Raw genomic sequence first — 57393 nt, forward strand, 5'->3', positions numbered from 1 at the left:
GCCGGCCTCGTCCAGGTGGACGGGTCGTCCGGATCGCATCCCGTGTCCCGCCACAAGACGGCCCGGGCCTCGTCCGCCAGCCCGCGCGGGAAGGCCCCGTCGATCCTGACGTAGCCGGCATCGATGAACTGCTGGATCTGCGCATCGTTCAGCATGAAGGCCTCTCGCTGGTCCGGGGGAGCCGCGAAGATACCGGAACCGGCCGCCCCAATCCGATTGAAAATCCCCTCTCCCATGCAACGGGAGAGGGGGGCCCGGCCAACGGCCGAGAGGGTGAGGGCTTGCGGGGTGCTGCCCCTTTTTCCGTTGCACGCGATAGGGAAAGTCCGTTCATCCCGCGGCCGGTTGACCCCGCGATGCCGCCACTCCTATGATCCTTGCCCAGCGCCGGCCGACCCGCCGGCGCCACACCGTCACGAGCCGCGGCCGCCGGATGAACGAACGGGACCGGTCCTGGACCTTCGCCGCGAAGGCGGCGCCTCCGCCTCCCGCCTGTCCGCTTCTCGACCGCCCCCGGCTCGACCTGCCGCCCGGCGTCCCGGGCGCGGTGCGGATCGCCGTCGTCTCCGGCCCGGCCGGTTCCGGCAAGACCACGGTGCTGGCCCGCTGGCACGCAGCACTGCGCGCGCGCGGCATGGACGTGGCGTGGCTGACGCTCGACCCGTCGGACGCCGATCCGGCCCGCTTCCTCCGTGCCTCATCGGCGGTGCTCGGCTTTGCGGCCGGCGACGCGGGCGGCGTCGCCGAAGGGCTGGTCCGGCGGATGGAGGTCCGGCCGCTCGCGTTGTTCGTCGACGACTGCCACCACGCCGCCTCGCCGGAACTGCGATCGATCCTCGACCTGCTCGCGCGCTACCTGCCGGCGGGCTCGCTCCTGGCGCTCGGCTCGCGGGGCGCCCCGCCGCTGCCGCTCGCGCGCCTGCGCGTCGGCGGCGGGCTGCTGGAGATCGGCTGGGACCGCCTGCGCTTCACCGACGCGGAGGCGCAAGCCTGGCTGGAGGAGGCCGTGCCCGGCCTGGCGCCCGGCACCGCGGCGCTGCTGGCCGGCCGCATCGACGGCTGGGCCGCCGGCCTCGCGCTGGCGACCCGCGCGCTCGCCGCCGGCACGCCGGCGGACGCCTTCTCCGGCGACCGGCCCGAGGTGGCGGAGTACCTGTGCGAGCAGGTCCGCCCCTGCCTGCCGGACGGGCACTGGCGCTTCCTGCTGCGCACCAGCCCGCTCGACGTGCTGTCGGGGCCGGCCTGTGCGGCGCTGACCGGGCAGGCGGACGCGGTCGGCACGCTGGAGGCGCTGGAGCGGGCGGGCGCGTTCGTGTCGCGCGACGGCGACGTCTGGCGCCGCCCCGCCCTGGTCACTGACTTCCTGCGCCGCCGCCTCGCGGTCGAGGAGCCGGAGGCGGAGACCGCCCTGCACCTGCGCGCGAGCCGCTGGCACGAGGAGGCGGGCAGCGTGCCGGACGCGCTCCGCCATGCCATCGCCGGCCGCTGGTACGACCGCGCGGCCGAGCTTCTGGTCGCCGAGGGGCGCGAGCTGTTCCGCCAGCCGGACTTCCGCCAGCTCCGCTCCTGGATCGAGCGGCTGCCCCAGGCCGCCGTCCGCGCCCGGCCGGAGCTGTGCGCGCTCCATGCCTGGTCGCTGGCCTATCTCGGGGAGTTCCGGGCCGCGCGGGCGGGGATGACCGCCGCGCGCGCGGCACTCGCCGGCGCCGCCGGGACGCCGCGCCGCGTCCGGGTGGATGCCGAGCTGCGGGTGCTGGACGCCACGCTCGGCATCATCCAGACCGACGATCCCGTGGCCGACGGCCTCGATCCCTCCATCCTCGGCTCCTTCGGCGAGGACGACCCCGTCCTGCACGCCTTCGCCGAGGTGATGCTCGGCTACGCCGCCCGCGGTGCCGGCGACCTGGAGCGTGCGGCGGCGCTGTGCCGCCGGCCGGCCGGCCGCGCGGCCCGGGTGGGCGCCTCCCTGGTCTTCCAGCTCGCGCGCTTCAACCAGGCGACGATCGAACGGCTCGCCGGCCGGTCCGACGCCGCCGAGGCCGTCGTCGGCGACGCGCTGGCGGTCTCGCGCGAGCGCGGCTGGCTGGATGCGACCGGCTGCGGCTTCCTGCGCGTCGCCGCGGCCGTGCTGCACCTGGACGGCCTGCGCCCCGCCGACGCCCTGGTCGAGTTGGACGCCGCCGTGGCGGTCCTGGAGGCGACCCAGGCCTACGGCTTCCTGGGCGTCGCCCTGGTCGAGCGGGCCCGCGCGCTGCACGCGCTCGGCCGGGAGCAGGAGGCGGACGCCGTGCTGGCCGACGCGCGCCGGCTGGCGGACCGGCACGACGTCGTCCGCGTCGGCTTCCGCGCCGACCTCGCGGCGATGCGCTTCGCTTCCGACCGCGGCGTTTTTGCTCCCGGCCCCGTTCCCGGCCCTGCGGCGGCAGGCCGCGCGGCGGGGACGCCGGCGCGCGACGACGGCGTCTTCCCGGAGCGGCACGAGGCCTGGCTGGTCGAGCGGCTGCGCCTGATGCTCGCCGGCGGCCAGCACGCGGAGCTGCTGCGCCTGAGCGTCCCGGCCCTGCGCAGCGCCGGGGCCGCCGGGCGCGTGCGCCACGCGGTCGAGTTCCTGGTGCTGCAGGCGGCGGCGTGGCGGGAGCTCGGCGACCCCGAACGCGCGGTGCGCAAGCTCGGCCACGCGCTGCGCCTCGGCAGCGGCGATCCGGTGCCGCGCGCCTTCGTGACGGCGGGCGACGGGATCGAGCCCCTGCTCGGGCTGCTGGCGGGCGACGGCGAGCTGGGCGGCCGGGCGCGGCGCCTCCAGGCCCGCCTGGCGGCCCGGGACGGCGGGGCGGGTGCTGAGCCGGCCGCCGGCCTCCACCATCGGGAGGTCCAGATCCTCCGCCTCGTGTCGGAAGGCCTGCGGAACCGGGAGATCGGCGAGCGTCTCCAGGTCTCCGAGGAGACGGTGAAGTGGTACCTGAAGCGGCTCTACACCAAGCTGGAGGTCGAGACGAGGACGAGCGCCGTCGCGCGCGGGCGCGAACTCGGCGTCATCTCGTGAGCGGGCCCCGAGCGGAACGGGGATATGCGGTATTTTGTGGTTTTCCCCCCTTTCGAGGGGTGACCGGATCGTGAAGAGCCGCTAACCTGCGGCAACAACAATATGATAATCCGCCGGCGACAGCATTGGCGGAAGGAACGTGGGAGGGGCGCTTGGTATCCGTTTCGATCCACCCGTGGGGCCGTCTCAGGCATGTTCCGCGGGCCGCGGCCGGCGGCCCGGTGCGCGCGTGCTGACCCCGCGCCGCGCGGCGCCGCGGCTCCATCGTCGCCAGAAGCTTGGGTCCGGCGGTCGCCGGAAGCCGGGAGGTATGCCCGTATGAGCGAGGACATCATCCTCGAGACGCGGGGCCTGACCAAGGAATTCAAGGGATTCGTCGCGGTCCGGGACGTCGACCTGAGGGTCCGCCGCGGCACCATCCACGCCCTGATCGGCCCCAACGGGGCAGGCAAGACCACGGTCTTCAACCTGCTCACCAAGTTCCTGATCCCGACCAGCGGCACCATCCTCTACAAGGGCGAGGACATCACCGGGACCAAGCCGGCCGACGTCGCGCGCAAGGGGATCGTCCGCTCGTTCCAGATCTCGGCTGTGTTCCCGCATCTCTCCGTGCTGGAGAACGTGCGCGTCGCCCTGCAGCGGACCCGCGGCGGCAACTACGACTTCTGGCGCCCGGAACGCGCGCTCCACGGTCTCCACGACCGCGCGATGGAGCTGCTGGAGGCGGTGAACCTCGCCGACTACGCGGCCCTGCCGGCGACCGAGCTGCCCTACGGCCGCAAGCGCGCGCTGGAGATCGCGACGACCCTGGCGCTCGATCCCGAGCTGATGCTGCTGGACGAGCCGATGGCCGGCATGGGCCACGAGGACATCGACCGGACCTCCGCCCTGATCCTGCGGGTCTCGGCCAACCGGACCGTCCTGATGGTCGAGCACAACCTCTCGGTCGTCGCCGACCTCTCCGACACGATCACCGTCCTGCGCCGCGGGGAGATCCTCGCGGAAGGACCCTACGAGCAGGTCTCCAAGGACCCGCAGGTGATGGAAGCCTACATGGGGACGGGACATGCCTGAGGGCGGTGCTGCGACGACGGCGATGCTCGAGATACGGGACCTCCACGCCTTCTACGGCGAGAGCCACGTCCTCCACGGCGTCGGCCTGGAGGTCCGCCAGGGCGAGGTGGTGACCCTGCTCGGGCGCAACGGCGCCGGCAAGTCGACGACCATGCGCTCGATCATGGGGATCGTCGGCCGGCGCACCGGCTCGATCCTCTACCAGGGGCAGGAGCTGGTCGGCGCGCCCTCGCACAAGATCGCGCGCCTCGGCATCGGCTACGTGCCGGAGGAGCGGGGCATCTTCTCCAGCCTCAACGTCGAGGAGAACCTGATGCTGCCCCCGCAGGTGCGGGAAGGCGGCATGCCGGTCGACGACATCTACCGCCTCTTCCCCAACCTGCTCGAACGCCGCCGCAGCCAGGGTACGCGCCTGTCCGGCGGCGAGCAGCAGATGCTCGCGATCGCCCGCATCCTGCGCACGGGCGCCAACTTCCTCCTGCTCGACGAGCCGACGGAAGGGCTGGCGCCGGTCATCATCCAGCAGATCGGCCGGGTCGTCCGGGAGCTGAAGAAGAGCGGGTTCACGATCCTGCTGGTAGAGCAGAACTTCCGTTTCGCGGCGACCATCGCCGACCGTCACTACGTGATGGAGGAAGGCCACATCGTCGACATGATCCCCAACGAGCAGCTCGACGCCAACATGGACAAGCTGCACGAGTATCTCGGGGTATGATCCCCCGGGAAGAACGTGGGTTATACAACCAGAAGTAAGATAGGGAGACCCTCACGATGCTCAAGACGTTTCTGCTCGCCGGTACGGCGATCGCGATCGGCGCGGGTGCCGCCGGCAGCGCCTCCGCGCAGATCTCGAACGACGCCGTCCGGATCGGCGTCCTGAACGACCGCTCCGGCATCTACGCCGACCTGTCCGGCGAGGGATCGGCGGTCGCGGCCCGCATGGCCGCCGAGGAGTTCGGCGGCAACATCGCCGGCGCCCCGATCGAGATCGTGGTCGGCGACCACCAGAACAAGGCCGACATCGCCGCCAACACGGCCCGCCAGTGGGTCGATACCGACAATGTCGACGTCGTCGCCGACGTGCCGAACTCGGCCGCCGCGCTGGCGGTGCAGGAGATCATGCGCGATCGCAAGCACATCCTCCTGATGTCGGGCCCGGGCAGCACCGACCTGACGGGCAAGGCCTGCTCGCCCTACGGCTTCCATTGGACCTACGACAACTACGCGATGGCCGCCGGCACCGGCCGCGCCATGTACGAGCAGGGCAATGAGAAGTGGTTCTTCCTCACTGCCGACTACGCCTTCGGGCACTCGCTCGAGAACGAAACGACGAAGATGGTGCAGTCGCTCGGCGGCGAGGTCGCCGGCACGGTCCGCCATCCGCTCGGCACCGCCGACTTCTCGTCCTTCCTGCTCCAGGCGCAGGGCTCGGGCGCCGACGTGATCGGCCTCGCGAACGCGGGCTCCGACACCACCAACGCGATCAAGCAGGCCTCCGAGTTCGGCATCACCCAGGCCGGCCAGAACCTCGCCGGGCTGCTGCTCTTCATCACCGACGTCCATGCCCTCGGCCTGGAAGCGGCGCAGGACCTGATGCTGACGACCGGCTTCTACTGGGACCGCGACGACGCGACGCGTGAATGGTCGGCGAAGTTCGAGAGCCTGCACGGCTCCAAGCCGACCATGGTGCACGCCGGCGTCTACTCGGCCGTCCGCCATTACCTCCAGGCGGTCAAGGACGCCGGGACCGACGATGCCGACGCCGTCTCGGCGAAGATGCGCGAGATGCCGGTCAACGACATGTTCGCCAGCGACGGCAAGATCCTGCCGAACGGCCGGATGGTCCACGACATGTATCTGGCCCGCGTCAAGAAGCCGTCGGAATCCCAGGGCCCCTGGGACTACTACGAGATCGTCAGCACGATGCCGGCGGACCAGGCGTTCCTCGCCCCGGCCGACAGCGGCTGCGCGCTCGTGAACTGAACGGCCGCTTCCAAGGTCCGCGCGAGAGTGTAAGGAGGCCTCATGTTCGAGCTGCTGGGGGTGCCGCCCCAGGTCCTGTTCGGCCAACTTCTGCTGGGTCTGATCAACGGGTCGTTCTACGCCCTGTTGAGCCTGGGCCTGGCCGTCATCTTCGGCATGCTCAACGTGATCAACTTCGCGCATGGCGCCCAGTACATGCTGGGCGCCTTCGCGGCCTACCTCCTGGGCCAGTATGCCGGGATCGGCTACTGGTGGTCGCTGCTGCTGGCCCCGCTGGCGGTGGGCGCGTTCGGCATCGTGCTCGAGAAGACGATGCTGTCCCGGCTCTACAAGCTGGACCACCTCTACGGCCTCCTGCTGACCTTCGGCCTCGCCCTCATCATCGAGGGCGTCTTCCGCCAGGTCTACGGCGTCTCGGGCCAGCCCTACCCGATACCGGCGCTGCTCCAGGGCGGCCAGAACCTCGGCTTCATGTTCCTGCCGAACTACCGGGGCTGGGTCATCGTCGCCTCCCTGTTGATCTGCCTCGCGACCTGGTACGCGATCGAGCGGACCCGGCTCGGCGCGTATCTGCGCGCCGCGACCGAGAACCCGGTCCTGGTGCAGGCCTTCGGCATCAACGTGCCGGTGATGATCACGCTGACCTACGGGTTCGGCGTGGCGCTCGCGGGGTTCGCAGGCGTGCTGGCGGCGCCGATCTACCAGGTCAACCCGCTGATGGGATCGAACCTGATCATCGTCGTCTTCGCGGTCGTCGTGATCGGGGGCATGGGATCGATCCTCGGCGCCATTCTCACGGGCTTTGGGCTGGGCATCCTCGAGGGGCTGACCAAGGTGTTCTATCCCGAGGCGTCCAACATCGTGATCTTCGTGGTCATGGCCATCGTGCTGTTGATCAAGCCCGCCGGACTGTTCGGGCGCGAAAGGTGAACCCATGGCGACAAACACCCAGACCGCAGGCACCCTGCGCCAGGACACGATCAACCCGACGGCGCGCAATGCCCTGATCGTCCTGGGGCTGGCCGTGGCGATCGCGGCGCCCTTCGTGCTGTATCCCGTGTTCCTGATGAAGCTGCTGTGCTTCGCCCTCTTCGCCTGCGCGTTCAACCTGCTGATCGGCTATGTCGGGCTGCTGTCCTTCGGCCATGCCGCGTTCTTCGGCGGGGCCGCCTACGTCACCGCGCACGCGGCGAAGGTATGGGGCCTGACGCCCGAGCTGGCGATCCTGCTCGGCGTCGCGTCGGCGACCCTGATGGGCCTGGTGTTCGGCTTCATCGCGATCCGGCGCCAGGGCATCTATTTCGCGATGGTCACGCTGGCCCTGTCGCAGATGGTCTTCTTCGTGGCCCTGCAGGCGCCGTTCACGGGCGGCGAGGACGGCATCCAGGCGGTGCCGCGCGGCCACCTGCTGGGCCTGATCGATCTCTACGTCCCCCTCAACATGTACTACTTCGTGCTGGCGGTGTTCCTGTTCGGCTTCGCCCTGATCTGGCGCACGGTCGAATCGCCGTTCGGCCAGGTGCTGAAGGCGATCCGCGAGAACGAGGCGCGGGCCGTCTCGCTCGGCTACAAGGTCGACCGCTACAAGCTGATGGCCTTCGTGATGTCGGCGGCGCTGGCGGGGCTCGCCGGCGGCACCAAGGCGCTGGTCTTCCAGCTCGCGTCGCTGACCGACGTCCAGTGGCAGATGTCGGGCGAGGTCGTGCTGATGACCCTGCTGGGCGGCATGGGGACGCTGTTCGGCCCGGTGGTCGGCGCGGCGCTGGTCGTCACCCTGCAGAACTATCTCGCCGGGACCCAGCTTCCGGTCACGGTGGTGACCGGCGCGATCTTCGTCGTCTGCGTGCTGCTGTTCCGCCGCGGCATCGTCGGCGAGGCGCTGCGCCTGATGGGCGCGAAGAGGAACTGAGGCGGAGGGCGGGGCCGGAGCGCGCCGTGACCGGGCTCGAAATCGACCACGTCTTCGTCTTCACCCGGCCGGGCGCTCCCGAGGCGGCGGCCCTGGAGGCCGCCGGCCTGCGCGAGAGCTTCCGGCGCGCGCATCCCGGGCAGGGGACGGGCAACGTCTGCTACTGCTTCGACGACGCCTATCTCGAATTGCTGTGGGTCGTCGACCCGGACGAGCTCGCCTCGCCCGCGGTCGCGCCGACCCGGCTGGCGGAGCGCGCCGCCTGGGAGCGGACCGGGGCCTGCCCCTTCGGCATCGCCCTGCGCGGGGCCGGGCCGATGCCGTTCGCGACCTGGGACTACCGCGCGCCGTTCCTGCCGGCCGACATGGCGATCCCGGTCGCCGAGGCCAGCGCCGACCCCGCCCAGCCCTTCCTGTTCCGCTCCCCGGGGACGAGCCGCCCGGACGCCTGGACCGACGGCCGGGCCGGGATGCGGCAGGCCGCGGCCGGGCTCGCGGGGATGGGTGCGGTCCATCTCGACGTGCCGGCCGGCGTCCGGCCCGCGCCGGCGCTGGCGGCGCTGGAGAGGGCGGGGCTGCTGACGGTCGCGACCGGCGCTTCGGCCTGGTCCATGCGCCTCTCCCCGGCGCGCGCCGGCGGCGGCGCGCCGTTGCGCCTGGCGCTGCCCGGCTTCGCGGTCGCCGGCTTCTCGGTCGGATGAGCGCCCGGGCGGCGGCCGTCCCGCGCCGCCGCCGTTGACCCCGCCGAAGGGTTGACCGCATTGTTCCGGGGACAGCCCTTCCGGATGGAACCAGATCGCAGATGCGCGCCGTGACCCTATCGCTCAGCTTCCACGCCGCGGCCCGCGACGCGCTGCTCGACCGGCTTGGCCGCGCCCTCGCCGACTGATGACCACCGATGGCCCTGGAGGCGAAATGAGCTGGACCGGCGTCTACGCCTTTCCCGAATGCGCAGAAGGCGCGCGGCGGCTCGCCGACGAGCTCGGCGTGCCGTTCCACGTCGCCGAGCTGCACCGCTTCCCCGACGGCGAGAGCCTGGTGCGCCTGCCCGAGCCGGTCCGGCGGCCGGTCCTGTACCGCCCGCTGCACCGCCCGAACGACAAGCTGGTGGAGATCCTGCTCGCCGCCTCCGTGCTGCGGCGCGGCGGTGCCGAGACGCTGTGCCTCGTCGCCCCCTACATGCCCTACATGCGCCAGGACGCGGTGTTCCGGCCGGGCGAGCCGGTCAGCCAGCGCGTGGTCGGCGACCTGCTCGCCGCCGCCTTCGACACCGTGGTCGTGGTCGAGCCCCATCTGCACCGGACCGGCGACCTCGCCGCCGTCTTTCCGGCCGCACGCGCCGTCGCGGTGTCCGGCGCCGGGCCGATCCGCCGCCACCTCGAGGCCGGCGATACCGCGCCGGACACGCTCGTCGTCGGGCCGGACGAGGAGTCCGAGCCGCTCGTCGCCGCGATCGCCGGGCCGCTCGGCCTCGACTGGGCGGTCGCGCGCAAGGAGCGCCGCGGCGACCGCGACGTCACCGTGACGCTGCCGGACGCCCCCGATCCCGCCGGCCGGCCGACCCTGGTCGTGGACGACGTCATCAGCTCCGGCCACACCGTGCTCGACTGCGCCCGGGCCCTGCGGGCGCGCGGCGCCGCCTCGGTCGGGGTGGTCGCCGTGCACGCCCTGCACGACGCCGCCGCCGAGGCGGCCATGCGGGCCGCCGGCATCGGCGCCGTCGCGTCCTGCGACGGGGTTCCCCATGCCTCCAACCGCATCCCGCTCGCGTCCCTGATCGCCGAGGCCCTGCGCGACGGCGCCTGATCCTATCCGGCCGCGGTAGCGCATTCGCGTATGCACGGAACCCGACTGCCGAAGAGCAAGGCCGGCGGAGCAGCCCTATCTTCGTTCGGAAGGGTCCGGATAACTGTCGAGGGTGAGATGCGTCGCTTCCTGTTCTCGTTGCTGCTGGCCGTCGTTTCGTCCGCTTCCGCGGCGGGGGCGACCGAGTTGCGGGCGGGCAGCATCGTCTACCGGATCGTCGAGGTGGACTGGCAGGACCGGCTCGAGTTCCGGGACGTCGTCTACGAGACCGAGGATGCCTTCCTCGTCGTCCGCCTGGCGGTCCGCAACGACGGGACTGCCGTCGCGGTGGTCAAGCCGCCCAAGGTCGTCCATTCCGAGCACGGCGCCGTCGAGGCGAGCTGGAAGCGCTGGGTGCTGCCGCTGAGCTTCGACCGGTTCGAGGCGGTGGCGCCCGGCTCGGAAAAGGTGTTCACGCTCGCCTTCGAGGTGGAGCGCGACGACGGGTACCGGCTCCTGGAGGCCGGCGGCGGGGAGGTCGAACTGCTGTCGGACCGGCCGGCCGCCGGCGACCCGATGGTCTGAAGGCCGTTCCGGCAGGTTTCCGCCGGCAGTTTCCCGCCGTCAGCGTCCCGCCAGCAGCGCCGCGACCGGGGCAAGCGCGACGACCCAGCTGGCAAGAGTGGCAGCCGTGAGAAAGAAGGCGCGTATCCGGAGGCTGCAGATCGACATCCGAACGTAGTTCCCATGGTCTCGACTGGAGTCAGCATAAAGCAGCCAAGTCGTTCCTGCCATACGAAAGGAGCGATTAATCCGCCAGGACAGGAGTAGTTCGTTTCCTCGGGCCGCTCATGCTCCGGGTGCCTGGACCGGCGGCCCCGCGCGGCCCTAACTTCCGGGACGGGACGACAGCGAAACCGATCGGAGACGCCTGCCTTGGATGCCGCCCTGGACGCTGCCGTCGCAGTTCAGCCGGAAACCGCCGTCACCCTCCCTGCCTCCGGCGGGCGGGTGCGGGTCTGCGTCTGCGTGGCGACCTGCGGCCGGCCCCAGGGGCTGCTCGCCCTGATGGCGGGCCTCGCCGGCCTGCGCATCCCCGCGGGCGTCGCGGTCGAGGTCGCGGTGGTCGACAACGACCCCGCCGGGTCTCCCCCGGGCCTGGCCGAGGAGGCCCGCGCCCGGTGCGGGCTGCCGCTCGTCTGGCTGGCCGAGCCGCGCCGGGGCATCTCCTTCGCGCGCAACGCCGGGCTGGACCATGCGCGCCGCCACGCGGACTTCATCGCCTTCATCGACGACGACGAGACGCCGTCGCCGGACTGGCTGGCGGCACTGCTGCGGGTCGCGCTCGCGACCGGCGCCGCGGCGGTGGTCGGCCCGGTCCTGCCCCGGTTCGCCGTGCCGGCGCCGGCATGGGCGGTCGACGGCGGGTTCTACGCCTGCCTGGGCGGCGGCCTCAACGGGACGGAGCCCGGCGACGGCGAGCCCGCGCGGCTGTGCATCAGCGGCAACGTGCTGGTCAGGACGCCGCTGGTCGGCGGGCCGGACGGGTTCCGCTTCGACGAGGCCCTGGCGCTGACCGGCGGCGAGGACACGCTGCTGTTCGCGCAGATGCGGGCGGCCGGGCATTCGATCGTCTACGCGCGCTTGGCGATCGTCCCCGAGACCGTGCCCGAAAGCCGCCTGCGCTTGGCCTGGCTGCTGCGCCGCTGGTACCGCACCGGCAACACCGACGCCTTCGTCCGCGCGAAGGCGGGATCGGGCCGGGCGCGCCTGGCGGCCGAGGGCGTCGCCAGGATGGCGGCCGGGGCGGCGCTGGCGGCGGCCGCAGCACTCGCCGCGCCCCGGCGGCCCGGCCGGGCCCTGGCCCGGGTCTACACGGCGGCACGCGGCGCCGGTATGATCGGCTTCGCCTTCGGCCGGTCGGTCGAGGAATACCGCAGGATCCACGGGAGCTGAGGCTCTCCCGCGCGGCGGAAAGCCGCTCTATTCGAAACGCGACCGGACGGTCGCCTGGGGGGCGCCGGCGTGGAAGGCGCCGTCTCCGGTCGGCAGCGGGCGTGCCGCGGCCTCGCCGGCGAACGGGCTCTGGGCGGAAGGGACCCGCCGGCTGGCGGAGCCCATGGCCTCGATGTGCTCGCGCATGCGCGCGACCCAATGCTCCATCGAGGCATGCCGCTCGATCCAGCGCCGGCCTTCGGCGCCGAGGCGGGCGGCGAAGGTGGGGTCGGCGGTGACCGCCGATATGGCCCGCCGCCAGCCCGCGACGTCCCCCGGATCGACCAGCAGCCCGTTCACCCCGTCGGTGATCACGGACGCGCGCCCGGACGTGCGGGTGCAGATCACCGGCTTGCCCATGGCCATGCCCTGCAGCACGGCGGTCAGCCCGGCGGCGGTGTCGTTCTCGTGCAGCGGCACGGCGACGGCCGTCAGCTCGTCGTAGAAGTCGCGGATGCCGTCGACCTCGAGCTGCCGCAGCTCCACGTTGGCGGGCAGCCCGTCCGCGGTGATGCCCGGGTCCTTGCGCGACCATGGCGACTGCGGGTTGACCAGGAAGCGCACGCCCGGCAGCCCGGCCGCGGCCTCGACCAGCGTCGGGTAGTCCCTGAACTCGACGCCGGCGGCGCCGACGGTCGGGCGTTCGGGCGGGCGGGGGCTCGGCCGGTACCACTGCTGGTCGACCTGCAGCGGCACCAGGGCGACCCGGTCGGCCGGGATGCCGAACGTCGTCGCCGCGGTGCGGCGCTCCGACTCGGTATGGACGAGGACGAGGCCCAGCGTGTCGGCGAACCCCGTGAGGGCGTGCAGGAGGCGCTTCTTGGCGTTGGCGACGCCGATCAGGGTCGTCAGGTGCGGGCGGCGTTCCCCGAGGAACCGCTGCCCGACCGCCAGCCACACCGCGAGCTGGTCGCCCACCGTCACCACCGCGTCGTAGCGCCGCCGCGCGGCGATCGCCCGCAGCGCCAGCGCCGCGTCCGTCCCCAGCAGCCGGCCCGCCGCGCGCAGCACCGGCGACGGGGCGGTCTCGACGGTCGTGGCGTCCACCACCTCCACCGTCCAGCCGCCGTCGCGGGCCATCGTCTGGGCGAGCTCGCCATAGTCGAAGCGGGGCCTCGGCTCGTTCTCGCCGAAGGTCTTCTGCTTCATGTACTGCCTTCCGGCCATGACGATCAGGAGGCGGCGTTGGGCTAAATCGGTCATGCTCTCCTACCGGAAAGGTTGCGCCGCGTCACGGGATCGGGCGTGGGCGCGAGAGGAACAACCCAAGCCTAGCGCAGCCCGGCACGGTGCGCTGAAGGCGTACGGGTGATTGGAAGGGAAGAGTTGAGGTAACGACGTCAGGTTCGCCTCGTCTCGATAGAAAGGGGTGCACGCATCCCTATGTGCCATCGGTACACCCCTCCGGGGGCATGCCTTCCGCTTCGGCCGGTGTTATCCGGAGCGGGTGGGCCGCCCCGGGTACTCCCGAAATATCTGGTCCCGAGCGTCCGGCCCGCTGCCCGGAGAAGCGGCAGCGGCGGACGGGTAACTGCCAGGAAACAGATTTAATGCCCTTAAACACTACCGTTTCCCGGAGTGTCCCACGAATCTATGGGACAAGAACGGTCACCACCGAACTACCCGGAACTTTGGCTGTTGGTGGTCCCATGTTTGCGCGGTCCGCAACGAGGCGGCCGCGTCAATGGCGTATGACTGCTGAAGGGCTAGTATGGTAGATAACATCGAAAACGGCGCCGGGCATCGATCCCCGGGCGTCTTCGTGGACCTGCTGCCGGACGAGGCGGTGGATCGGCGGGACGCTGTCGGCACGGAGTTCTCTTTCTATGCTGCCGCCAAGCGTCTCATGGACATCGTCGGCGCTTCGCTTCTGCTCGCGTTCTTTCTGCCGGCTCTGCTGATCATAGGCTGGCTGGTCCGGCAGGACGGAGGGCCGGCCCTGTTCAGGCATCCCCGCATCGGCCGCGACGGGCGCGTCTTCATGTGCCTGAAGCTGCGCACCATGGTCGTAGACGCCCAGCAGAGGCTGGACGCGCTGCTCGCCCGGGACCCCGTGGCGCGGATCGAATGGCAGCGCAGCCAGAAGCTGTCCGACGACCCGCGGGTGACGCGGCTCGGGCATTTCCTGCGCGTCACCAGCTTCGACGAGCTGCCGCAGCTGATCAACGTGCTGCGCGGGGAGATGAGCCTGGTCGGTCCGCGGCCGATCACCCACCAGGAGATCGCGCGCTACGGGGCGCTGGCCTCCGATTACCTGTCCTGCCGGCCGGGGATCACCGGCCTGTGGCAGGTCAGCGGGCGTAGCGGCATCGATTACGGCCGCCGCGTCCAGCTCGACAGCGAGTATGCCCGCAACGTCTCGCTGCGCCTCGACCTGGCGATCCTGATCAGGACGGTCCGCGTGATCCTGACGCGTGACGGCGCCTGCTGAGCCCGGGGAGGCGGTCATGCGAGCCCAGGCACCCATCGTTTCCGTCGTGATCCCGGCCCGCAACGCCGCGTCGACCATCGACGCGGCGCTCGACTCGGCGCTGCACGGCCAGGAGGTGCCGCTGGAGGTGCCGCTGGAGGTGATCGTCGTGGACGACGGGCCCGCCGACGGCTCCGGCGACGACACCGCGTCGCGCGTCGCGTCGCGCCTGCCGGCCGAACCCCGCCTGCGCCTGCTGCGGACCGCCGGCGGCACCGGCGCGTCCAACGCCCGCAACCTCGGCATCGAGGCGGCGGCCGGCGCCTGGATCGCGCCGCTCGACGCCGACGACCGCTTCGCGCCCGGCCGCCTCGGCCGGCTGCTCGCGCTGGCGCGCGACCACGGCGCGGACATGGTCGGCGACGACATGGTCCTGGAGCCCCAGGGCGGCACGATGCCGGAAGCGTCCGGCCGGACCGCCTTCGCCGTGGGCCACCCGCCGCATCTGGGGCTGGTGGACGCGCCCGGCTTCGTGCTCAACAACATGTTCCACGCCGAGCGCATGGGCTGGGGCTACATGAAGCCCTTGATGCGCCGCGACCTCCTCGTCTCGACGGGGCTGCGCTACGACCCCGCGGTCCGCATCGCCGAGGACTACCACCTCTACCTCGACCTGATCGGCGCCGGGGCGCGCTTCCTCTACGCGCACGAGCCGCTCTACCACTACGCTTTGACGCCGGGCAGCCTGTCGCGCAGCCTGGGGCCGCGCGACCTGGAGGTGCTCGCCGACCGGACGCGGCGCGACCTCGGCCGCGCGCGGGCGGCCGGCGACGGCCGCCTCGCCGACGCGCTCGTGCAGCGCCTGGCGGGGATCGAGTCGCTGCTTCTCTACGACCGCTTCGTCGGCGCCTTGAAAGGCCTGCGCATCCCGGCCGCGCTCGGCCTCGGCCTCCGCTTCCCGGTCCTGTGGCCGCTGATCCTGCGCTACGGCCGCGAGAGCATCGGCAAGCGCCTGGCGGCGGTCCGGGCATGACCGGGGTGCCGATCCGCAGGAACACGCCCATCGGGGCGCCGATCGGGGGGCCGATGCCGGCCTATGGCCGCATGCCCGCGGCCGTCGAGACCGGCGTGCTGGAACGGCTGCTCGCCCGGGTCGAGCCGCTGCTCTACATCTACGTGATCGCGTTGAGTTCGGGCGCGCTCGGCTTCATCGACATCCTGGTGACCGGCGACGCCTATGTCCGGCAGGACACCAGCCTGTTCGCGCGGCTGCAATGGCCGATGATCTACCTCGCCTTCGGGGCGCTGGCCTGGATCCATGGGCGGGCGGCGGTCGGCGCCGCGATTGCGGCCTGGCCGATCCTGCTGTGGCCGGCCGTTGCCTGGCTGTCGGTGGTGTGGTCGGTCGATCCCGCGACGACGCTGGGCCAGGCGCTCCGGTTCTCGGTCACGGTGCTGATCGGCGTCCTGATCGGCGTGCGCCTGTCGGTGCCCCGGCTGGCGGTGATGGTCTTCTTCGTCACCCTGGCGGGGGTCGGGCTCTCGGTCCTGCTGACGCTCGCGGGCGTCGGCTTCGCGCTGGCGCCGGGCGGCGACGCGCGCGGCATCTACTTCCACAAGAACATGCTCGGCGGCCAGGCGGTGCTCCTGTTCGCGCTATCGGCGGTGCTGCTGCTGCGCGGCCGCCTCGTGCCGTTCGCGCTCGTCGGCTGCATCGCGGCGCTGCTCGCCACCATGCTCAGCGACAGCGCGACCTCGGCGGCGGTGACGGCGCTGCTGCTCATCGGCCTGCCGCTGCTCGCCGCGCTCGCGATGAGGCCGCTGGCGGCGGCGACCATGGTCTTCACGGCGCTGCTCTTCGCCTCGGTGATCGCGCTGCTGTTCCTGCATTACGGCACCGACCCCTATACCGAGGCCCTGCGCCTGCTCGACCGCGACCCGACGCTGACCGGCCGGTGGGACCTGTGGGACGCGGCACTCGCGCAGATCGGCGACCGGCCGGTGCTCGGCTACGGCTTCGCCGCTTTCTGGACCGCCGGCGCCGACTGGCGCACGCAGGCCGTCCTGGCCGAGCTGGGCGACGTCGGCCACTTCCACAACACCTTCCTCGAGATCGCGGTCCAGCTCGGCCTGCTCGGCGTCGCGCTGGTCGCCGCCGTCCTGCTGCTGTCGTTTGCGACCTGGATCCACGCGCTGGTCCGCCGGCGCGACGTGATCCTCGCCTGGCCGCCGGCCTTGTGGACGCTGCTGATGATCGCCGGCCTCGCGGAGGTCGTCCTGTTCGTGAAGCACGGCCTGTTCCAGATCCTGTTCGTCGCGCTCTTCGTCCAGATCGTCCTGCTGCGCCGCTCGCAGCCGGACCCCGCCGGAGGGGTGCAGTGACCGACGCCGCGAACAAGGCCGCGAACGCATCCGCCGAGGGCCTGCGCGTCCTCTTCTTCGGCCATGACTGCACCGAGAGCACCGTGATCAAGCGGGCCCGGAGCCTGATGGCGCAGGGCATCGCCCTGACCGGCTTCATGTTCCGCCGGGAGAAGCTGAACCGCGGCTTCGCGCCGCCCTGGCCCAATGTCGAGCTGGGCGTCACCGCCGACCGGTCCTACGCCCGCCGCCTGCTGGCGCTCGCGCGCGCGCTGCCGGTCCTGGCGCGGCACCGCGGCCGGCTGCGCCGGGCCGACGCGATCTACGCCCGCAACATCGACATGTGCCTGCTGGCGCTCGCCTCGCGGCTGATCGCCGGCCGGCGCATCCCGATCGTCTACGAGGTGCTGGACGTGCACCGCCTGTTCACCGCGCCGGGCGCGGCCGGCGCCGTGCTGCGGTGGTGCGAGCGGCGGATGCTGGCGCGGGTGGACCTGCTGGTGGTCAGCTCCGGCGGCTATGTCGAGCGTTATTTCCGGCCGGTGCAGCGTTACCTCGGGCCGTGGTTCCTGTTGGAGAACAAGGTCCGCCCCGGCAAGGACGGGCTGCCGGCGCCCGATGCGGACCGGCAGCCGGCGCCCGGCGGGCGCTGGCGGATCGGCTGGTTCGGATCGCTGCGGTGCGAGGAGAGCCTTGCGCTCCTCGCCTCGATCGCGCGCACGCTGCCCGACCGGGTCGAGATCGTGCTGCGGGGCGGCTGGCCTCTGGCGGTCGGGCGGGACGGCATGGAAAGGCTGCTGGCCGCGCATCCCAACATGCGCCACGGCGGCGAGTACCGGAACCCCGACGACCTCGCGGCCCTTTACGGCGGGGTGGACTTCTACTGGGGGCTGGACTTCCACGAGAAGGGGGCCAACTCCGACTGGCTGCTGCCGAACCGCCTCTACGAGGGCGGGCTGTTCGGGGCGGTCGCGATCGCCGCGCGCGGCACCGAGACCGGGCGGCGCGTCGAGGCCGAGGGGCTCGGCTGGGCGTTCGAGGCGCCGTACGACGTCTCCGTCGCACGATTCCTGGAGACGTTGCGGGTCGAGGACTACCGGGCCTGCCGCGGCACGGTCCTGGCCGTGCCGCGGGGCAGGTTCGTGGAGACGGACGACGCCGCGCGCCTGTGCGCGCTGATCGGCCGGATGGCGGCGGCGGGCTCGGCCGAACCGCTCGGCCGAAAGGGGTGGTCCGAAAAAACGGGGTAGTGCCGCTCCCGCGTCCGGCTACTCGCCCTCGTGGGGCCGTTATCCCGAATACCACCTCCGCGCGGGACTGCGAGTCTCTAGGATCGCGGTTGAAGCCACGGAGAAACACTGGGAGCGCGCATGACCGTCGCGGGTCTGATCGCCTTGGCCGCCTGTTGTTCGTTCATGGCCCTGGCCCTGCATCCTTTCACGGCCTATCCGCTGTCGCTGGCGCTGCTGCGCCGCCTGCGGCCGCAACCCGTGCGCCCGGTCCCGGACGGCGGGCCGCGGAGCTTCGCGGTGTGCCTGTGCGCCTACAACGAGGAGGCGGTGATCGAGGACAAGGTCCTGAACCTGCTGGAGATGCGCCAGGCACTCGGCGGCGCCCTCGACATCCTCGTCTACGTCGATGCCGCGACCGACCGCACGGCCGAGCTGCTGCGCCGGCACGAGGACGTGCTGACGCTCGTCGTCTCGCCGCAGCGCCACGGCAAGACGCACGGCATGAACCGGCTGGTCAGCCTGACGCGGGCGGACGTCGTGATCTTCACCGACGCGAACGTACGCATCGACCCCGAGACATTGCCGAACCTGGCGCGCTACTTCGCCGACCCGTCCGTCGGCTGCGTGTGCGGGACGCTGACATACACCAACGACGACGAGACGCCCACGGCCGCCAGCGGCGCCGCGTACTGGCGCCTGGAGGAGACGATCAAGCAGCTCGAGAGCGACACCGGCTCCGTGATCGGGGCCGACGGCTCCGTTTTCGCGATCCGGCGCGAGCTGCACCGTCCGGTGCCCGAGGACATCATCGACGACTTCCACGTCTCCCTGTCGATCCTGTGCGACGGCCGCCGCGTCGTCCGCGCACCCGACATCCGCGCTTACGAGAAGGGCGCGACCAGTTCGGGCGACGAGTTCCGGCGCAAGGTCCGCATCGCCTGCCAGGCGGTCAACGTCCACCGCCTGCTGCGGCCGCGGATCGCGCGTACGGACCTGCTGACCCGCTACAAATACGCCTCGCACAAGTGGCTGCGCTGGATGACCGGCTTCCTGCTCGCCGCCGCGGGGCTCTCGGGCCTGCTCTTCCTCTGGCTCGCCTTCCAGTGGACCGGCCTCGCCGTGGCGTTCGCGGGGGCCGGCGCCGCGGCGCTCCTGGACCGGCTGGGCGTGGCCCGCGTCCGCACGGTGCGGGAGATCCTCTCGGCGTTCGCCGCCACGGCGGTGGGCGTCCTGCGTTCCTACCGGGGCGACCGGTTCCAGACATGGACCCCGGCGCAGTCGGTCCGCCGCGCGCAATGACGATGCCTCCGAATCAGACGACGGCACCCCCGAACCAGACGATGGCCTAGACGATGTTCCAGCTCCCCCAGCAGCCGCCGATCGGATACCCGCCCCAGAACGCGAGCAGCGTGCCGCCGCCGATGCCGGCTCCGCGCACCGAACAGCTCGCCTTCGGCGACTTCCTCGGCATGCTGCGGCGCCACCGCATCGCGTTCGCTCTGGCGGTCGTGCTGTCGACGGTCCTGGCGCTGGCGGTGGCCCTGACGCAGACGCCCCGCTACTCGGCCTGGACCGAGCTGCTGATCGACCTGCGCAAGCCGAACGTGCTCGAGGGCGGCGGCAGCATCGTGCCCGACATCCCGGTCACCTCGAACATGGCCACGGCGGCGATCCGCGGCGAGATCGCCCAGATCGGCTCGAACGAGATCGTCGGCCGGGTGGTCGACCGGCTCGGGCTGGTCCAGGACCCCGAGTTCAACGGCCGCCTCGCCAAGGAGCTGGCGCCGCCGCCCTCCACCGTCGAGCTGTGGTTCGAGGAGCTGAGCGCCGCCCCCGGCGCGCTGCTCGACTGGACCGCCGAGACCCTCGGCGCCGCCCCCGAGGACGAGGAGCCGGTCGCGGCCGAGGACGGGGAGAACACGTCGCCGGAGCGGGCGAGGGTGATGCGCAGCGTCGCGCGCAACCTGAGCGTCGCCAATGACGGGCGGTCCTTCGTCCTCTCGATCGGGTTCTCGTCCGAGAACCCGCGCAAGGCGGCCCTGATCGCCAACACCTTCGCCGAGGAGTACCTGGCCTCCCAGGTGCGCCTGAAGCAGGAGGCGCTGAAGCGCGCCCAGGACTGGCTGAACGAGCGCGTCCTGGCGTTGCGCCAGGAGGTCGAGGCGTCGAACCGCTCCGTGCTTCAGCTGCGCGACGACAACCAGATCGTGGAGCTCCAGAACGGGACCGTCACCGCCCAGCAGCTGGCCGAGCTGAACTCGCAGCTGATCCTGGCGCGCTCCGGCCGCGCGCAGGCCGAGGCCCGCCTGCGCAGCGCCCAGCAGCTGACGAGCGACAGCGGCCGCTACGACGGCACGCTGGAGGTGTTCCAGGCCAGCGCGGTGCAGGGCCTGAAGCAGCAGGAAGGCGACCTGCGCCGCGAGGAGGCCGAACTGGCGAGCCGGCTGGGCCCGCGCCATCCCGACCTGATCCAGGTCCGGGCCGAGCTGGAGGCGATCCGCGGCAAGATCGACGACGAGGTCGACGCCATCGTCCGCGGCCTCCAGAACGAGGTCAACGTCGCCACCTCGCGCGAGGCAAGCCTGCAGCAGGCGTTGCAGGCGCTGGAGGAACGGGCCACCAACGCCGGCCGGACCCAGATGGAGATCCTGCAGATCGACCAGGACGCCCAGACCAGCCGCGCCCTGCTGGACAGCGTGCTGACCCGCTACAAGGAACTGATCGAGCAGACCGACCTGCTGGAGCCGGACGCGCGCACCATCTCGGAAGCCGCGGTTCCGCTGTCCCCGGTCGGCCTCGGCCGCAAGCAGATCGTCGCCGCCGGCCTCGGCCTGGGCGCGATCCTCGGCATCATCGTCGTGCTGGTGCTGGAGCAGGTGACGCGCGGCTTCCGCAGCTCCGAGGAGGCCGAACGCCTGCTCGGCATGCCGGTGCTGGGCGCGATCCCGCGCCTGCGGTTCGGGCGCTGGCGCAACCCCGTGGACTACGTCGTCGACAAGCCGCTCTCGATCTACGCGGAATCGCTGCGGCGCCTGTTCGCGACCATCCGGCTGATGGGGCGCCTCAGGCAGGGATCGGTGCTGGTCGTCTCGTCCGCCGTCCCTAACGAGGGCAAGACGACGCTGGTGATGTCGCTGGCCCGGATGCTGGCCGGGGCGGGCGTGCGCGTGCTGGTGATCGAGGGCGACCTGCGGCGGCCGTCGCTGTCGGCGATGTTCCAGCCCGAGGACCCGGCGGGCCTGTGCGAGGTGCTGGCCGGCCAGCGCGAACTGGCGACCACGCTCCACACCGACCCGAAATCCGGCGCGCACGTGCTCCTGGCGGGCCGGGCCGCGTCCGACCCGGCCGACATCCTCGACCCGCGGCGGGTGCGCGGGCTGTTCGACGAGGCGCGCCGGCGCTACGACCTCGTCCTGGTCGACACGGCCCCGGCGATGGTGATCTCCGACACGATCGTGATGGCCGAGCAGGCGGACGCCGTGATCCTGGCGACCCGCTGGTCGAGCACGCCGCGCAAGGTCGTGATCAAGGCGGCGGCGCTGCTGCGCGAATGCGGCGCCAACCTCGTCGGCACGGTGCTCTCGCGGGTCGAGACCCGGGCCGAGCAGGACGTCGGCGCGGTGTACCGCAGCGCGAAGCGGTACTATGCGAACTGAGCCGCGCGCGCATGGCGGGATGCCGACCGTCTCGGTGATCGTCGCGGCCTGGAACGCCGAGGCGACCCTGGAGCGCGCCGTGCGCTCGGCGCTCGGCCAGACCCTGCGCGAGGTGGAGGTGATCGTCGTCGACGACGCGTCGACCGATGGCACCGCCGGCCTCGCCCTGCGGCTCGCGGGGGAGGACCCGCGCGTCCGCCTGGTCCGGCTCGAGCGCAACCTCGGCCCGGCGGCGGCGCGCAACGCCGGCCTGGACGCGGCGTCGGGATGCTGGGTGGCGCTGCTGGACGCCGACGACGGCTTCGCGCCCGGCCGCCTCGCCGGCCTGCTGGCCGAGGCGCGGGCCGACGGCGCCGACATGATCGCCGACAACCTGCTGCTGGTCGAGGACGGCCGGCCGCCGCGCCCCATGATCGAGGCGCCGTTCGAGCGGGAGGTCGTGACCCTGGCGCGCTTCCTGCTCGGCAACCTCCCCGACCCGCGCCACCCCCGGGTCGGCTACGGGTTCCTGAAGCCGGTGCTGCGGCGCCGGTTCCTGGAGACGCACGGGTTGCGCTACGAGGCCGGCGCCCGCTTCGCCGAGGATTTCGGCTTCTATACCCGCTGCCTCGCGGCCGGCGCGCGGTTCCTGCTCGTGCCGGACGCCTGGTACGAATACCGCATCCATCCCGGCTCGCTGACCGCCAACCACTCGATCGAGGATCTGCGCCGCCTCAGGGCCATGGACGACGACCTCGGCCGGCGCATCCGCGCGATGGGCGACCAGGCCGCGGCCGCGGCGCTGCGCCGCCACCGCCGCACGATCGACCAGCGCCTGTTCTGGCGCGTCTTCATCGAGGACGTGAAGCGCCGCGCCCCGGCGGCGGCGCTGGCGACGCTGGCGCGCAGCCCGCATGTCTGCGCCTACATCATGCGCCAGTGCCTGGCCGTAGCGCTCGAGCGCTCGCGCCGCCGGCTGCTCGCCTCCGACGCCTGACCCTCGGGCGTTTGAGCGGATTCAGGAGCCGGCCGCGAACCACACCAGCACGGCGCCCGTCGTCAGCATCGACAGCGCGGTCGTGACCAGGACCGCGCTCGCGGTCGGCAGGACGTGGATGCCGTAGCGCTGGGCGAAGACGAACGCGTTGGCGCCGCTGGGAAGCGTCGCGCATACCGTCGCGACCGCGAGCTGCAGCGGCGCCAGGTCGAAGACGTGGCGTCCCAGCAGCCAGACCGCGGCCGGCAGCGCCAGCAGCTTCAGCACCACGACCATCAGGCTCGGCCCCATCAAATCGCCCCCGCGCAGCCCGACCAGCCCCGCGCCGAGCGAGAACAGCGCGCACGGCACGGCCGCGCCCGCGAGCATCGCCAGCAGCCGGTCGGCCGGTTCCGGGATCGGGATGCCGAGCGTGCCGACCGTGAGCCCGGCGAGCACCGCGATCACGATCGGGTTGCGCGCGATCGAGGCGAGCGTCGTCCCCAGCACGGCGAGCGGCCGGCCGCGCCCTTCGGCGCGGTCCATCTCCACCAGGACCGTGAAGCCGCCGATCAGCAGCGCCGCATGGAACGTCACGATCAGGAGGTGCTGTGCCAGCCCGGCCTCCCCGAACGCCGCCAGCGCCAGCGGCACTCCGATCTGCACGGTGTTCGAGAAGGTGGCGCCGATGCCGAGCACCGCGCTGCCGGAGAGGCTGTCGCGCAGCAGGTAGCGCCCGCCCAGCACCGCGACCGTGCCGACGATCAGCACCGCCGCGTAGTAGGCTTCCAGGATCGCCAGGTCCTCGCGGCCCGGCAGCCCGGCCTCGGCCATGGCGCGGAACAGCAGGGCCGGGATCGCGAGATGGAAGACGAAGGTGGTCAGCCCGCGCGCCGCCTCGGCGGAGAACAGCGGCGGCCGGCCGAACGCGAAGCCGGCGAGGATCAGGCCGAAGACCGGCAGGACGATGTCGAGGATGACGTGCATGTCGGGCGGACCGGGGAGGGGCCGCCACCATGGCGCGGCGCCGGGAGCGTGGCAAGTACCTACCCGCCTGTCCACATGACCCCGGGTCGGGGAGGGACTACGATCCGGCTTTCACGGACATGAGGAGCCACGGCGATGAACGAAGCTGCTTCCGTTCGCTGGGTGAGCGGCGACCTCTACGAGCCCTATGTCGGACGCTGGAGCCGACTGGTGGCTCGCGAGTTCCTGAATTGGCTGGACGCCCCGGCCAGGCTCGACTGGCTCGACCTGGGCTGCGGCACCGGGGTGGTGCTCGAGGCGATCGCCGGACGATGCGCGCCCGCTCACCTGGCCGGGGTCGATTCGTCGGCCGGCTTCCTCGACTTCGCCCGTCTGCGGCTGAAGGATACGGGCGCCGAGCTGCACCGGGCCGATGCCCGCGGACTGCCCTTCGCCGCGGCTCGGTTCGACCGCGTGGTGTCCGGCCTCATGCTCAACTTCGTGCCCGACCAACCGCTCGCGGCGGCCGAGATGGCGCGGGTCGCCCAACCGGGCGGCGAGGTGGCGCTCTACGTATGGGACTATGCGGAGGGTATGGAGATGATGCGCCGCTTCTGGGACGCGGCGGCGGCCCTGGACCCGCAGGCCGCCGAACGCGACGAGGCGCGGCGTTCTCCGATATGCCGGCCGGAGCCCCTGCGCCGCCTGTTCGAAGGCGCCGGCCTCACGGAGGTGGAGACCCGCGCGATCGACGTGCCGACGGCGTTCCGCGACTTCGACGACTACTGGGTTCCGTTCCTGGGCGGGCAGGCACCGGCGCCCGCCTACTGCATGTCGTTGACGGAGGAGGGGCGGACGGCCCTGCGCGAGCGGTTGCGGGCGTCCCTGCCGGCGCAGGCGGACGGCAGCATCCGTCTCGTCGCGCGTGCCTGGGCCGTGAGGGGCCGCAAGGCCTGACCGGACGGATATATACCCGGCCGATGTGGCGTCGGGTTGTAGCATGTGCCACTCTTGCGCCTTCCGATCTTTCGGGGAGGGCGACATGGCGAAGAAGCGTTCCGGTGCGAAAGCGAGCGAGATCCTGTCGGTGGGCGCGAGCCCGATGGTTTCCGCAGGGGCAAGCCCGATGGTTTCCTCAGGGGCGAGCCCGATGATTTCCGCAGGGGCGAGCCCCATGGTCTCCGCCGGCGCCAGCCCGCAGGTCACGATCACGGCGACCATGGCCGCCAAGTCCCTGCCGCAGCAGGTCTCGGCGCTGATCGCGGCGGGGGTGAGCGCCCAGATCAGCGTGCGCGGCAGCGGCAAGGACCTGCGCGACGTGCTCGATCGCATGGCCGACCGGATCGACGACGTGTCGGCCATGATCTCCGTCCGCGGCGCGCCGCGGAAGTGACGGCCGGGTTCGGGGAGGGGAGCCTCCCCGGCTGGGCGCAGGCGGCGCTCGATCTGCTCGCCTGGGCGGCGGGCGGGGAGCCGCCGCGCCGTCCCTGGCCGCCGGCGGTGGTCGAGGAACTGCGCCGGCGCAACCTCGACGGCCTCCACTATCTGGCCTTCGATCCCGGCCACCCGCGCCAGCGGCTCTACGACGCGGTATGGCGCGCACAGCGCGCCGCGACCGCGGAAATGCTGCGCACGCTCGACGCTTCCGGCCTCACCGTCCTGGCGTTCAAGGGCGCGGAGATCGCCGAGCGCTGGTTCGGCTCGCGCCCCATCGGCATCTTCGCGGACTGCGACCTGCTGGTGCCGCGCGAGGAGGTCGTCGAGGCGATGGCCGTGCTGTTCGGCTGCGGCTTCCGCCCGCGCTACTTCGATGCCGAGGCGGGCCGCCTCGTCCCGTTCGACATCGCCGCGATCGGCGCGATCCTTTCCGAGCATTACGAGATCCCGCCTTTTTGGCGCTTCCAGCCCCTCGACCTCGATCCCGAGGCGATCGCCGCGGTCGGGCCGCAGGACGCGGAATCGGTCCTCGTCTCAGGCGGCGCCGCGCAGCTCGCGGTCGCCTTCGACGTGCATCACGGGCTCGCGGTCGACCTCGACCCGGCGATCTTCCTCGACCGCCGCATTCCCGGCCCGTTCGGCGCCGGCTTCTCGCCGACGCCCGCCGACCACCTCTGGTGCCTGCTGGTGCGCTACTACAACGAGGTGGCGCTGAACGGTAAGGACACGCTGCGCGACCTCGCCTACGCCGCGCTGCTGGTCGGCCGGGCGGAGATCGACTGGGAGCGGGTCGTCTCCCTCACGCACGGCCACGACACCCGCCCCGGGCCGTTCTACCTGCTGTCCTGGCTGGACGGGCTGGTCCCGGGCTGCGTGCCGGGCGCGGTGCTGAGCGAGCTCGACCCCCGCCGCGGCTCCCGCGCCCGCGACTTCGGCTGGCTGGCCGGCCGCCTGCTCGGTGCGGTGGAGCCGAACCCGTTCGGGGCCTAATACCGGCTGCTGGTGAAGACGTCTCCGTCACGGATGTCGGACGAGGGCAGGCCGCCAGTGGAAGAAGGTTTCGGACCCGAACGGGTTTGAGGGGGGCGGTGAGGTTGTGGTATCGCTTGACGGTGGCAATCTTAAGTTCGTCGAGCGCGTCGAAATGGCCGTTAGTTAGTGATGATCCGGTTCGTTAAGGGCCCTGGGCTCCGGCCCGGGCTCGGAGCACCGCCCGTCGGAGACATGTATCGGGACTACGCGGCCACGATCAACCAAAGGTACTGAGAGGTAGTCGAAAGCGGAGAGATGATGCTCAACCCGATCGCCCGCCACGGGTTCCTACCGTTACCCCTCTTCGTAGAGGCTGATCGGCTGGATTCACGGCGCTCGGCGGGCGGTGCTGTCCGCAGCGGACTGCAGACCCTGAGCGAGCGTGGACACTTCATCCTTTGGTGGTGCTGTGCTATAGCTCACGCATGGATGCCACGCTCTACCGATCGTACAGAGAAACCCATCGTGTGTATGCTGACACGCGAGCGATTGCGCATTTTAGTACCTGTTTTCGATTCGAAAAGACGTTTCCCCGGATGATGTTGAGCAACATCACCCCGGCAGCCATGGATGCGTATCGGCAGCAATGGCAGACGGATTTGCGCCACGATGCTTCTCGTCACTGGGATTGGGAGCAGATTGTCGCAGACCGGAATGCTGATCCCAAACAGTTCCAATTAGCCCTTTGGAACCAACGAGTTGGGCAACCTGTTGCCACCAAAGACCTGCACGGCCTCGTGATCGGCCGTACGTCTAGCGCTGGATATGCGGTGCGGATTGAGTATATTGAGGGGTATCCTGCGGTTGGGAACCCCTTCCAGGGTCACGTTTTCCCGATCGCAGAGATGGCACTCACTTACTACGGGTTTCTGATCAATGCGGCTTGCATGAAGATCGTTAACCCACTACCGGGAGCGGTGCGCTACTATCGATCACGTGACTTCGTGCCTGTAGATGATCGATCTGACACGTCGGATCTCGTGAAGATGCTTGGAGAGGATCATGACGAATTTGGCGCGGAAAATACCGCCACGGCTTACATCTCACCTTCGCGGGTGCGATGAGGTCGATGCTCGGCTGTGCCCGCCAGCCAACGAAAAGCAGATGCTGGAGCGATTGGGACGTGCTGCGCGCTTCATGGCACGCAATCCAATTCCTTTGGATCCATCCTACGAAGATCCGGACGTGAGTGGTAGCAAGTAGATCAATTCGAAACACGTTCAAAGGGGCGCCTTGTTAGGCGCCCCTTTTTTTGTTGGCGTCTGACTCGCTCGACGACACAGTCGCTACGAACTGGCTACGGCGCCGCCGCCTCGATCTCCTCCGGCTCCGGGCGCGAGAACAGGTAGGGCACGAAGCTGCGGTGGTGCTCGTTGACGGTGAGCTGGCTGCCGATCGGCGGGAACGCGCGCTGCTGGCAGTCCGTGCGCTCGCACACCCGGCACGACACGCCGATCGGCACCGCGGCCTCGGCGTTGGTGATGTCGAGCCCGGCGGAATAGACCACCTCCGAGGCGTAGGCCGCCTCGCAGCCCAGCCCGATCGCGAACTGCCGGCTCGGCCGCAGATAGGCGCCGCCGCGCTTCGTCACCGTGCGCGCGATGCAGATATAGGCGATGCCGTCGGGCATGCGCGCGAGCTGGACCAGGATCTTGCCCGGTTGCGCGAAGGCCTCGTGGACGTTCCACAGCGGGCACGCGCCGCCGAACCGCGCGAAGTGGAAGCGCGTCGCGCTGTGCCGCTTGGTGATGTTGCCGGCCATGTCGACGCGCACGAAGTAGAAGGGCACGCCGCGCGCACCCGGCCGCTGCAGGGTCGAGAGCCGGTGGCACACCTGCTCGAAGCTGACCGCGAACCGGCTCTGGAGCTGCTCGACGTCGTGGCGCACGGTGCGCGCGCTCGAAGCGAAGGCGCGGTACGGCATTACCAGCGCGCCCGCGAAGTAGTTCGCGAGCCCGACCCGGCAGATCGAGCGCGCGTCCTCGCTGGTCAGGTTCGCCTCCTCGACCAGGCGCTCGATCGTGTCGCGCTGGCCCAGCAGCGCCAGTTGGTGGGCGAGGTGGAAGGCCCGCGACGGCGCCGAGAGCTGGGCCGAGAGGTACAGCGTGCCCGTGCCGGGGTCGAAGCTGCGCATCGCCCCGCCGCCGCCCTGGTCCGCGACGAGGCGCACGCGCACGTCGTGGCGGTCCTTGAGGTGGCGCACGAGGTCGTTCTGCATGTCGCCGAGGCGGAACTCCTCGCGCTCGACCAGCTTCTCGGCCGCCTCGTCGAGCGGGCCGACATAGTTGTTGCAGTAGTGGAAGTAGTCCCGCACCTCCTCGTACGGGAACTGCGGGCCGGCCAGGGTCGAGCCGCGGTCCTGGCTCGACAGCGTGTCGGCCAGCGACTGCACCCGCTCGTGCAGCTTCTGGTACGCCTGGTGCAGCGACAGCACGCGGCGCGCCAGCTCCGGCGAGGCCGAGGTCGCGTTGCGCAGCTCGGCGGCGCCGATCGTCGCCGCGCCGAACAGCGGGTCGCCCAGCGCCTCGCGCAGGTCGGAGACCAGCCGCGCCTCCTCGTCCTCGACGAAGCTGGTGAGGTCGATCTCGAACAGGGTCGAGATGCGCAGCAGCACGGCCAAAGTCAGCGGCCGCTGGTTGTTCTCGATCTGGTTGAGGTAGCTGGGCGAGACCTCCAGCGTCTTCGCCAGCGCCGCCTGGGTCAGGCCCTTCTGCTCGCGCAGCCGGCGCAGCTTGTAGCCGAGATAGAGCTTCTTCGCCATGGTGTCGGTTCTGCCGTTTCCTGCCCGCGGGGGGCGGTTTGCAAACTTCGCAAACCATGGTTACCCTTCGCGACGAACTTCGCAACTCCGCACTTTTGTCGGGTGTCCGCCGTTGCCACGGTGCGAAGGTTGCAAATACATTGCAGCGAACGGCTATCCGAACCGGTAGCCGTCCGTCCACGTTTTCGGCACGGGGAAGAAAGAACGCGATGCAGGACGTTCTCGCCAGGCTCGAAGAGATGCGCGCCGCCGCCAAGCTCGGCGGCGGCCGGAAAAGGATCGACGCCCAGCACGCCAAGGGCAAGCTGACGGCGCGCGAGCGGATAGACGTGCTGCTCGACGAAGGCTCCTTCGAGGAGTGGGACATGTTCGTCGAGCACCGCTGCGCCGACTTCGGCATGGCGGAACAGAAGGTCCCCGGCGACGGCGTCGTGACCGGCCACGGCACGATCAACGGCAGGCTGGTCTTCGTCTTCAGCCAGGACTTCACGGTGTTCGGCGGCTCGCTGTCCGAGGCGCATGCCGAGAAGATCTGCAAGGTGATGGACCAGGCGATGAAGGTCGGGGCCCCGGTGATCGGGATCAACGACAGCGGCGGTGCCCGCATCCAGGAGGGCGTGGCCTCGCTCGGCGGCTACGCCGAGGTGTTCCAGCGCAACGTGCTCGCCTCGGGCGTCGTGCCGCAGGTCTCGCTGATCATGGGGCCGTGCGCCGGCGGCGCGGTCTATTCCCCGGCCATGACGGACTTCATCTTCATGGTGAAGGACAGCTCCTACATGTTCGTCACCGGCCCCGACGTCGTGAAGACGGTGACCCACGAGGTCGTGACCGCCGAGGAGCTGGGCGGCGCCGTCACCCACACCTCCAAGTCCGGCGTCGCCGACCTCGCCTTCGAGAACGACGTCGAGGCGCTGCTCCAGCTTCGCCGCTTCATGGACTTCCTGCCGTCCTCGAACCGCGAGAAGCCGCCGGTGCGCCTGACGGCCGACCCGGTCGACCGGCCCGAGCCCTCGCTCGACACGCTGGTGCCGGCGAACCCGAACAAGCCCTACGACATGAGGGAGCTGATCCTGAAGGTCGCCGACGACGGCGACTTCTTCGAGGTCCAGCCCGACTTCGCCCGCAACATCATCGTCGGCTTCGGCCGCATGCAGGGCGCCACCGTGGGCTTCGTCGCCAACCAGCCCATGGTGCTGGCGGGCTGCCTCGACATCGACAGCGCGGTCAAGGCGGCGCGCTTCGTGCGCTTCTGCGACGCCTTCAACATCCCGATCGTCACCTTCGTCGACGTCCCGGGCTTCCTGCCCGGCACCGCGCAGGAGTTCAACGGCATCATCCGGCACGGGGCGAAGCTGCTGTTCGCCTATGCCGAGGCCACGGTGCCGAAGGTCACGGTGATCACGCGCAAGGCCTATGGCGGCGCCTACGACGTCATGAGCTCCAAGCACCTGCGCGGCGACGTCAACTACGCCTGGCCCTCGGCCGAGATCGCGGTGATGGGGCCCAAGGGCGCGGTCGAGATCATCTTCCGCCAGGACATCGGCGACCAGGCCAAGATCGAGGCGCGCACGGAGGAGTACCGGCAGAAGTTCGCCAACCCCTTCGTGGCCGGCGCGCGAGGCTACGTCGACGACGTCATCATGCCGCATGGCACGCGCAAGCGGATCTGCCGCGCGCTCTCGATGCTGAAGAACAAGAAGCTCGAGAACCCGTGGAAGAAGCACGACAACATCCCGCTGTGAGGCGCGCCCCATGTTCGAGAAGATCCTGATCGCCAATCGCGGCGAGATCGCCTGCCGGGTCATCCGCACGGCGCGGCGCATGGGCATCCGCACGGTCGCGGTGTATTCCGAGGCGGACGCGACCGCGCTCCACGTCGAGATGGCGGACGAGGCGGTGCCGATCGGCCCGGCGCCCTCGGCCCAGTCCTACCTGGTCGCCGACCGCATCGTGGAGGCGTGCCTGAAGACCGGCGCCCAGGCGGTCCATCCCGGCTACGGCTTCCTGTCCGAGCGGGCGGAGTTCTGCCGCGCGCTGGAGGCGGCCGGCGTCACCTTCATCGGCCCCGGCGTCGACGCGATCGCGGCCATGGGCGACAAGATCGAATCGAAGAAGCTCGCCAAGGCGGCCGGCGTCAGCACCGTCCCCGGCTTCCTCGGATCGATCGAGGACGACGACGAGGCCGTGCGCATCGCGCGCGAGATCGGCTATCCCGTCATGATCAAGGCCTCGGCCGGCGGCGGCGGCAAGGGCATGCGCATCGCGCGCTCCGACGCCGAGGCGCGCGAGGGCTTCCGCTCCGCGCGCAACGAGGCGCGCTCCTCCTTCGGCGACGACCGCGTCTTCGTCGAGAAATACGTGACCGAGCCGCGGCACATCGAGATCCAGGTCCTGGCCGACGGCCACGGCAACGTGCTGCACCTCGGCGAGCGCGAATGCTCGATCCAGCGCCGCCACCAGAAGGTGATCGAGGAGGCGCCGAGCCCGTTCCTCGACGAGGAGACCCGCCAGGCCATGGGCGCCCAGGCCGTGGCGCTGTCGCGCGCGGTCGGCTACCGCTCCGCCGGCACGGTCGAGTTCATCGTCGACGCCGAGCGCAACTTCTACTTCCTGGAGATGAACACCCGCCTCCAGGTCGAGCATCCCGTGACCGAGCTGGTGACCGGGCTCGACCTCGTGGAATGGATGATCCGCGTCGCCGCCGGCGAGGAGCTGCCGTTCCGCCAGGAGGACATCCGCCTGAAGGGTTGGGCGATCGAGGCCCGCGTCTACGCCGAGGAGCCGACCCGCAACTTCCTGCCGTCGACGGGCCGCGTGACCCGCTATTCCCCGCCGGCCGAGGAGAACGGCGTGCGCGTCGACACCGGCGTGCGCGAGGGCGGCGAGATCAGCATGTTCTACGATCCCATGATCGCGAAGCTGATCGCGTCCGGCGCCGACCGGGGCGAGGCGATCGCGCGCATGCGGGACGCGCTCGACCGCTTCCGCATCCGCGGCGTCGGCCACAACATCTCCTTCCTGTCGGCCCTGATGGGGCATCCGCGCTTCGCCGGGGGGCGCCTGACCACGAACTTCATCGCCGAGGAGTTCGGCCAGGGCTTCCAGGGGATCGAGCTGTCCGACGTGGTGCTGCGCGACCTGATCGCGGTGGCGCTGTGCGTCCATGCCCAGCGGGTCGAGCGCGAGCGCACGATCAGCGGCCAGGTCGCCGCCCGCCCGGCGGTCAACGACCGCGGCTGGGTCGCGCGCGTCGACCGCGCCAACCATCCCGCGACCGTGGAGCGGCGCGGCGACCACTGGGTCGTCGGCCTCGACGGGGCCGAGCGCGAGGTGCGCTCGTCCTGGGCGCCCTGGGACGGGCTGTGGACCGGCACCGTCGACGGCCGCGCGCTCGCGGTCCAGGTCGAGCGGGCCGGCATCGGCTACCGCCTGATCCATGCCGGCGCGCAGGTCGGGGTCGAGGTGCTGACCCCGCGCGCGGCCGAGCTGGCCGAGCTGATGCCGGTCAAGCTGCCGCCGGACATGTCGAAGTTCCTCCTGTCGCCGATGCCGGGCCTGCTCAGCGCCGTCGCGGTCGCCGAAGGCGAGGAGGTCAAGGCCGGCCAGGAGCTGGCCGTCGTCGAGGCGATGAAGATGGAGAACATCCTGCGCGCCGACGCCGACGGCACGGTGGCGAAGATCCACGCCCAGCCGGGCGCCAGCCTGGCGGTCGACCAGATCATCATCGAATTCGCCTGATGAAGCGACCTCGTCCGCCCACGCCTATTAGCCGCCGCGCGCCGTTCGGCGCGCCGGCGGTGTTATCCTGACGCCGTCCTGGCGCCAGGCCCGGCCGTACGCCCAGGCATAGCCCACGGGAGATGCTCATGACCGAGTTCGAGAAGAAGACCCTCGCCGACTGGCAGGCGCTCGCCGCCAAGGACACCGGCGGTGCGGGAGCCGAGACGCTGGTCTGGGAGACGCCCGAGGGTCTCCGGGTCAAGCCGCTCTACACCGCGGCCGACCTGGAGGGGCTGGAGCTCGAGGGGCTGCCGGGCTTCCCGCCGTTCCTGCGCGGGCCGCGGGCGACGATGTACGCCCAGAGGCCCTGGACGGTCCGGCAATATGCCGGCTTCTCGACGGCGGAGGAGTCGAACGCCTTCTACAGGGCGAACCTCGCGGCCGGCCAGATGGGCCTGTCGGTGGCCTTCGACCTCGCGACCCATCGCGGCTACGACAGCGACCATCCCCGCGTGGTCGGCGACGTCGGCAAGGCCGGCGTGGCGATCGACAGCGTCGAGGACATGAAGACCCTGTTCGACGGCATCCCGCTCGACAAGATGTCCGTCTCCATGACCATGAACGGCGCCGTGCTGCCGGTGCTGGCCGGCTACATCGTCGCCGCCGAGGAGCAGGGGGTGGGGCCGGAGAAGCTGTCCGGGACCATCCAGAACGACATCCTCAAGGAGTTCATGGTCCGCAACACCTACATCTACCCGCCCGACCCCTCGATGCGGATCGTCGCCGACATCATCGGCTACACGGCCCGCCACATGCCGCGCTTCAACTCGATCTCGATCAGCGGCTACCACATGCAGGAGGCCGGGGCGACGGCGGTCCAGGAGCTGGCGTTCACGCTGGCCGACGGGCTCGAATACGTCCGGGCCGCGCGCTCCAAGGGGCTGGAGGTCGACCGCTTCGCGCCGCGCCTCAGCTTCTTCTTCGCCATCGGCATGAACTTCTTCATGGAGATCGCCAAGCTGCGCGCGGCGCGGCTGCTGTGGGCGAAGCTGATGAGGAAGCATTTCGACCCGCAGGACCCGCGCTCGCTGGCGCTGCGCACCCACTGCCAGACCTCGGGCGTGTCGCTGACCGAGCAGGACCCCTACAACAACGTGATCCGCACCACGATCGAGGCGATGGCCGCGGTGCTGGGCGGCACGCAGTCGCTGCATACCAACGCCTTCGACGAGGCGCTGGGCCTGCCGACGCCGTTCTCGGCCCGCATCGCGCGCAACACCCAGCTCGTCATCGCCGAGGAGACCGGCATCCCGAAGGTCGTCGACCCGCTCGGCGGCTCCTACTACGTCGAGAGCCTGACCCACAGCCTCGCCGCCGCCGCCGAGGCCCTGATCGACGAGGTCGAGGCGCTGGGCGGCATGACCAAGGCGGTCGAGAGCGGCATGCCCAAGCTCAAGATCGAGGAGGCGGCCGCGCGCAAGCAGGCCCGCATCGACCGCGGCGAGGAGGTGCTGGTCGGCGTCAACAAGTACCGTCCCGAGCGCACGGAGACGGTCGAGGTGCTCGACATCGACAACACCCGCGTGCGCGAGGGGCAGGTCGCCCGCCTGCAGGCCCTGCGCGCCGGCCGCGACCAGGGCGCGGTCGACGCAGCACTCGCGGCGCTGAAGGAGGCCGCGGCCAGCGGCGAGGGCAACCTGCTCGACCTCTCGGTCCAGGCGACGCGCGTGCGCGCGACGGTCGGCGAGATCTCGGACGCGCTGGAGGCGGTCTTCGGCCGCCACAAGGCGGTGATCCGCTCCGTCTCCGGCGTCTACGGCGCCGCCTACCAGGGCGACGACGACTTCCGGCGCATCCAGGGGGAGGTCGAGGCCTTCGCCGAGGAGGAGGGGCGCCGGCCGCGCATGCTGGTCGTGAAGATGGGCCAGGACGGCCACGACCGCGGCGCCAAGGTGATCGCGACCGCCTTCGCCGACATCGGCTTCGACGTCGACGTCGGGCCGCTGTTCCAGACCCCGGACGAGGCGGCGCGCCAGGCGGTGGAGAACGACGTCCACGTGATCGGCGTCTCCAGCCAGGCGGCCGGCCACAAGACGCTGGTCCCGCACCTGATCGAGGAGTTGCGGCGCCAGGGGGCGGGCGACATCCTGGTCGTGTGCGGCGGCGTGATCCCGCCGAAGGACTATCCCTTCCTGCGCGAGGCCGGCGTCGCCGCCGTCTACGGCCCCGGCACCAACATCCCGCGCTCGGCCTCCGAGATCCTGCGCATGATCCGCGGCCGCGGGATGGCGGCGGAGTAGGGCGGCGCGAATATCCCCTCTCCCGTGCAACGGGAGAGGGAGAGGCCCGGCCGAAGGCCGGGAGGGTGAGGGCAGACCGCCCGTAATCCCTCGTCCTGAAGACAAAACGATCGGTCTGTTCAACTGATTGTTGTCCGCCGTCTACTGGACTACCATTCGATCCTTGTCTTGGAGGAGGATCCGGGATGTCCCAGACGGCTGGTCCGGAACACGTCGTGGCCCACGGCCTCGGTCTAGAGGCGCTGCTTAGCTATCCCCTGCTGCAGGCCATCAACGAGCGGCGGACCCGGCGGGTCGCGCGCGGCTGCTCGATCGAGGCCGGCCCGCTGTCGCACCACAGCGCGAACCAGCCCGACCCGCTTTCTCCCCTGGAGGAGGCGATCCTGATCTGCAGCACCGGCCTGACCGGCGTCGTGATGCATGACGGGCCCTTGAAGAAGCCGTCGGGCGCGCCCGAGGACCTCGGCTCGATGTTCTGGAACGTCCTGGCCCGCTCGGCGCCGAGCGCGGACAATTGCCAGGCGACGTCGCTGTTCATGATCAACGACGAGGGCGTCTGGCTGCTGCGCCGGCCGCGCGGAAAGGAGGCGGCGGCGCTTGTCGATTCGCTGCCGCGCTCGTGGAGCGACTGGAGCGAGGAGGACTGGCTGCGGGCCGCCGCCGCGGTCAAGGTCCGGGTGCACGAGGACCGGCTCGAGTTCCCGCGAGTCTTTCCCTTCTACATCGGCTGGAACAAGCAGTTCTCCAACGTCCCGGGCTCGACGATCTTCCTCCCGGTCGTCGACTGCACCCGGCAGTACATCAACATCCTGCTGATCGTCCTGTCCGAGCCCGACGGGCAGCGGCCGATCGTGGTCGACGACTGGCAGCGCTTCCGCCCCCGTAGCTGGGCGGACTGGAAGGCCTGGGTCGCCGGGCATCTGGGCCTCGCCCCCAAGATCCCCTACCAGCCCATCGGCGGGGTGGACCGCGCGACCGGCGGCTTCGTCAACCCCGACAACGTGGTGCCGCTCGGCGCCGGCTACGCGCTGCGCACCGACTACGAGATCTATTTCCTGCTTCAGAACCTGATGCTGATCGGGCAGGCGATGGGGATCGGGATTTGGGGGCACGGCTCGATCTGGCCCGCCTACGTGCTCCAGCGGGACACGGCGAAGGGCTGGAAGGGGCTGGGCTTCCGCCACACCAGCCCGAAGAAGGGGGCGCCCTGGGCCCCGATCCCGGCTTCCCAGCACAACCCCGTCGGCATCGACGGGCTGCTGGAGGGGCTGTGCCCGCCCTACGTCGCCAGCATGGACGAGGCGGTCGACCGCGTCATCGAGGAGAAGTACGGCCCGGACGGGATCTTCACCGACCCCACGCTGCTCGCCCGGGCCTACAGGAACGCCGCCGACGCGGAGACGTACCTGAAGCTGCAGAACCGCCATCCGCCGGAGGCGATCCGCTACGCCAAGGACATCTGCCGCTACATCTACGAGACCTACGGCCGCTTCCCCGCCCATATCGACGCCTTCTACACCCCGGGCTTCTGGGTGCAGTGCCACCACCTCGAACTCGAATACTACGAGCGCTTCTTCGACCCCTATCTATGGCGCAACCAGGCCGGCCACGACCGGCGCTGGCATCAGGAGGGCTGAAGGGCGGCGGCCGCCTCCGGGCCGGTCGCCTCCGGGCCGGTCGCCTCCGTCCGCGGATCGAGCGACGCCGCCAGGTCCGGCCAGATCTCGGCGGCGGCGGCGTCGCCGAGATAGCAGTCGAGATGGCCGAACCCCGGATAGACGGTGCGGCGGTAGTATGACGGCCCGTTCGCCTCGGACAGCAGGCGGTGGCTGTCCTGCGTGCTCCTGGGGATGAACATCCGGTTCTCGCTTCCCGAGATGAAGTGGATCGGCAGCTTCAGCCGGTCGAGATGGCGCAGGTCCTCGTCGGTGAGGATGCTGTCCCGCCGCCCCTGGACCGCCACGTCCTTCAGGAAGGCGGTCAGGCATTCCGGCACGAGCTCGCCCATCAGCGCATGGGTCGCGTCGTTGATGCGGCCGTGCAGCACCAGCTCGCCGAACGTCGCCACGTGCCGGTAGCAGGCCCCGTTGTCGCACGAGAAGCTCTTGGGAAGGATGCGGGCCAGGAACGAAGCGGCGAGGTCGGACAGGTGGAAGCGCGCATCCTGCGGGCGCTGGTGGACCATCTGGCGGCGCGGAAGCAGCTTGTCGAGGTGCAGCCTGATCTTCGCGGTGCCCGGCGGCGTGAAGCGGAGATGGAGCGCCACCTGGCTCGCCACCAGCGCGCGGATCGCGGCCGGTTCGACGTGCCCGCGCAGCAGCGAGAGCAGGAAGGAGGGCGCCGACAGGCAATGGGCCAGCACCGCGACCTGGTCGCGCCCGGTCCTCCGCCTGACCTCGTCCACCGCGGCCGGCCAGTCGAACCGCGCCACGTCGTCCAGGGTATAGGGCTGCCGGCGCGCGTCCAGCAGCGGGCTCGTCCGCCAGTCGAACAGCCAGACGTCGAAGCCTTCGGCGACCAGGTACTCCACCAGGTTCTGGGGCACCGTGTCGACGCAGTAGCTGAGCGCCGTCATCGCCGTGCCCGGGGCGAGCAGCACCGGCCCGCGGTCGCCGCCGCTGGTGCGGTGGAGGCACAGGCGGGCGCCGTCGCGCGCTGGGAAGTCGATCCGCTCCAGCGGCGGGCAGGTGAGCGCCCGGCGCACGCCGAAGATCGGCGGGAAGGCCGACAGGCGGGCTTGCGGCCCTTCGGGCGCCACGATCACGATCGGTCCGGCGGCCGGTCCCTCTGCTGGCTTGGCTGCCGGCCCGGCTTCCTGCCCGGCTGCCGCTCCGGCATAGGTGTCGAAAAGCTGGCCGGCGAAGAACAGGCTGAACTTGCGGATCGTGTCGACGCGCTTCAGCAGGGTCGGCGCGTCGGTCACCGCCATCGTCGTGAGCTGGCGCGCGAAGTCCCTGGGGTCGATGGTCAGCGTGCCGCCGTAGATCGGCGGCCCGCTGTCGTCCGGCCCGGCGTGGACCTCGACGAACAGGGTGGTCGTGTCGGCCCAGAGGTCGAAGGCCGGATCGTCGTGGATCAGCTTGCGGCCATGGACGAAGTAGCGGCTCCCGTCCTGCGCCGTGAGCGGCATGCGGTATTCCATCTGCTTGGTCAGCGTCCGGTCGACCGTCCGGGTGAACAGGTTGAACCGCCCGCCGGTCACGGTGAGCGGCGCGTCGGACAGGGCCGGCAGGTGGAAGGTGCCGATCAGGTCCGCCTCGTGCGCCTCCTCGTTCAGGAGGCGGTCGGCGTCCGGTGCCACCACGGTGACGACGAAATGGGCCGGGACCGGGGAGCCGCCTCCCACCCCACCTGCCACCGGCATGAGGGTGCCGCCCATCTTCTCGGTGAAGCGGATGCCGATGGTCGCCGGACCCGCCGCCTCGCGCGGTTGGCGCGGCGCCGGCGTCATGTCGATGATGCGTCCCTGCGCCTCGGCGAGACTGATCATCGCCCGCTCCGTCACCGCGGTGATGGTGAGCAGCGGGTTGACGCCGAGCGGGCGCGGCATCACCGATCCGTCGCACACCATGAGGCCGGGGTGGACCTCGGTCCCCGTGCCGCCGGCGTAGACGCGGCAGTCCGCGTCCACGACGCCGCTCGCCGCGTCCTCGCCCATCGCGCAGCCGCCCAGCGGGTGGACGGTGACGAGGTCGTGCTCGAAGACCTCGCTCCAGACCGGGTTGGGCACGTAGGTGCCGCCGGTCGCGGCGACCGCGTCCCGCACCTTCGCGGCCACGTGCCCGAACGTGTCCTTGCGGCCGACCCCCGGCCACTCGACCGCGAGGCGGTCGCCGTCGAGCCTCATCTCGCCGTCGCCGCCGTCCTGGGACATGACGAGGAAGGTCTGGGTGTGGTTGACGGCGCCGCGATAGGGGCCCCGGACCAGGCTTTCGACCTCCCGCGCCTTCTCCTCGAACCGGTCGCCCCGGCCGGTGTCGTCGCCCAGCACGGTGGTCGCCGCCGCCATGATGCCGGGCAGGAAGGTGGCGATGCCGCCGGGGATCGCGCCTTCCTCGATCACGATGCCCTTCTCCAGGTCCCCGGTCTCGCGCAGGTCGATCAGGCCGGTGATGGTCGGCCCGACCGGGCGCCTGGCGTCGCGGCGGAAATCGTAGGTGCGTGCCGCCTCGCCGAAGCCGACGCCGTCGACGGGGTGCTCGTTGTTGTAGCCGAAGGCGAGCACGTCGCCGTTGCCGCTGAACCCCTTTCCGAGACGGTCCGACAGCGCCAGCCCGCGCTCGCGCGAGCGCAGCAGGATCTCGGTCGACCCCAGCGTCCCGGCGGCGAGCACGACGATGTCGGCGCAGACCACCGGCTCCTCGGCGTCGAACCTCTCGCGGCCCAGCCCCTGGGGCACGTAGTGGACGTTCCAGCCGCCGGCCGCCCTCCTGCTGACGTGGCGCACGCGCAGGCCGCAGAAGATCTCCGCCCCGAACGCCGCCGCGTCGGGCAGGTAGTTCATCAAGGTCGTGCTCTTGGCCCCGGTGTTGCATCCCGAGCAGCAGTCCCCGCAGAGATTGCAGGCCGGCTGCCACACGCCGGCGGGGTTGTACCCCTCCTCGAAGGCGACGTTGATCGGCGGCAGCCGCAGGTCCACCCCCAGCGCCTTCGCGGCGGCGTCCATCGCGCGCAGCTTGTTGACCATCGGGAAACCCGGCTGTCCCGCCGGGTAGGGCCGCGGCTTCAGCATCGCGCGGGCCCGCGCGTAGCCTTCGTCCAGGTATGTGCGCAGGCCGGCCGGCCAGGCCGGGTCGTCGAAGACGCGCGGGTCGGCCTCCAGCGACACGTTGGCATTGATCAGCGAGGTGCCGCCCAGGCCGCAGCCGACGAGCACGTTGATGTCTCTCCCGACGCGCAGGTCGAACAGCGCGGTGCGCGGGCCGATCCGCCCGGCCTCGCCCTCCATCTGCGCCTGGGCGGCGGCCTCGGCGGCATTGTCGGGATACTCGCCCGGGACCAGCTCCTCGCCGCGCTCCAGGACCGCGACCCGCAGGCCCATCCGGGCCAGCCGCGAGGCCGCGGCCCCGCCGCCGTAGCCGGACCCGACGACGATCGCATCGTATTTGGCATCGAGCTGGGAGAGGGTCTTCGAGAGGCGCTTCATGGCCGGACTCCTCGCGGGGGGATCGAGAATGGCTTTTCGATGAGGTGAGGGCGGTCTCCCGGCCGGCGCAGGCCGAGCGGATGGACCGTGAGCACGCCGTCGCGGTCGATCTTCAGGCGCAGGAACGACTTGAAGCCCTCGATGCGCAGGGACGAGAAGGCTTCGTTCCAGTGCCGGTGCAGTACCGCCAGGCTGAACCAGAGATAGGCGCCGAACGTCAGCGCCGACGCCAGCCCGGAAACCACGGCCGCCGCGACGATCGCCACGGCGATGTGCGCGTCGTCCAGGGCGCGCAGGACGAGGCAGGTGGTCGCGGTCACGACCACGGCCTGGAGCAGGGCGTGCAGCCCGCCCATGAGCAGCCGGCCCCAGCCCTTCTCCACGTCCGCGAAATAGTAGTAGCCGCCGAGAGCGGCCAGCGTGAGCAGGATGGGCCAGGGGGAGGCGAGGGCGATCTGCCAGTAGACGAGCATCGCGTCCGGCAGGTCGCCCCTGTCGAGGGCCTGCACGAGGCCGCGGCCGGTCGACGCGGCGCCGGCTTCGGTGGCGGCGATGACCCGGGCATTGAAGTAGAGCGTCCAGGTGAACAGCAGGTACGCGCCCGAGAGGACCAGCGTGAAACCCCAGTTCATGACAGGGAAGAGGAAGTTCCCGAACGTCAGCCGCCAGGAGGCGGAGCGTTCCGGGTACAGGGCCTCCTCGTCTTCGGCGCCCTGCTTCCTCGCGATGGTGAAGCTTCGCTGGTACGGCGCCTTCTCCTCCTCGAACGGCACGCCGGGTGGCGGATACCCGAAGTCGAACACCTTGTCGCGCAGATGGTGCGTCGGGTGCAGGAAGGCGCCTCCGCCGCCGCAGGTGACGTAGTTGAGGTCGCCCTCGCGGTAGCGGGCGTAATGATGGCTGTCGCCGCTCAGCACCAGCATGAGCTGGTGGTCCATGCCCTCTTCGGCCCCGGCCAGCCGCGAGAGATAGGAGAGGGAGCTGTATTTCTTCTCGGGTGCGTCCGGATCCAGGTATGCCCAGGTCGGCTCGCCGACGCACAGGATCAGCTTCGATTTCGGCTTCATCCAATGTTTGGCGACGTGGCGGAAATAGTCGATCTGCGGCTGGTCTATGTAGCCTTCGAGCTGGCTGTCCGTTCCCCAGAGCCACCAGTCCTCCCGCAGCCTCACGGCGAAATAGCTTCGGGTCTGCCTGGTCTGGCGCCCGCCGATGACGCGGCCGTCCCGGTCCATTCCGGCGACGGCGGCAGACTTGATCGTGCGGCGGCAGAACAGATGGAAGAAGGACCGGAGGCCGTCGTACCAGTCGTGGTTGCCGGGCAGGGCGTAGAGGTCCGGGCGTTCTTCCTTTTGCCATCTCTCCTTGCCGTTCGGCTTGAAGGCCTCTTCGAAGGGATGGAACAGCCGGTCCTCGTATTCCTGCCGCGATGCCGTGGGATAGACCTGGTCGCCTCCCATGACGAGCAGCCGGCCGCGTGCAAGCGGCTCCGGGGTGCCGTCCGGCTGCAGCGAATCCTCGGCCAGCAGGCTGGCTACCGCGTAAGTCGGGTTCCAGCCGTCCCCGGTGTCGGCGACGAAGTCGAACCAGAAGTCGCCGTCCCTGTTCTTGTTCGAATAATCGAAACTCTCGTCGAAGGGTTGCGCCGCGATCGCATTGGTCGCGGCCAGCGCCTCCCGCTTGTCCGCGAATTGGCCGAAAACCGTCGAGATCGCGACCCGGATGCCAGTCTTCACCAGTTCGACCGGATTATACCATCCGGTCATGGGGCGCCTTACGGGCATCTCGGCTCTCCGAATTTTTGTTCGTGAAGTCTAAGCCGGGCCGAAGGGGCGCGCTATCCTTATGATGCCCGGGCTGCCTCCTTTCGGTACGAAAACTCACGCCTGCTTTTCCGGACCTGCCTGCCCGGTCGTGGACCGGCCGGGCCTCTGCTACGTTGAACGGGTCGTCGTCCCCGTTGCCGGCCCCGTTCCCGGCGTGCCGCGCCGAAGGGACGTATCGGGGATGTTCGCGATGGAGGCGTGGGGCATGAGGGGATCGGACGGGCGGACCGAGAAGGAAAGGATGCTGGCGGGCGAGCTCTACGACGCCTCCGATCCCGGGCTGCAGGCGGACGCGGCGGCCACGATGGCGTGGCTGGTCCGGTACAACGCGGCGCTCGCCATGCCCGCGGCGGAGCGGCGGCGGCTCCTGCTGGAACGCCTGGCCGCCGTGGGCGAGGGGACCGTCGTCCGTCCGCCCTTCCATTGCGACTACGGCTTCAACATCAGCCTCGGCGCCGGCGTGTTCCTCAACTTCGGCTGCGTGATCCTGGACGTCGTCGCGGTCGCCATCGGCGACGGGACGCAGATCGGGCCGGGCGTGCAGATACTGGCCGCCGACCATCCCCGCGACGCCGCCCAGCGGGCGACCGGCCTCGAGTTCGGGCGCCCGGTCCGCATCGGCCGCAACGTCTGGATCGGCGGCGGCGCCATCATCCTGCCCGGCGTCGTCATCGGCGACGACGCCCTGGTCGGCGCCGGCAGCGTCGTGACCCGCGACGTGCCGTCCGGGGCGACCGTGGTCGGCAACCCCGCCAGGGTCCGGTAGACGACGAAGGAAACCGGCGGCAGGGCCTTGACCTGTACCGCCGTCGGCGCGCTTCAATGGGGAACGCACGCCCAACGCGAGGAAACGCAAGTGAACGTGATGCAAGAGACCTCGGCGCTGATGAACGTCGCCGCCCGCCCCCCCGTCATCTTCGAGCGCGGAGAGGGTTCCTGGCTGTTCGACACCTCGGGGCGCCGATATCTCGACTTCATCCAGGGATGGGCGGTGAACGCCCTCGGCCACTGCCCCGACACGATCACCGAGGTCCTGGCGGAGCAGGGCCGCCGCCTGATCTCGCCGAGCCCGGCCTTCTTCAACGACAAGAGCGCCGCACTCGCGCAGTTCCTCGCCGAGAAGAGCTGCTGCGACCAGGCCTTCTTCACCAGCTCCGGCGCCGAGGCGAACGAGGGCGCGATCAAGCTCGCCCGCAAATACGGCTCGCTCCACCGCGGCGGCGCCTACGAGATCGTGACCTTCGACGGCGGCTTCCACGGCCGCACGCTGGCGACGATGTCCGCGTCCGGCAAGCCGGCCTTCGCCCCCCTGTTCGAGCCGAAGGTCCCCGGCTTCCCGAAGGCGCGCCTCAACGACATCGATTCGGTCCTCGCCGCGATCACCGACAAGACGGTCGCGGTGATGCTGGAGCCGATCCAGGGGGAGGCGGGCGTCGTCCCGGCGACCGCGCGCTTCCTCCAGGACCTGCGGACGCTGACCCGCGACAAGGGACTGTTGCTGATCCTCGACGAGGTGCAGACCGGCATCGGGCGGACCGGGGCCCTGTTCGCCTACGAGCATGCCGGGATCGAGCCGGACATCATGACCCTGGGCAAGGGCATCGGCGGCGGCGTGCCGCTCGGCGCGGTGCTGGCGCAGTCGCATGCGAGCTGCTTCCAGCACGGCGACCAGGGCGGCACCTACAGCGGCAACCCGCTGATGTGCGCGGTCGGCCTCGCCGTGGCCCGGCGCGTCGCCGAGGACGGGTTCCTGGCCGGCGTCAGGGACAAGGGGCGCCATCTCGTCGACGCCCTCGAAGCCCTGGGCCGGCGCCACGGGCTCGGCGGCGTGCGCGGCGCCGGCCTCCTGCTCGCCCTCGACCTCGGCAAGCCCGTTTCGTCGGAGGTGGCCAAGCGCGCGTTCGACGCCGGTCTGCTGCTGAACGCGCCGCGCCCCGACACCCTCCGGTTCATGCCGGCCCTGACCGTGTCGACGGCGGAAATCGACGAGATGGTCGCCATACTGGAACCGATCATCGCTTCCGTGCGGTAACGGCTGCGTCCGTTCTCCCGCGCGGCGCCGGCCGGGCTCGACCTCGGCCGGCCGTCGGCGGGCACGCCGTAGGCCCGGACCAGCAGCTTGCTGGCGGGCGGAGGGATGGCTTCATCTCTTCCGCCCGGGCTGCCGACATTTTCATTCCGGCCCCGTCCCTGGCGCGCCGCCGGCGATCCCCGATCCCGTCCGGGCTCCACCCGGCTCGCCGCATCCGACGCCGATGCGGCCGTCTGCCGAAAACTCCGCCGCACGAAAGTAGTACAGGCACCGTCTCCGTCATGAGGTAGGACGGAGTATCCAAGCAAAGATGTCGTCGGTCGTGCCCGATAATTGTCGCAATTTCTTGCGTTGGGTCAGGATATTTTTCGTTCTTGACGAAACATGACCAGCATGCCATAGGTTGCTTCTAAGAAGGGCAATAAAATATCCGAAATATAGCAATTTAGTTACAGGACTGAGTCATGCGAGCGGGAGGAACAATGATACTGGAGTTAAGTGCCGACGACGCGGCAGACATCTGTAATTTGGCGGATGCGCTCGCGCGACACTACTCTAGCGTTGAGACCGGAACATTTGCGGACGAATGTGCAGTCACGCATGGAGATTTGCCGAAGGCGGTCAGGCAGGCGCTTTATCCTCTGCGCAGCCTGCGCCAGGACCGAGGTTATCTTTTGATCCGGGGGATTCCTCTTGAGGACGAGGCCATCGGCCCGAGCCCATCCACCTGGGATGCGCCCTGGGGTGACGTCCCCTACAAGCGCCAGGAGATCATTCAATGCCTTCTCACGAGCAGCTTGGGCGAGATATTCGGCTGGCGCACTCAGGAGAACGGCCGCTATCTTCGCCACATAGTTCCGATGGAGAAGGATAAGCACGAACAACTCGGCACGAGCAGCGCGGTCGACTTGCTGTGGCACACGGAGGAAGCTTTCCATCCTTGTCGGGCCGACTACATCTCCATCATGTGCTACCGGAATTCGGAGCGGGCCGTCACGCATCTTGCTTGCGTTGAAGATCTTTCCCTCGACGAAGCGACGGTATCGGTACTGCACGAGCGGCGTTTCTACATAGAGCCTGACAAGTCCCACTTCCCGGAGAACAACGAAAGTCAGCATTGGGGCGTGGAGAACGACAGGTTTGCCCACGTCTACGAGATGTTCAAGAATCCCCGACCCGTTCCGGCCCTGGTGGAGGAGGGGGGCGTGACCACTTTCTGCGTCGATCAGGCTTTCATGCGGGCGGCGGAGGGAGACGTCGAGGCGGAGCTTGCACTCGATGCCCTCTACAAAGGGCTTGACGACTGCAAGCTGGAACTGGTCCTCCGGCCGGGGGACCTCCTGATCGTCGACAACCATCGCACGGCGCATGGCCGGTCGGTGTACGACCCGGACTACGGCCCAAAGCAGCGGTGGCTGCGTAGAGTGAACGTGATGGCTGATCTGCGTAAGTCCCTTGCTTTCCGTCAGGACGCGACATCGAGAGTCTTGGTGTAGCTCGTAAGTCGCGTTCGAAACTAAGGATTCCATGATGGAAAAGTTGAAGGGATTTTCGATCGCTGCGCTGTCGGTGCTCATATTGAGCCCCGACAGTCTGCTTGTTCGTATAATATCGATGGATAGCCTTCCTCTCCTGTTCTGGAGAGGGATTGGGCTATCGTCGATTCTGTTCCTGTATATGCTTATTCGCTATGGAGGTTCTGCGTTCTCGATGGTGAGAAATTTGCCGAGCGACGGCATAGTCGCTGCGGTATTCTTTTCGGGAAGCAGCATATTTTTCATCGTTTCCCTCAACCTCACCCACGTCGCCAACACCCTCGCCATCATCAGCATAGGACCGCTCATCGGTGCGGTGATGACCTATACCCTGCTCGGCGAGGCGGTTACGCGGCGGACTTGGATCGTGTCCGTCCTGGCGGTCGGCTGCGTCAGCCTCATCGTCTCGGGAGGCATCGGGCAGATGAACTTCCTGGGTGATTTTGCCGCTCTCGCCAATGCCATATGCCTTGCCATGGCAATCGTCTACATGCGCCGCGGCCGATCGGTGAGCATGGTTCCCGCCATGGTCGTGAGTGGCCTGATCACCGCGCTGATCGCGCTCGCCTCGTCCCCGTCCCTGATCCCGGAACAGAAGGACGCCGTATGGCTCGCGATCCTGTGCTTCGGTGTCATTCCTCTTTCTTTCGGCCTGATTGCCGTCGCGCCGCGCTTCATCTCGGCTCCGGAACTGAATGCGTTCCTTCTGCTGGAGATGGTGCTGGGACCGTTCTTCGTCTGGCTCGTCCTCAAGGAGCAGCCGCCGGCCCTGACGCTTCTTGGAGGCGGGCTGCTCTTCGCGTTGCTCGGCGCCCACTTTCTCCTTTCGCTGAAGGACGACAGGGCGAGGCTTCGTCGGGAAAGACAGGAGATTGCGGGCCTGGAGGCGGCGAGCTGACGCCGTGACGCGACCTCCGGCCCCTGGCGGGTGGCCGCCGCCGCGCGGTACCCGCATGCGCCACGGACCGGCGGCCGGCCTGCCGCCGGCGAGCGCCCGCCTTCCTGCGCCTTCCTGCTCCTGAAGATCGTGCCGCCTGCAAGCGGCGCAGGCGCCGCTTGCGCCGTGAATTATAAATAATATTTCATTTGACGATGCACTTGATTGCCTTTTGCCGGTCGGCGGTACGGCTTTCTGGTTGTCGGGATATTCGTCATCCTTGACGTAACCTGTTATGCATGGCATAGCTTGTTACGGAAAATTCATAAGATATTGCAACAATAATATAATGTTGTTGCGGGCCGAATCGGGCGGGGAGAGCGGTGTTGGTGGAGTCGGGGCCGAGGACGCGCCTGCGCGCGGCGCGGACCTATGGCCGGCCGGCGTCTCGAGGCCGCGTTCCGACCCGGAAAGTCGCGTCTCACGTCTCGAAGGCGGAGCTTCGTACTCCGGCCGCGGCAGGGAGTCGGGTTCCCATGAAGATAATGATCGCATCCGAGTTGAAGGCGATCGATTACGCGAACGTTGCCGCCGGCAACATCGTGTACAGGCCGGACCTCGAACGGAAGTCCGAGCGGATAGTCGCCAGCGAGCTTGCCGAATTGAGGCCGGACTGCCTGATCGTCCGCGTTCCTCCTTCGCAAGACACCCTGCGGCGGTGGCATGACACGTTCGGGCCGGATGCCGTCCCGGACCTGATCTTGCTGACGCAGGAGGGGGGTTCGGTGCCGGCCTACGCGGGACTGCCGCGGCTGCGGGTGTCGGTCGTGCCCGAAGGCGGGGGCGAGCTGGGAGCGCTGCTGTGCGCCGAGGCGCGGGCGACGGCGGACCTCGCCGGGCTTTCCGCCTCGCCCGCCGCCGGCTTTCCCGCCTCGCGCGGAGCCCCCTCCGTCGCGATCGTCGGCGCCGGGATCGTCAACCTGATGACGGCGTTCGAACTGCTGAACCACGGCTTTGCCGTGACGGTCGTCGAAGCCGGCCCCGACCCGCGCAAGGACACCGCCTCGCGCCGGCACGGCTGCACCTTCGGCGGTTGCGACGCCCGCATCTTCTCGTTCAACGAAAGCCGCCACCATCATCTCCGCGGCCTCGACGTCGACCAGGGGACGAACGTCCAGTTCTGGCGGGGCATTTCCGACGGCGGGTGGCTTTCCGCCGACCCGGCGCGGCTCGAGCCGGCCGACGCGCGCTGGATCGACGCCTTCGCCCGCGTGCCGCCATGGCTGGCGGCGCGATACAACGGCGACATCATCTCCTTCAACGTCGAGAGCTGGCGGTCGTGGCGCGCCTGCCTCGAGGAACAGCCGGAGCTGTTCGCCGACGTCGGCCTGCATGACGGGCTGCTGCGCCTCTACGCGACCGCCGAGAAGTACGCGCGCGCCCTGGTCAACGAGCGGGCGCTCGGCTCCGTGGTCCGCGAACTCGACCCCGGCGCGCTGGGTGCCGAGTTCCCGTCGCTGGACGAGGCGGTGCGCGGCGGGCACGTCGCCGGCGCGCTGGAGGTGAGCGGGTTCTCCATCAACATCCACAAGCTCGGCTGCCGGCTGGTCCGCATCGCCGAGGCGCGCGGCGCGCGCTTCATGTACGACAGCGCCGTGACGGGCGTCGTCCGCGACGCTGGCGGGCGCGTCGCCGCGATACGGTGCGGCGACGCGGAGCTGGCCTGCGACCACTACGTGTTCTCCAGCGGCGCCTATTCCCACCACCTCCTGCGCGAGCTGGGCTCCGCCGGGTCGGTCGCCCCGGTGATCGGGATGTGGCTGACGCTGCTCGACCACCCTCCCTATCTCGACCTGCCGCTCAAGATCTCGCGCTCGGGCTTCGCGTCGAGCGGGGCGGCGGAGGGGGCGAACGTCATCGCCGGGACCGATTGCGACGGAAGGCGCGTGATCCATCTCAGCTCCGGGCACGGCTATATCGGCATCCACAACCGCGATCCGGACCGCGCATTGCTGGCGGAGCTCGGGAAGGCCGTCCTCGAGACGGCGGCGCAGTACTTCCCGTCCAAGTTCGAGCGGACCCGCGCCGCGGGCGGGCTGCCGGAGGACATGACGTACTGCATCCGGCCATGGACGCCGGACGGCCTCGGCATCTTCGAGACGCTGCCGGCCGGCGGCGGGGGGAAGGTGGTCGTGACCGGCGGCCACAACACCGGCGGCTTCGCGCAGTCCCCCAGCGTCGCCAGGGCGGTCCGCCTCGCGCTGCAGGGCGAATCCCATCCCATGCACGCGCTCTACCATCCGCGGCGCTTCGCGAACTTCGCGGAGGTCGGGGCGGCATGATGCGGATCGCGATCGTCGGCCTGGGGCCGTGGGGCCTGTGCGTCCTCGACAGGATCGTCGCGCGCATGCTCCGCGGGGAGCATGCCGGCCCCGTGCGGGTGGACGTCTTCGAGCCTGCGACGCCCGGCGCCGGCGTCCATGCGCCCGACCTGCCGGACTACCTTCTGCTGAACACGCCCTGCGGCCAGGTCAGCCTGTTCGGCGACGCCCCGCCTTCCGATGGCGTGGAGCAGCTCGATTTCTTCGCGTGGTGCCGCCGCTCGGGCCACCAGGTCGCCGAGCCCGGCCCCACGGCCGGGGCCCGGCACCTTCGCCCGGTCGAGCCGAACGACTTCCTGCCGCGGCGCCTGCTGGGCGGCTACCTGGAATGGGTCTACGGCCAGCTCCTGCGCCGCGCGCCGGCCGACCTGCGCATCGTCCTGCATCCCGTCGAGGCCGTCGACGTCGTCCCGGACCCGGAAGGGGGCGAGCTGGTCCTGGCCGAGGACGGCCGGGCGGTGGGCGCCGACTGCGTGTTCCTGACCATCGGCCACACGGCGCCGGGAGCCGGCGCCTATCCCGAAGGCTTCCTCGCGCCCTATCCCACGACGCGGCTCGACGAGCGCGTCGGCGCCGGTGGGACGGTGGCGATCGCTGGCATGGGGCTGGTCGCGGTCGACGTCCTCACGGCGTTGACGACGGGACGCGGCGGGGCCTTCGTGCGCCGGTCTCCCGGCGGCCGCCTGCGCTACGTCGCCGGCGGGGCGGAGCCGAGGATCGCGCTGTTCTCGCGCAACGGTTCGCTGTTCCGCTGCCGTCCCGCGACCGGGCTGGACCGCGCCGCGCCCTACCGGCCGATCATCGTGACCGACGAGGCCGTGCGCGCCGTCCTCGCGGCGGACCGCGGCGACGGCGTCGACCTGCACCGCTCGGTGATGCCGATGCTGTGCGCGGAGATGCGCGCCGTCCATGCCGAGCGCCACGTCCTGCTGGCCGAGGGCGAGGCGGCGGCCCACGACCTTCGCGACCGGCTGCGCGCGGCCTGGGACGCCGGCCTGTTCGAGCAGGCGGTCGAGGCGGCCGAGGCCGGCTACGGGCGATACGACCCGCGCCGGCGGTGTTTCGGGGTGCATGAGGAGCGCTGCGCGGACAGCGCCGCCTACCAGGACGCGATGGTCGGGCTGCTGGCCGAGGATCTGGCCGACTGCGGGCGCGGCGAGGCGGCAAGCCCCCGCAAGGCCGCGGACGAGATGCTCCGCGTGCTGCGCAACGCGATCCGCGCCTGCGTCGATTACGGCAGGCTGGACCCGTCCTCGCACGGCGACTTCTACGGGCGCATCGCCAGCATGATCAACCGGGTGATCGTCGGCCCGCCGCTGCGGCGCGGCGAGGAGCTGATGGCCCTGATCGATGCCGGGATCGTCTCGATGCCCTTCGGCTCGGCCCCGCGGCTGCTGCGCGACCATGCGCGCGGCGGCTGGCGGGTGGACTCCACGACGCTGGCCGAGCCCGCCTCCTGGGCCGTGGACCACGTCGTGGCCGGCTATCTGCCGCCTCCCCTGGTCGAGGACACCAGCTCGCGCCTGATCGCGGCGCTGCGCGATTCCGGCCGGGTGCGCGCCTTCACCAACCGCGGCGCGCATGCCGCCGGCATCGACGTCGGCGAGCACGCGCACTGCATCCGGCGCGACGGCACGATCGAGCCGGGCCTGCTCGCCCTCGGCCCCCTCGTCGAGGGCGCGCGCTACTTCAACCACTACATCCCGTCGCCCGGAAGCCGTCGGCGCGCGTTCGAGGACGCCGAGGCCTGCGTCGGCCGGCTCTTCTCGCGCGCCGCCGCGCCGCATCAGCACAGGAGCACCGCGTGAACGACCTCTACTTCTCCAAATCCGGCAACTCCCTGCGCGCCCTCCTCGCGCTGGAGGAGTGCGGTCTTTCCTACACGCCCCACAAGCTGGACCTCGCGAACGACGCGCACAAGACGCCGGAACTGCTCGCCCTGAACCCGCTGGGGGCACTTCCCGTGCTGGTCCACCGCCCGGCCGGCGCCGACGCCCCGCTGGTGCTGACCCAGTCCGCCGCCATCGTCCTGTTCTGCGCGGAGACCAGCGGGCGGTTCATCCCGGCGGAGACGGCGGCGCGCGCCGAGGTGCAGCGCTGGTTCATGACCGCGATCACCGATGCCCAGCCGCTCAGCCAGTGGCTGCTCTACCTGACGAACAACGTGCCGGATCTCGGCGAGGGCGCGAAGACCTATCTCGCCGGGCGGTTCATCGGCCTGATGCGCACCATCGACGCGCATCTGGCGCAAACGGCATCGTCGTCCGCGGCGGACGGCTACCTGTGCGGGGCGTTCTCCATCGCCGACATCGCCCTGTTCCCGGTGGTCAACATCCGGCGCCCCCTGCTGGAGGCCGCCGGCGGCTTCGGCCCGCTTCTGGGCTGGGCGGAGCGCGTGGCGGCGCGCCCGGCGGTACGCAAGGCGCTGGCCGCCTGACCGGCGGCGCGGGGACGGGTCTGGACATGCGGGACGGGGATCGATGAGCGACGAGACGATGACGCGGCCGGGCGCGGACATGCGCCGCGACCGGATCAGGCCGGCGCGTCCCGGGGACGCCCGGGCCTGCGAGGCGATCGCCCACGCGGCCTACGCGAAATACGTGCCGCGCATGGCGAAGAAGCCTTCGCCGCTGTTCTACGACTACGACAAGGTCGTCGCCGAGGGGTTCACCCATGTCTGGGAGCAGGACGGCGCGGTCGTGGCCATGGTCACGCTGATCCCGCGCGAGGACCATCTCCTGCTGCGCAACCTCGTCGTCCTTCCGCAATTCCAGGGCAAAGGGATCGGCCGCGTGTTCATGGCCTTCGCCGAGGACCAGGCGCTCGGGCACGGCTTGGCGCGCATCCATCTCTGGACGAACGAGGCGATGTCGGAGAACGTCCCCTATTACGAGGCGCTCGGCTACGCCGTTCGGGAGCGCGCCGTCGTCGACGGCTACTCCCGCATCTTCATGGCCAAGGCTCTGTGACGCCGCGGCGCTCCACCGCCGGCCTCCAGGCCGGCCACCTTGAAGACCACGACTGGAAGACGACATGACGACGAACGCCCCCGGCAAGGCCGGCACCGCCCGCAATCCCGCCACCGTCTGGACGGTCCCGGAGCCGTTGCGCGCCATCTACTCCCATGCCTGCGAGGTGCGTTCCAACGTCCGCACGCTCTTCATCTCCGGGCAGTTCGGCGTCGACCCGCAGGGCGGCATCCCGGCCGACTTCGAGGGCCAGTGCGCGAACGCGATGGACAATGTCGAGCGGCTGCTCGCCGATGCCGGCATGACCAGATCCGACATCGTGAAGCTCAGCTACTTCCTCGTCCGGACCGAGGACGCGCCGAAGCTGGCGGAGATGCGGCGCGGGCGCTGGGCGACCGACGATCCGCCCTCCGTCACCATGCTGGTCGTCTCGGCCCTGGCCCGGCCCGACTTCCTGATCGAGATCGAAGCCGTCGCCGCGGCGCAGTGACGGGGACCTTCCCATGACCACGCGACCTATGCATCCTCCCGGGGGGGCGCCGCCGTCCCTGAAGCGCGAGGACTTCACCGAGGAGCGGATACAGCGCTTCGCGGAGCTGGCCCTGCGCGCGGGGTTCCGGGTGACGACGCAGGCCGAGCGCGAGGCGAGCCTGCGCGACACGCTGGCGCGGCGGCCGGCCGGGACGGATGTCTGGGTCTTCGGCTTCGGGTCGCTGATGTGGAACCCGGCGATGCACGTCGCCGAGAGCCGGCCCGCGAGGATTACCGGCTACCGGCGCCGCTTCTGCCTCGACCAGCGCTACGGGCGCGGCTCCCCCGAGGTCCCCGGCGCCATGCTCGGCCTCGACGAGGGCGGGGAGATCCACGGCGTCGCGCATCGCATCGCCGAGGAGCTGCTGCAGGACGAGCTGACCATCTTGTGGCGCCGCGAGATGCCGAGCGGCGCCTACCTCCCGGAATGGATCGAGGCCGAGGTCGGCGGAGAGGCCCGGGCCGTCCTGACCTTCGTGAGCGACCGCGCGCACAGCCGCTACATCGACCTGCCGGAAAGCGAGCTGGTCGCGCGCCTGGCGATGGCGGAAGGGCAGAGCGGGACGAACAGGGCCTATCTCTACGAGACCGTGGAATGCCTCGAGGCACTCGGCATCGACGATCCCTACCTGACCGGCATCGCCTCGAAGGTCCGCGGCTACCGAGTGCGGCGGGGACTGGAGCCGTGACCGCGACCGCCGGCATCGCCGGGCCCATCGGCGCCCGGTGGCGGACGCTGCCCCCCAACGCGCGCGGCGCCGTCCTGGTGCTGCTGTCCGGGATCGGCTTCACGTCGGTGAACATGCTCGTGAAGGTGATCGGCGGCGAGCTTCACGCGTTCCAGATCGCCTTCTTCCGGGTGTTCTTCGGCTTCCTGGTCATCATCCCCTTCGCCCTCCACCAGGGCCTCCCGGCCCTGCGGACGCGGCATCGCTTCGGCCACGTGCTGCGTGCCGTCTTCGGCATGGGCGCGATGTACTGCACCTTCTATGCGGCGATCCATCTGCCGCTCGCGGACGTCACCGCCTACGGCTTCACGAAGGCGTTCTTCGTGGTGGTGTTCGCCCACTTCGTGCTCGGCGAGCGGATCTACCGGAGCCGGACGATCCCGATCTGCCTCGGCTTCGTCGGGGCCCTGATCCTGCTGCGGCCGGGCTTCGGGATCGAGCCGGCCGCGGTCGTGGCCCTGCTGGCCGCCGTCTTCATGGCGCTGGTCGTCGTCATGATCGCGAAGCTCGGCCGCAGCGAGCCGTACTGGACGGTGATGTTCTGGTTCGGGGTGCTGTCGACCTGCATCGCGATCGGCCCGGCGCTCGCGGTGTGGCAGCCGCTGTCGTGGACGCAGCTCGGCATGCTGGCCGCGATCGGCGTGCTGGGCGTCACGGCGCAGACCCTGATGCTGCGCGGCTTCACGATCGGCGACACGACGGCGATGGTGAACTTCGAATACGTGCAGCTTCTCTACGCCGTCCTCTACGGCGTCTTCCTCTTCTCCAACTATCCCGACGTCTGGACCATAACCGGGTCGCTCGTCATCGTCGCGTCCGCCTCCTACGTTGCGCGCCACGGCCACAAGCCGGGCGGGCGGGGGGCGGCCGAGCAGGCGCGGGACACCGACCGGAACTGATCGAGGACAAGGAACATGGACGAACGCATCTCCGAGATACAGCACCTGCTGCAGACCTATTTCGACGGCTGGTACGAGTGCGACGCCGGCAAGCTGCAGTCGGTCTTCCATCCGTCGTGCCATCTGGTGTGCATCATCGACGGCGCGCTGGACGACGACGACCTGCCGAAGGTGCTGGCCAGCGTGGCCAGGCGGGAGAGCGGCGCCAGCCGGGGCGCTCCCCGGCACGACAGGGTGCTGATGCTCGACGTGGCCTCGCCCACCACGGCGATGGCCAAGGTCGAGCTGTCGATCAACGCCAAGCTGTTCACCGACTATCTGAGCCTGCTCCGCGTGGACGGGCGCTGGCGGATCATGGCCAAGGTCTTCTCGTTCAGGCCGCTCGCGGACTGATCGGCGGGCACGGTTCCAGGGGGCTATCGATGGACTGGACGGAAATCGCGGCCCTGCCCACGGCGGCGCTGTCGCGCGTCACGGACGCGCAGGACCTCCGCGCCCGGTTCGAGGGGCCGGGCGACCACGTCGTCCGGCGCCAGCTCGACCGGCTGGACGCCCACGGCCGCCGCTTCGTCGAGCTGTCGCCGTTCCTCCTGCTGGCGTCGGGCGACCCGTCGCGCGGCCTCGACGTCAGCCCTAGGGGGGATGCTCCCGGCTTCGTCAGGGTTCTCGACGATACGCGCCTCGTGCTCCCCGACAGGCCCGGCAACAACCGCCTCGACACGTTCCACAACATCCTGGCATGGCCCTCGGTGGCCCTGCTGTTCCTGGTCCCGGGGCTGCGCGAATGCTTCCGGGTCAACGGCGAGGCGACGGTCTGCGACGAGCCCGCGTTGCGCGCGGCCTGCAGCGCCCAGGGCAGGGAGCCGAAGCTGGTCGTCGTCGTCGACGTGAAGGAGGCGTTCTTCCATTGCGGCAAGGCGGCGATCCGCTCCCGCCTCTGGGAGGACGACCACCGGGCGGAGCGCGGCGCCTTCCCCTCGCTGGCGGAGATCACGGCCGACCAGATCCGCGGGCGCGAGCGGCTCGACGAGATCGCCGCGAAGGTCGACGCCAACTACAAGCTCAACTTCTACTGACGCCGGCGGCCCCGTGGCTCAGGCCTCGGCGAGGAAGCGCCCGATCATCCCGACGACCGCGTCCTCGCGCTCGCGGTGCGGCACGTGCCCGGTATCGGGAAGGATGTGCGCGGTTCCCCGTCCCGCGGCGATGCGCCGGGGATGGATTTCGGACCCGTATTCGTCCCGGTCGCCATGGATCGCGAGCACCGGGCAGCGGATGGCCGCCAGGGCGGGCTCCAGCGTCCACTGCGCGAAATCGGGCGAGAGCCAGGTCTCGGTCCAGGCGTCCACGACCCAGCGGGCCTTGTCGCCGTGGTACTTCGCCAGCCTCGCGAGGTTCGCGGGGTCCTGGAACTCGCCTCGCGCGGCGCGGATGCCCGCAAGCGTCCTGTCCTCGGCGAAGGTCTGGGCGGCGATCGTGACGAGGGCCCGGCACCGCGCCGGGAACCGGGCCGCCGTCTCGATCGCCATGCCGCCGCCGACGCTGTGCCCGCAGGCGACGAAGTCCGAGATGCGGAGCCGTTCGCACAGCGCCGGGACCGCGTGGCCGGCCTCCCGGGCGACGAAGCCGGACCCGACCCGCCCCGGATGCGGGTCCGAGCGGCCGAAGCCGAGACGGTCATAGGCGATGACGCGCCGCCCCGTCGCTGAGGCGAGGCGCGCGGGGAACCCGCGCCACAACGCCACGCAGCCGAGGCTGTCGTGGAACAGCAGGACCGGCGCCGCCCGCTCCGCCCCGGGGGCTTGCGGCGTCCAGGTCTTGGCGAACAGGCGGCCGTCCTCCACCGGGATCGTCCATTCCGCCTCTTCCACGTTCACGGGGCTGGTCTCGGGCATCGGCCTGTCGCGATCGTCGCAGTTCGGGACGGCGGTTATGCACCGGCGGCGCGCGGGACGCCAGTCCGGACGATCCGGGCCGCTCCACGGCTCCGCTTGACGGAACCATAACTCCGTGGTTATGAGTCAACGTATAGCCGCGGGGTTATCGGTCCCGGGCGCCGTCTTCGAAGGAGGTCTCATTGAACTGGAACGCCTGGGTCCGCCGGATCCATCGCTGGCTGTCCATCGCCTTCACCCTGGCCGTGATCGCCAACCTCGCCGCCATGGGGCAGGGGGAACCCGCCCCGTGGGTGGGGCTGCTGGCGCTGTTCCCGCTGGTCCTGCTCCTGCTCTCCGGCCTGTACCTGTTCGCGCTGCCCCATGTCGCGCGGCTGCGCGGCGTGCGGCGCGCGGCCGGGTAGAGGGAAGCGGGCCGGTCAGGCGCCCAGCACCAGCGTCGCGGCGATCGCGCACATGACGGCGCCGATCGCCGCCTCCAGCACCCGCCACGCGCCGGGCCGTCCGAAGACCGGCCGCAGCAGGCGCGCGCCGTAGCCGAGCGAGAAGAAGAACGCGAAGGACGCCGTCATCGCGCCCAGCGCGAAGGCGCCCTTCTCCGCCTCGAACTGCGTGGACACGGACCCGACCAGCACCACCGTGTCCAGGTAGACATGCGGGTTCAGCCAGGTCAGCGCCAGGCAGGTCGCCAGCGTCGGGCCGAGGCCGGCGGGAAGGCCGGCCGCCGGGACCAGCGCGTCGCCGGAGCGGGCCGCCGCCCGGAAGCTGCGCAGGCCGTAGACCAGCAGGAAAGCCGCGCCCGCATACCGCATCGCGGTCTCGAGCCAGGGCAGCCAGCGGGCGGCCTGGGCGAAGCCGGCGACTCCCGCCAGGATCAGCAGCGCGTCCGACACCGCGCAGGCCAGGCAGATCGCCAGGATGTGCTCGCCGCGCAGGCCCTGGCGCAGCACGAAGGCGTTCTGCGCCCCGATCGCGACGATCAGGCTGAGGCCGAGCAGGAAGCCGGGCAGGAAAGCGGACGTCATGGGCCACCCCGTTGCGAACATGCTTCCGCTAGCACGCCCGCCGCCATTAGAGTAGTTAAGCTTTCTTGCCCTGGTTAAGGAACGCTAATCCGTGCTCGACTACGCCCTGCTCGGCGCCCTGGCCGCGGTCCTGCGCACCGGCAGCTTCGAGCGTGCCGCGCGCCAGCTCCACGTCACGCCCTCGGCCGTCTCCCAGCGCATAAGGCTGCTGGAGGAGCGGACGGGGGCGATCCTGGTGGTGCGCGGCAATCCCTGCACCGGCACGCCGGCGGGCCGGCGCCTGTGCCAGCACGCGGAACGGGTGGCGCTGCTGGAAAGCGAGCTGGACCGCGAGTTTCCGGCCGTCGGCCGGGACGGGCCGTCGGTGACGCTGCGCATCGCGGTGAACGCCGACAGCCTCGCCACGTGGTTCGTCCCCGCGATGGCCGAGGTCCGGGACTGCCTGTTCGACCTCGTCCTCGACGACCAGGAGCACAGCGCCGACTGGCTGCGCCGCGGCGAGGTGCTGGCGGCCGTGACGGCCGGCGCCAAGCCGGTGCAGGGCTGCGACAGCACGCCGCTCGGCGCGCTGCGCTACGTCGCGACCGCCAGCCCGGACTTCGTCCGCAGGCATTTCCCCGGCGGCCCGGACCGCGACTCGCTGGCCCGCGCGCCGCGCCTGACCTTCAACGGTAAGGACCGGCTGCAGACGCTGTGGGTGCATCAGGCCTTCGGGGCGGAGATCGACGCCCCCAGCCATTGGCTGCCCTCGAGCCAGGCCTTCGTCGATGCCGCCAGGGCCGGCCTCGGCTGGGGAATGAACCCGGAGCCGCTCGTCGCCGGGCACCTGCGCGACGGCAGCCTGGTCCCCCTGGTCCCGGGCCAGCCGCTGGACGTCTCCCTGTTCTGGCAGCGCAGCCGCATCGCGAGCGGCACGCTCGCCGACCTCAC

At 70.5% G+C, this 57393-nt stretch carries 47 protein-coding genes; 40 read left to right on the top strand and 7 right to left on the bottom strand.

The annotated features are described in order from the left end of the window. Positions 1-433: 433 nt before the first annotated feature. The 10 genes from VGO20_RS14600 (at position 434) to VGO20_RS14645 (ending at position 11750) form a co-directional block, all read left to right on the top strand. Positions 434-3043 (top strand): winged helix-turn-helix domain-containing protein, encoded by a 2610-nt coding sequence (locus VGO20_RS14600; protein ID WP_327503097.1) that lies wholly within the window; start codon positions 434-436, stop codon positions 3041-3043. A gap of 318 nt (positions 3044-3361) precedes the next feature. Then, on the top strand, positions 3362-4117 hold the full coding sequence (locus tag VGO20_RS14605) for an ABC transporter ATP-binding protein (RefSeq protein WP_327503098.1): 756 nt from the start codon (positions 3362-3364) through the stop codon (positions 4115-4117). Next, positions 4110-4832 (top strand): ABC transporter ATP-binding protein, encoded by a 723-nt coding sequence (locus VGO20_RS14610; RefSeq protein ID WP_327503099.1) that lies wholly within the window; start codon positions 4110-4112, stop codon positions 4830-4832. Before VGO20_RS14605 ends, VGO20_RS14610 begins: the two co-directional genes overlap by 8 nt. A gap of 56 nt (positions 4833-4888) precedes the next feature. Further along, a complete protein-coding gene (locus VGO20_RS14615; protein WP_327503100.1) occupies positions 4889-6100 on the top strand; it encodes an ABC transporter substrate-binding protein in 1212 nt (403 codons plus the stop codon). A gap of 42 nt (positions 6101-6142) precedes the next feature. Further along, the gene (locus VGO20_RS14620; RefSeq protein WP_327503101.1) at positions 6143-7030 is read left to right on the top strand and encodes a branched-chain amino acid ABC transporter permease; all 888 of its coding nucleotides are present in this window, start codon (positions 6143-6145) and stop codon (positions 7028-7030) included. A gap of 4 nt (positions 7031-7034) precedes the next feature. Further along, positions 7035-8009, top strand: a complete 975-nt coding sequence (locus tag VGO20_RS14625) for a branched-chain amino acid ABC transporter permease (protein WP_327503102.1) — start codon at positions 7035-7037, stop codon at positions 8007-8009. A 26-nt stretch (positions 8010-8035) separates the two neighbouring features. Further along, on the top strand, positions 8036-8710 hold the full coding sequence (locus tag VGO20_RS14630; RefSeq protein ID WP_327503103.1) for a VOC family protein: 675 nt from the start codon (positions 8036-8038) through the stop codon (positions 8708-8710). A 214-nt stretch (positions 8711-8924) separates the two neighbouring features. Further along, a complete protein-coding gene (locus tag VGO20_RS14635; protein ID WP_327503104.1) occupies positions 8925-9815 on the top strand; it encodes a ribose-phosphate diphosphokinase in 891 nt (296 codons plus the stop codon). Positions 9816-9932: 117 nt separating this feature from the next. Beyond that, the gene (locus VGO20_RS14640) at positions 9933-10379 is read left to right on the top strand and encodes a hypothetical protein (protein WP_327503105.1); all 447 of its coding nucleotides are present in this window, start codon (positions 9933-9935) and stop codon (positions 10377-10379) included. 351 nt (positions 10380-10730) lie between these two features. Continuing rightward, positions 10731-11750 (top strand): glycosyltransferase family 2 protein, encoded by a 1020-nt coding sequence (locus VGO20_RS14645; RefSeq protein ID WP_327503106.1) that lies wholly within the window; start codon positions 10731-10733, stop codon positions 11748-11750. A 27-nt stretch (positions 11751-11777) separates the two neighbouring features. On the opposite strand, the gene VGO20_RS14650 is transcribed toward VGO20_RS14645, so the two are convergent. Next, on the bottom strand, positions 11778-12992 hold the full coding sequence (locus VGO20_RS14650) for a glycosyltransferase family 4 protein (RefSeq protein WP_327503107.1): 1215 nt from the start codon (positions 12990-12992) through the stop codon (positions 11778-11780). A gap of 508 nt (positions 12993-13500) precedes the next feature. Between VGO20_RS14650 and VGO20_RS14655 the strand changes: the two genes are divergently transcribed. The 7 genes from VGO20_RS14655 (at position 13501) to VGO20_RS14685 (ending at position 22424) form a co-directional block, all read left to right on the top strand. Beyond that, the gene (locus VGO20_RS14655; protein ID WP_327503108.1) at positions 13501-14220 is read left to right on the top strand and encodes a sugar transferase; all 720 of its coding nucleotides are present in this window, start codon (positions 13501-13503) and stop codon (positions 14218-14220) included. 16 nt (positions 14221-14236) lie between these two features. After that, positions 14237-15232 carry a glycosyltransferase family 2 protein gene (locus VGO20_RS14660; RefSeq protein ID WP_327503109.1) on the top strand — a complete coding sequence of 332 codons (996 nt, stop codon included), beginning with the start codon at positions 14237-14239 and terminating at the stop codon, positions 15230-15232. Beyond that, the gene (locus VGO20_RS14665) at positions 15229-16581 is read left to right on the top strand and encodes an O-antigen ligase family protein (RefSeq protein WP_327503110.1); all 1353 of its coding nucleotides are present in this window, start codon (positions 15229-15231) and stop codon (positions 16579-16581) included. The genes VGO20_RS14660 and VGO20_RS14665 overlap by 4 nt, the downstream gene beginning before the upstream one ends. After that, positions 16578-17810 carry a glycosyltransferase gene (locus VGO20_RS14670; RefSeq protein ID WP_327503111.1) on the top strand — a complete coding sequence of 411 codons (1233 nt, stop codon included), beginning with the start codon at positions 16578-16580 and terminating at the stop codon, positions 17808-17810. Before VGO20_RS14665 ends, VGO20_RS14670 begins: the two co-directional genes overlap by 4 nt. 120 nt (positions 17811-17930) lie before the next feature. After that, positions 17931-19091: a glycosyltransferase gene (locus tag VGO20_RS14675; protein WP_327503112.1), complete on the top strand. Its 1161-nt coding sequence runs from the start codon at positions 17931-17933 to the stop codon at positions 19089-19091. A gap of 53 nt (positions 19092-19144) precedes the next feature. Continuing rightward, positions 19145-21448: a GumC family protein gene (locus VGO20_RS14680; RefSeq protein WP_327503113.1), complete on the top strand. Its 2304-nt coding sequence runs from the start codon at positions 19145-19147 to the stop codon at positions 21446-21448. Next, the gene (locus tag VGO20_RS14685) at positions 21438-22424 is read left to right on the top strand and encodes a glycosyltransferase family 2 protein (RefSeq protein WP_327503114.1); all 987 of its coding nucleotides are present in this window, start codon (positions 21438-21440) and stop codon (positions 22422-22424) included. The genes VGO20_RS14680 and VGO20_RS14685 overlap by 11 nt, the downstream gene beginning before the upstream one ends. Positions 22425-22445: 21 nt before the next feature. Here VGO20_RS14685 and VGO20_RS14690 read toward each other — a convergent pair whose 3' ends face one another. After that, positions 22446-23390 (bottom strand): AEC family transporter, encoded by a 945-nt coding sequence (locus VGO20_RS14690; RefSeq protein WP_327503115.1) that lies wholly within the window; start codon positions 23388-23390, stop codon positions 22446-22448. Between the two features lie 135 nt (positions 23391-23525). On the opposite strand from VGO20_RS14690, the gene VGO20_RS14695 reads away from it, so the two are divergent. From VGO20_RS14695 to VGO20_RS14710, 4 genes are all read left to right on the top strand, one after another. Beyond that, positions 23526-24326 carry a class I SAM-dependent methyltransferase gene (locus VGO20_RS14695; RefSeq protein WP_327503116.1) on the top strand — a complete coding sequence of 267 codons (801 nt, stop codon included), beginning with the start codon at positions 23526-23528 and terminating at the stop codon, positions 24324-24326. 85 nt (positions 24327-24411) lie between these two features. Beyond that, positions 24412-24762 (top strand): hypothetical protein, encoded by a 351-nt coding sequence (locus VGO20_RS14700; RefSeq protein WP_327503117.1) that lies wholly within the window; start codon positions 24412-24414, stop codon positions 24760-24762. Beyond that, complete coding sequence (locus tag VGO20_RS14705; protein WP_327503118.1) at positions 24759-25796, top strand: nucleotidyltransferase family protein; 1038 nt, start codon at positions 24759-24761, stop codon at positions 25794-25796. Before VGO20_RS14700 ends, VGO20_RS14705 begins: the two co-directional genes overlap by 4 nt. A 467-nt stretch (positions 25797-26263) precedes the next feature. Next, positions 26264-26902: a hypothetical protein gene (locus tag VGO20_RS14710; protein WP_327503119.1), complete on the top strand. Its 639-nt coding sequence runs from the start codon at positions 26264-26266 to the stop codon at positions 26900-26902. Positions 26903-27135: 233 nt separating this feature from the next. Here the strand turns inward: VGO20_RS14710 and VGO20_RS14715 are convergent, their stop codons facing one another. After that, complete coding sequence (locus VGO20_RS14715; RefSeq protein ID WP_327503120.1) at positions 27136-28599, bottom strand: helix-turn-helix domain-containing protein; 1464 nt, start codon at positions 28597-28599, stop codon at positions 27136-27138. 209 nt (positions 28600-28808) lie between these two features. Between VGO20_RS14715 and VGO20_RS14720 the strand changes: the two genes are divergently transcribed. The 4 genes from VGO20_RS14720 to VGO20_RS14735 all read left to right on the top strand — a co-directional run bounded on the left by VGO20_RS14720 (position 28809) and on the right by VGO20_RS14735 (position 36256). Beyond that, positions 28809-30341 carry an acyl-CoA carboxylase subunit beta gene (locus tag VGO20_RS14720; protein WP_327503121.1) on the top strand — a complete coding sequence of 511 codons (1533 nt, stop codon included), beginning with the start codon at positions 28809-28811 and terminating at the stop codon, positions 30339-30341. A 10-nt stretch (positions 30342-30351) separates the two neighbouring features. After that, entirely contained in the window at positions 30352-32337 is a 1986-nt protein-coding gene (locus tag VGO20_RS14725) for an acetyl/propionyl/methylcrotonyl-CoA carboxylase subunit alpha (RefSeq protein WP_327503122.1), read from the top strand. A gap of 128 nt (positions 32338-32465) precedes the next feature. Further along, entirely contained in the window at positions 32466-34619 is a 2154-nt protein-coding gene (scpA, locus tag VGO20_RS14730) for a methylmalonyl-CoA mutase (RefSeq protein ID WP_327503123.1), read from the top strand. Between the two features lie 185 nt (positions 34620-34804). Next, entirely contained in the window at positions 34805-36256 is a 1452-nt protein-coding gene (locus tag VGO20_RS14735) for a hypothetical protein (RefSeq protein WP_327503124.1), read from the top strand. Here the strand turns inward: VGO20_RS14735 and VGO20_RS14740 are convergent. Next, on the bottom strand, positions 36244-39765 hold the full coding sequence (locus VGO20_RS14740; RefSeq protein WP_327503125.1) for a GMC oxidoreductase: 3522 nt from the start codon (positions 39763-39765) through the stop codon (positions 36244-36246). The genes VGO20_RS14735 and VGO20_RS14740 overlap by 13 nt on opposite strands. Then, entirely contained in the window at positions 39762-41531 is a 1770-nt protein-coding gene (locus tag VGO20_RS14745; RefSeq protein ID WP_327503126.1) for a hypothetical protein, read from the bottom strand. Before VGO20_RS14745 ends, VGO20_RS14740 begins: the two co-directional genes overlap by 4 nt. 265 nt (positions 41532-41796) lie before the next feature. Here VGO20_RS14745 and VGO20_RS14750 point away from each other — a divergent pair, with 265 nt between their 5' ends. From VGO20_RS14750 to VGO20_RS14810, 13 genes are all read left to right on the top strand, one after another. After that, on the top strand, positions 41797-42357 hold the full coding sequence (locus tag VGO20_RS14750; RefSeq protein ID WP_327503127.1) for a sugar O-acetyltransferase: 561 nt from the start codon (positions 41797-41799) through the stop codon (positions 42355-42357). Between the two features lie 99 nt (positions 42358-42456). After that, positions 42457-43623 carry an acetylornithine transaminase gene (locus tag VGO20_RS14755; RefSeq protein WP_327503143.1) on the top strand — a complete coding sequence of 389 codons (1167 nt, stop codon included), beginning with the start codon at positions 42457-42459 and terminating at the stop codon, positions 43621-43623. 482 nt (positions 43624-44105) lie between these two features. Beyond that, on the top strand, positions 44106-45119 hold the full coding sequence (locus VGO20_RS14760; RefSeq protein ID WP_327503128.1) for a TauD/TfdA family dioxygenase: 1014 nt from the start codon (positions 44106-44108) through the stop codon (positions 45117-45119). A 31-nt stretch (positions 45120-45150) separates the two neighbouring features. Then, the gene (locus VGO20_RS14765) at positions 45151-46056 is read left to right on the top strand and encodes a DMT family transporter (RefSeq protein WP_327503129.1); all 906 of its coding nucleotides are present in this window, start codon (positions 45151-45153) and stop codon (positions 46054-46056) included. 515 nt (positions 46057-46571) lie between these two features. Then, complete coding sequence (locus VGO20_RS14770) at positions 46572-48377, top strand: NAD(P)/FAD-dependent oxidoreductase (RefSeq protein WP_327503130.1); 1806 nt, start codon at positions 46572-46574, stop codon at positions 48375-48377. Beyond that, complete coding sequence (locus VGO20_RS14775; protein ID WP_327503131.1) at positions 48374-50224, top strand: FAD/NAD(P)-binding protein; 1851 nt, start codon at positions 48374-48376, stop codon at positions 50222-50224. Before VGO20_RS14770 ends, VGO20_RS14775 begins: the two co-directional genes overlap by 4 nt. Continuing rightward, positions 50221-50853 (top strand): glutathione S-transferase family protein, encoded by a 633-nt coding sequence (locus VGO20_RS14780; protein WP_327503132.1) that lies wholly within the window; start codon positions 50221-50223, stop codon positions 50851-50853. The genes VGO20_RS14775 and VGO20_RS14780 overlap by 4 nt, the downstream gene beginning before the upstream one ends. A gap of 43 nt (positions 50854-50896) precedes the next feature. Next, positions 50897-51385: a GNAT family N-acetyltransferase gene (locus tag VGO20_RS14785; RefSeq protein ID WP_327503133.1), complete on the top strand. Its 489-nt coding sequence runs from the start codon at positions 50897-50899 to the stop codon at positions 51383-51385. A 64-nt stretch (positions 51386-51449) separates the two neighbouring features. After that, complete coding sequence (locus VGO20_RS14790) at positions 51450-51875, top strand: RidA family protein (RefSeq protein ID WP_327503134.1); 426 nt, start codon at positions 51450-51452, stop codon at positions 51873-51875. Positions 51876-51888: 13 nt separating this feature from the next. Continuing rightward, positions 51889-52605, top strand: coding sequence for a gamma-glutamylcyclotransferase (locus tag VGO20_RS14795; protein WP_327503135.1), 717 nt, complete (start codon positions 51889-51891; stop codon positions 52603-52605). Continuing rightward, a complete protein-coding gene (locus VGO20_RS14800; RefSeq protein WP_327503136.1) occupies positions 52602-53543 on the top strand; it encodes a DMT family transporter in 942 nt (313 codons plus the stop codon). Before VGO20_RS14795 ends, VGO20_RS14800 begins: the two co-directional genes overlap by 4 nt. 15 nt (positions 53544-53558) lie before the next feature. Next, positions 53559-53936 carry a nuclear transport factor 2 family protein gene (locus VGO20_RS14805; RefSeq protein ID WP_327503137.1) on the top strand — a complete coding sequence of 126 codons (378 nt, stop codon included), beginning with the start codon at positions 53559-53561 and terminating at the stop codon, positions 53934-53936. A gap of 29 nt (positions 53937-53965) precedes the next feature. Next, the gene (locus VGO20_RS14810; RefSeq protein ID WP_327503138.1) at positions 53966-54619 is read left to right on the top strand and encodes an MSMEG_1061 family FMN-dependent PPOX-type flavoprotein; all 654 of its coding nucleotides are present in this window, start codon (positions 53966-53968) and stop codon (positions 54617-54619) included. 18 nt (positions 54620-54637) lie between these two features. Here VGO20_RS14810 and VGO20_RS14815 read toward each other — a convergent pair whose 3' ends face one another. Continuing rightward, entirely contained in the window at positions 54638-55438 is an 801-nt protein-coding gene (locus tag VGO20_RS14815) for an alpha/beta fold hydrolase (RefSeq protein WP_327503139.1), read from the bottom strand. 182 nt (positions 55439-55620) lie between these two features. On the opposite strand from VGO20_RS14815, the gene VGO20_RS14820 reads away from it, so the two are divergent. Beyond that, a complete protein-coding gene (locus tag VGO20_RS14820) occupies positions 55621-55842 on the top strand; it encodes a hypothetical protein (protein WP_327503140.1) in 222 nt (73 codons plus the stop codon). A 15-nt stretch (positions 55843-55857) separates the two neighbouring features. On the opposite strand, the gene VGO20_RS14825 is transcribed toward VGO20_RS14820, so the two are convergent. Further along, positions 55858-56463 (bottom strand): LysE/ArgO family amino acid transporter, encoded by a 606-nt coding sequence (locus VGO20_RS14825; RefSeq protein ID WP_327503141.1) that lies wholly within the window; start codon positions 56461-56463, stop codon positions 55858-55860. A 91-nt stretch (positions 56464-56554) separates the two neighbouring features. Here VGO20_RS14825 and VGO20_RS14830 point away from each other — a divergent pair. Further along, a partial coding sequence (locus VGO20_RS14830) for a LysR family transcriptional regulator ArgP (protein ID WP_327503142.1) occupies positions 56555-57393 on the top strand: 839 nt, incomplete at its 3' end.

Source organism: Arenibaculum sp. (assembly GCF_035998295.1).
Classification (GTDB): Bacteria; Pseudomonadota; Alphaproteobacteria; order Azospirillales; family Azospirillaceae; genus DASYHS01.

Excerpts from the sequence above, each read along its gene's own strand:
- VGO20_RS14695 (WP_327503116.1), top strand. The coding sequence starts at position 23,526 with ATGAACGAAGCTGCTTCCGTTCGCTGGGTGAGCGGCGACCTCTACGAG.
- VGO20_RS14615 (WP_327503100.1), top strand. The coding sequence starts at position 4,889 with ATGCTCAAGACGTTTCTGCTCGCCGGTACGGCGATCGCGATCGGCGCG.
- VGO20_RS14775 (WP_327503131.1), top strand. The coding sequence starts at position 48,374 with ATGATGCGGATCGCGATCGTCGGCCTGGGGCCGTGGGGCCTGTGCGTC.
- VGO20_RS14700 (WP_327503117.1), top strand. The coding sequence starts at position 24,412 with ATGGCGAAGAAGCGTTCCGGTGCGAAAGCGAGCGAGATCCTGTCGGTG.
- VGO20_RS14600 (WP_327503097.1), top strand. The coding sequence starts at position 434 with ATGAACGAACGGGACCGGTCCTGGACCTTCGCCGCGAAGGCGGCGCCT.
- VGO20_RS14680 (WP_327503113.1), top strand. The coding sequence starts at position 19,145 with ATGTTCCAGCTCCCCCAGCAGCCGCCGATCGGATACCCGCCCCAGAAC.
- VGO20_RS14710 (WP_327503119.1), top strand. The coding sequence starts at position 26,264 with ATGGATGCCACGCTCTACCGATCGTACAGAGAAACCCATCGTGTGTAT.
- VGO20_RS14755 (WP_327503143.1), top strand. The coding sequence starts at position 42,457 with ATGCAAGAGACCTCGGCGCTGATGAACGTCGCCGCCCGCCCCCCCGTC.
- VGO20_RS14785 (WP_327503133.1), top strand. The coding sequence starts at position 50,897 with ATGAGCGACGAGACGATGACGCGGCCGGGCGCGGACATGCGCCGCGAC.
- VGO20_RS14650 (WP_327503107.1), bottom strand. The coding sequence starts at position 12,992 with ATGACCGATTTAGCCCAACGCCGCCTCCTGATCGTCATGGCCGGAAGG.
- VGO20_RS14805 (WP_327503137.1), top strand. The coding sequence starts at position 53,559 with ATGGACGAACGCATCTCCGAGATACAGCACCTGCTGCAGACCTATTTC.
- VGO20_RS14740 (WP_327503125.1), bottom strand. The coding sequence starts at position 39,765 with ATGAAGCGCCTCTCGAAGACCCTCTCCCAGCTCGATGCCAAATACGAT.
- VGO20_RS14725 (WP_327503122.1), top strand. The coding sequence starts at position 30,352 with ATGTTCGAGAAGATCCTGATCGCCAATCGCGGCGAGATCGCCTGCCGG.
- VGO20_RS14635 (WP_327503104.1), top strand. The coding sequence starts at position 8,925 with ATGAGCTGGACCGGCGTCTACGCCTTTCCCGAATGCGCAGAAGGCGCG.
- VGO20_RS14620 (WP_327503101.1), top strand. The coding sequence starts at position 6,143 with ATGTTCGAGCTGCTGGGGGTGCCGCCCCAGGTCCTGTTCGGCCAACTT.
- VGO20_RS14735 (WP_327503124.1), top strand. The coding sequence starts at position 34,805 with ATGTCCCAGACGGCTGGTCCGGAACACGTCGTGGCCCACGGCCTCGGT.
- VGO20_RS14790 (WP_327503134.1), top strand. The coding sequence starts at position 51,450 with ATGACGACGAACGCCCCCGGCAAGGCCGGCACCGCCCGCAATCCCGCC.
- VGO20_RS14765 (WP_327503129.1), top strand. The coding sequence starts at position 45,151 with ATGATGGAAAAGTTGAAGGGATTTTCGATCGCTGCGCTGTCGGTGCTC.
- VGO20_RS14810 (WP_327503138.1), top strand. The coding sequence starts at position 53,966 with ATGGACTGGACGGAAATCGCGGCCCTGCCCACGGCGGCGCTGTCGCGC.
- VGO20_RS14745 (WP_327503126.1), bottom strand. The coding sequence starts at position 41,531 with ATGACCGGATGGTATAATCCGGTCGAACTGGTGAAGACTGGCATCCGG.
- VGO20_RS14610 (WP_327503099.1), top strand. The coding sequence starts at position 4,110 with ATGCCTGAGGGCGGTGCTGCGACGACGGCGATGCTCGAGATACGGGAC.
- VGO20_RS14770 (WP_327503130.1), top strand. The coding sequence starts at position 46,572 with ATGAAGATAATGATCGCATCCGAGTTGAAGGCGATCGATTACGCGAAC.
- VGO20_RS14665 (WP_327503110.1), top strand. The coding sequence starts at position 15,229 with ATGACCGGGGTGCCGATCCGCAGGAACACGCCCATCGGGGCGCCGATC.
- VGO20_RS14625 (WP_327503102.1), top strand. The coding sequence starts at position 7,035 with ATGGCGACAAACACCCAGACCGCAGGCACCCTGCGCCAGGACACGATC.
- VGO20_RS14675 (WP_327503112.1), top strand. The coding sequence starts at position 17,931 with ATGACCGTCGCGGGTCTGATCGCCTTGGCCGCCTGTTGTTCGTTCATG.
- scpA (WP_327503123.1), top strand. The coding sequence starts at position 32,466 with ATGACCGAGTTCGAGAAGAAGACCCTCGCCGACTGGCAGGCGCTCGCC.
- VGO20_RS14825 (WP_327503141.1), bottom strand. The coding sequence starts at position 56,463 with ATGACGTCCGCTTTCCTGCCCGGCTTCCTGCTCGGCCTCAGCCTGATC.
- VGO20_RS14690 (WP_327503115.1), bottom strand. The coding sequence starts at position 23,390 with ATGCACGTCATCCTCGACATCGTCCTGCCGGTCTTCGGCCTGATCCTC.
- VGO20_RS14605 (WP_327503098.1), top strand. The coding sequence starts at position 3,362 with ATGAGCGAGGACATCATCCTCGAGACGCGGGGCCTGACCAAGGAATTC.
- VGO20_RS14640 (WP_327503105.1), top strand. The coding sequence starts at position 9,933 with ATGCGTCGCTTCCTGTTCTCGTTGCTGCTGGCCGTCGTTTCGTCCGCT.
- VGO20_RS14660 (WP_327503109.1), top strand. The coding sequence starts at position 14,237 with ATGCGAGCCCAGGCACCCATCGTTTCCGTCGTGATCCCGGCCCGCAAC.
- VGO20_RS14720 (WP_327503121.1), top strand. The coding sequence starts at position 28,809 with ATGCAGGACGTTCTCGCCAGGCTCGAAGAGATGCGCGCCGCCGCCAAG.
- VGO20_RS14760 (WP_327503128.1), top strand. The coding sequence starts at position 44,106 with ATGATACTGGAGTTAAGTGCCGACGACGCGGCAGACATCTGTAATTTG.
- VGO20_RS14815 (WP_327503139.1), bottom strand. The coding sequence starts at position 55,438 with ATGCCCGAGACCAGCCCCGTGAACGTGGAAGAGGCGGAATGGACGATC.
- VGO20_RS14750 (WP_327503127.1), top strand. The coding sequence starts at position 41,797 with ATGAGGGGATCGGACGGGCGGACCGAGAAGGAAAGGATGCTGGCGGGC.
- VGO20_RS14685 (WP_327503114.1), top strand. The coding sequence starts at position 21,438 with ATGCGAACTGAGCCGCGCGCGCATGGCGGGATGCCGACCGTCTCGGTG.
- VGO20_RS14715 (WP_327503120.1), bottom strand. The coding sequence starts at position 28,599 with ATGGCGAAGAAGCTCTATCTCGGCTACAAGCTGCGCCGGCTGCGCGAG.
- VGO20_RS14795 (WP_327503135.1), top strand. The coding sequence starts at position 51,889 with ATGACCACGCGACCTATGCATCCTCCCGGGGGGGCGCCGCCGTCCCTG.
- VGO20_RS14655 (WP_327503108.1), top strand. The coding sequence starts at position 13,501 with ATGGTAGATAACATCGAAAACGGCGCCGGGCATCGATCCCCGGGCGTC.